Origin of the sequence: Paenibacillus sp. FSL L8-0435 (assembly GCF_037965655.1) — a bacterium.
GTDB lineage: Bacteria > Bacillota > Bacilli > Paenibacillales > Paenibacillaceae > Paenibacillus.
Window position 1 is genome coordinate 5189934 of sequence record NZ_CP150185.1, and the last position, 57671, is coordinate 5247604.

At 45.8% G+C, this 57671-nt stretch carries 48 protein-coding genes; 18 read left to right on the plus strand and 30 right to left on the minus strand.

Translation table 11 applies throughout. From position 1 onward, the window contains the following. Nucleotides 1-63 precede the first annotated feature (63 nt). Nucleotides 64-1404, plus strand: a complete 1341-nt coding sequence (locus tag NST33_RS23075; RefSeq protein ID WP_339305227.1) for an MFS transporter — start codon at nt 64-66, stop codon at nt 1402-1404. A gap of 153 nt (nt 1405-1557) precedes the next feature. Here the strand turns inward: NST33_RS23075 and NST33_RS23080 are convergent, their stop codons facing one another. Further along, entirely contained in the window at nt 1558-2214 is a 657-nt protein-coding gene (locus NST33_RS23080; protein WP_307416601.1) for a DUF2625 domain-containing protein, read from the minus strand. 102 nt (nt 2215-2316) lie between these two features. Between NST33_RS23080 and NST33_RS23085 the strand changes: the two genes are divergently transcribed. After that, nucleotides 2317-3804 carry a DUF5123 domain-containing protein gene (locus tag NST33_RS23085; protein ID WP_339305229.1) on the plus strand — a complete coding sequence of 496 codons (1488 nt, stop codon included), beginning with the start codon at nt 2317-2319 and terminating at the stop codon, nt 3802-3804. Nucleotides 3805-3934: 130 nt separating this feature from the next. Here the strand turns inward: NST33_RS23085 and NST33_RS23090 are convergent, their stop codons facing one another. Together NST33_RS23090 and NST33_RS23095 are read right to left on the minus strand one after the other, a co-directional pair. Further along, a complete protein-coding gene (locus NST33_RS23090; protein ID WP_339305231.1) occupies nt 3935-4918 on the minus strand; it encodes a sensor domain-containing diguanylate cyclase in 984 nt (327 codons plus the stop codon). 24 nt (nt 4919-4942) lie between these two features. After that, nucleotides 4943-5749, minus strand: a complete 807-nt coding sequence (locus NST33_RS23095; RefSeq protein ID WP_339178399.1) for an alpha/beta hydrolase — start codon at nt 5747-5749, stop codon at nt 4943-4945. Nucleotides 5750-5967: 218 nt separating this feature from the next. Between NST33_RS23095 and NST33_RS23100 the strand changes: the two genes are divergently transcribed. Both NST33_RS23100 and NST33_RS23105 read left to right on the plus strand, forming a co-directional pair. Further along, the gene (locus tag NST33_RS23100; protein WP_221824451.1) at nt 5968-7182 is read left to right on the plus strand and encodes an MFS transporter; all 1215 of its coding nucleotides are present in this window, start codon (nt 5968-5970) and stop codon (nt 7180-7182) included. Beyond that, entirely contained in the window at nt 7175-7738 is a 564-nt protein-coding gene (locus tag NST33_RS23105; protein ID WP_339305234.1) for a TetR/AcrR family transcriptional regulator, read from the plus strand. The genes NST33_RS23100 and NST33_RS23105 overlap by 8 nt, the downstream gene beginning before the upstream one ends. An 84-nt stretch (nt 7739-7822) precedes the next feature. On the opposite strand, the gene NST33_RS23110 is transcribed toward NST33_RS23105, so the two are convergent. After that, entirely contained in the window at nt 7823-9406 is a 1584-nt protein-coding gene (locus NST33_RS23110) for a nucleoside hydrolase-like domain-containing protein (protein WP_339308756.1), read from the minus strand. Nucleotides 9407-9748: 342 nt separating this feature from the next. On the opposite strand from NST33_RS23110, the gene NST33_RS23115 reads away from it, so the two are divergent. Both NST33_RS23115 and NST33_RS23120 read left to right on the plus strand, forming a co-directional pair. Beyond that, nucleotides 9749-10399 carry a hypothetical protein gene (locus NST33_RS23115; RefSeq protein ID WP_221824455.1) on the plus strand — a complete coding sequence of 217 codons (651 nt, stop codon included), beginning with the start codon at nt 9749-9751 and terminating at the stop codon, nt 10397-10399. A gap of 34 nt (nt 10400-10433) precedes the next feature. Then, complete coding sequence (locus NST33_RS23120; RefSeq protein WP_221824458.1) at nt 10434-10991, plus strand: DUF1697 domain-containing protein; 558 nt, start codon at nt 10434-10436, stop codon at nt 10989-10991. A gap of 134 nt (nt 10992-11125) precedes the next feature. On the opposite strand, the gene NST33_RS23125 is transcribed toward NST33_RS23120, so the two are convergent. The 3 genes from NST33_RS23125 to NST33_RS23135 all read right to left on the minus strand — a co-directional run bounded on the left by NST33_RS23125 (nt 11126) and on the right by NST33_RS23135 (nt 14238). Then, nucleotides 11126-11569 carry an Hsp20/alpha crystallin family protein gene (locus tag NST33_RS23125; protein WP_221824460.1) on the minus strand — a complete coding sequence of 148 codons (444 nt, stop codon included), beginning with the start codon at nt 11567-11569 and terminating at the stop codon, nt 11126-11128. 191 nt (nt 11570-11760) lie between these two features. After that, the gene (locus NST33_RS23130) at nt 11761-12963 is read right to left on the minus strand and encodes an MFS transporter (protein WP_221824462.1); all 1203 of its coding nucleotides are present in this window, start codon (nt 12961-12963) and stop codon (nt 11761-11763) included. Nucleotides 12964-13278: 315 nt separating this feature from the next. Then, on the minus strand, nt 13279-14238 hold the full coding sequence (locus NST33_RS23135; protein WP_339305237.1) for an AraC family transcriptional regulator: 960 nt from the start codon (nt 14236-14238) through the stop codon (nt 13279-13281). 320 nt (nt 14239-14558) lie between these two features. Here NST33_RS23135 and NST33_RS23140 point away from each other — a divergent pair, with 320 nt between their 5' ends. Continuing rightward, nucleotides 14559-16145, plus strand: coding sequence for a stalk domain-containing protein (locus NST33_RS23140; RefSeq protein ID WP_339305239.1), 1587 nt, complete (start codon nt 14559-14561; stop codon nt 16143-16145). A 496-nt stretch (nt 16146-16641) separates the two neighbouring features. Here the strand turns inward: NST33_RS23140 and NST33_RS23145 are convergent, their stop codons facing one another. Then, on the minus strand, nt 16642-18885 hold the full coding sequence (locus NST33_RS23145; RefSeq protein ID WP_339305240.1) for a carboxylesterase family protein: 2244 nt from the start codon (nt 18883-18885) through the stop codon (nt 16642-16644). Between the two features lie 652 nt (nt 18886-19537). On the opposite strand from NST33_RS23145, the gene NST33_RS23150 reads away from it, so the two are divergent. After that, on the plus strand, nt 19538-21190 hold the full coding sequence (locus tag NST33_RS23150; RefSeq protein ID WP_339305242.1) for an alkaline phosphatase: 1653 nt from the start codon (nt 19538-19540) through the stop codon (nt 21188-21190). A gap of 154 nt (nt 21191-21344) precedes the next feature. Beyond that, a complete protein-coding gene (locus tag NST33_RS23155; protein ID WP_076328197.1) occupies nt 21345-21710 on the plus strand; it encodes a VOC family protein in 366 nt (121 codons plus the stop codon). A 111-nt stretch (nt 21711-21821) separates the two neighbouring features. On the opposite strand, the gene NST33_RS23160 is transcribed toward NST33_RS23155, so the two are convergent. The 4 genes from NST33_RS23160 to NST33_RS23175 all read right to left on the minus strand — a co-directional run bounded on the left by NST33_RS23160 (nt 21822) and on the right by NST33_RS23175 (nt 27186). Then, nucleotides 21822-23045 carry a GNAT family N-acetyltransferase gene (locus NST33_RS23160; RefSeq protein ID WP_339305245.1) on the minus strand — a complete coding sequence of 408 codons (1224 nt, stop codon included), beginning with the start codon at nt 23043-23045 and terminating at the stop codon, nt 21822-21824. Nucleotides 23046-23229: 184 nt separating this feature from the next. Continuing rightward, the gene (locus NST33_RS23165) at nt 23230-24699 is read right to left on the minus strand and encodes a methyl-accepting chemotaxis protein (RefSeq protein WP_339305247.1); all 1470 of its coding nucleotides are present in this window, start codon (nt 24697-24699) and stop codon (nt 23230-23232) included. A 310-nt stretch (nt 24700-25009) separates the two neighbouring features. Continuing rightward, nucleotides 25010-26038, minus strand: coding sequence for a pectate lyase (locus NST33_RS23170; protein WP_235200863.1), 1029 nt, complete (start codon nt 26036-26038; stop codon nt 25010-25012). A gap of 305 nt (nt 26039-26343) precedes the next feature. Then, the gene (locus NST33_RS23175; protein ID WP_339178436.1) at nt 26344-27186 is read right to left on the minus strand and encodes an AraC family transcriptional regulator; all 843 of its coding nucleotides are present in this window, start codon (nt 27184-27186) and stop codon (nt 26344-26346) included. A gap of 114 nt (nt 27187-27300) precedes the next feature. On the opposite strand from NST33_RS23175, the gene NST33_RS23180 reads away from it, so the two are divergent. Beyond that, a complete protein-coding gene (locus tag NST33_RS23180; protein WP_339305249.1) occupies nt 27301-29286 on the plus strand; it encodes a beta-galactosidase in 1986 nt (661 codons plus the stop codon). A gap of 124 nt (nt 29287-29410) precedes the next feature. On the opposite strand, the gene NST33_RS23185 is transcribed toward NST33_RS23180, so the two are convergent. From NST33_RS23185 to NST33_RS23215, 7 genes are all read right to left on the minus strand, one after another. Then, entirely contained in the window at nt 29411-30553 is a 1143-nt protein-coding gene (locus NST33_RS23185; protein ID WP_339305251.1) for a DUF4179 domain-containing protein, read from the minus strand. Beyond that, on the minus strand, nt 30543-31016 hold the full coding sequence (locus NST33_RS23190) for a sigma-70 family RNA polymerase sigma factor (RefSeq protein ID WP_339178442.1): 474 nt from the start codon (nt 31014-31016) through the stop codon (nt 30543-30545). The genes NST33_RS23185 and NST33_RS23190 overlap by 11 nt, the downstream gene beginning before the upstream one ends. A gap of 214 nt (nt 31017-31230) precedes the next feature. Next, the gene (locus NST33_RS23195; protein ID WP_339178444.1) at nt 31231-31632 is read right to left on the minus strand and encodes a hypothetical protein; all 402 of its coding nucleotides are present in this window, start codon (nt 31630-31632) and stop codon (nt 31231-31233) included. A gap of 36 nt (nt 31633-31668) precedes the next feature. Beyond that, entirely contained in the window at nt 31669-31995 is a 327-nt protein-coding gene (locus NST33_RS23200) for a hypothetical protein (protein WP_339305253.1), read from the minus strand. A 14-nt stretch (nt 31996-32009) separates the two neighbouring features. Further along, nucleotides 32010-32657, minus strand: a complete 648-nt coding sequence (locus NST33_RS23205) for an SMI1/KNR4 family protein (protein ID WP_339305255.1) — start codon at nt 32655-32657, stop codon at nt 32010-32012. 27 nt (nt 32658-32684) lie between these two features. Beyond that, nucleotides 32685-33365 carry a hypothetical protein gene (locus NST33_RS23210; protein ID WP_339178452.1) on the minus strand — a complete coding sequence of 227 codons (681 nt, stop codon included), beginning with the start codon at nt 33363-33365 and terminating at the stop codon, nt 32685-32687. A 28-nt stretch (nt 33366-33393) separates the two neighbouring features. Continuing rightward, nucleotides 33394-33861, minus strand: coding sequence for a DUF6386 family protein (locus NST33_RS23215; protein WP_237177123.1), 468 nt, complete (start codon nt 33859-33861; stop codon nt 33394-33396). A gap of 188 nt (nt 33862-34049) precedes the next feature. Between NST33_RS23215 and NST33_RS23220 the strand changes: the two genes are divergently transcribed. Continuing rightward, nucleotides 34050-34427, plus strand: coding sequence for a PilZ domain-containing protein (locus NST33_RS23220; protein WP_036617371.1), 378 nt, complete (start codon nt 34050-34052; stop codon nt 34425-34427). A 77-nt stretch (nt 34428-34504) separates the two neighbouring features. Here NST33_RS23220 and NST33_RS23225 read toward each other — a convergent pair whose 3' ends face one another. Beyond that, nucleotides 34505-35848 (minus strand): uracil/xanthine transporter, encoded by a 1344-nt coding sequence (locus NST33_RS23225; RefSeq protein ID WP_339178456.1) that lies wholly within the window; start codon nt 35846-35848, stop codon nt 34505-34507. A gap of 49 nt (nt 35849-35897) precedes the next feature. Further along, entirely contained in the window at nt 35898-36485 is a 588-nt protein-coding gene (locus tag NST33_RS23230) for an ankyrin repeat domain-containing protein (RefSeq protein ID WP_339305258.1), read from the minus strand. A gap of 184 nt (nt 36486-36669) precedes the next feature. Here NST33_RS23230 and NST33_RS23235 point away from each other — a divergent pair, with 184 nt between their 5' ends. Then, on the plus strand, nt 36670-37572 hold the full coding sequence (locus NST33_RS23235; RefSeq protein ID WP_221824498.1) for a LysR family transcriptional regulator: 903 nt from the start codon (nt 36670-36672) through the stop codon (nt 37570-37572). Between the two features lie 71 nt (nt 37573-37643). On the opposite strand, the gene NST33_RS23240 is transcribed toward NST33_RS23235, so the two are convergent. From NST33_RS23240 to NST33_RS23265, 6 genes are all read right to left on the minus strand, one after another. Then, on the minus strand, nt 37644-39548 hold the full coding sequence (locus NST33_RS23240; protein WP_221824500.1) for a beta-glucoside-specific PTS transporter subunit IIABC: 1905 nt from the start codon (nt 39546-39548) through the stop codon (nt 37644-37646). 128 nt (nt 39549-39676) lie between these two features. Beyond that, nucleotides 39677-40528: a PRD domain-containing protein gene (locus NST33_RS23245; protein WP_145323608.1), complete on the minus strand. Its 852-nt coding sequence runs from the start codon at nt 40526-40528 to the stop codon at nt 39677-39679. Nucleotides 40529-40761: 233 nt separating this feature from the next. Next, entirely contained in the window at nt 40762-42192 is a 1431-nt protein-coding gene (locus tag NST33_RS23250) for a glycoside hydrolase family 1 protein (protein WP_336765139.1), read from the minus strand. A 44-nt stretch (nt 42193-42236) separates the two neighbouring features. Then, nucleotides 42237-43919, minus strand: a complete 1683-nt coding sequence (locus tag NST33_RS23255) for an S-layer homology domain-containing protein (protein ID WP_336765106.1) — start codon at nt 43917-43919, stop codon at nt 42237-42239. A 135-nt stretch (nt 43920-44054) separates the two neighbouring features. After that, entirely contained in the window at nt 44055-45512 is a 1458-nt protein-coding gene (locus tag NST33_RS23260) for a glycoside hydrolase family 1 protein (RefSeq protein WP_169481317.1), read from the minus strand. Nucleotides 45513-45801: 289 nt separating this feature from the next. After that, entirely contained in the window at nt 45802-46095 is a 294-nt protein-coding gene (locus NST33_RS23265; protein ID WP_336765105.1) for an MbcA/ParS/Xre antitoxin family protein, read from the minus strand. A gap of 147 nt (nt 46096-46242) precedes the next feature. Here NST33_RS23265 and NST33_RS23270 point away from each other — a divergent pair, with 147 nt between their 5' ends. From NST33_RS23270 to NST33_RS23280, 3 genes are all read left to right on the plus strand, one after another. After that, complete coding sequence (locus NST33_RS23270) at nt 46243-47307, plus strand: suppressor of fused domain protein (protein WP_221824506.1); 1065 nt, start codon at nt 46243-46245, stop codon at nt 47305-47307. Nucleotides 47308-47333: 26 nt separating this feature from the next. Next, nucleotides 47334-48095 carry a LuxR C-terminal-related transcriptional regulator gene (locus NST33_RS23275; protein ID WP_221824508.1) on the plus strand — a complete coding sequence of 254 codons (762 nt, stop codon included), beginning with the start codon at nt 47334-47336 and terminating at the stop codon, nt 48093-48095. Between the two features lie 110 nt (nt 48096-48205). Further along, nucleotides 48206-48985, plus strand: coding sequence for a hypothetical protein (locus NST33_RS23280; protein ID WP_221824510.1), 780 nt, complete (start codon nt 48206-48208; stop codon nt 48983-48985). A 107-nt stretch (nt 48986-49092) separates the two neighbouring features. On the opposite strand, the gene NST33_RS23285 is transcribed toward NST33_RS23280, so the two are convergent. After that, entirely contained in the window at nt 49093-50844 is a 1752-nt protein-coding gene (locus NST33_RS23285) for an ABC transporter ATP-binding protein (RefSeq protein WP_336765101.1), read from the minus strand. A 129-nt stretch (nt 50845-50973) separates the two neighbouring features. Between NST33_RS23285 and NST33_RS23290 the strand changes: the two genes are divergently transcribed. The 3 genes from NST33_RS23290 (at nt 50974) to NST33_RS23300 (ending at nt 55880) form a co-directional block, all read left to right on the plus strand. Continuing rightward, on the plus strand, nt 50974-52437 hold the full coding sequence (locus NST33_RS23290; protein WP_339305262.1) for an ABC transporter permease subunit: 1464 nt from the start codon (nt 50974-50976) through the stop codon (nt 52435-52437). Nucleotides 52438-52473: 36 nt separating this feature from the next. Next, nucleotides 52474-53985 (plus strand): ABC transporter permease, encoded by a 1512-nt coding sequence (locus NST33_RS23295; RefSeq protein WP_336765099.1) that lies wholly within the window; start codon nt 52474-52476, stop codon nt 53983-53985. A gap of 74 nt (nt 53986-54059) precedes the next feature. After that, nucleotides 54060-55880 carry an ABC transporter substrate-binding protein gene (locus NST33_RS23300; RefSeq protein ID WP_339305264.1) on the plus strand — a complete coding sequence of 607 codons (1821 nt, stop codon included), beginning with the start codon at nt 54060-54062 and terminating at the stop codon, nt 55878-55880. Between the two features lie 60 nt (nt 55881-55940). On the opposite strand, the gene NST33_RS23305 is transcribed toward NST33_RS23300, so the two are convergent. After that, a complete protein-coding gene (locus NST33_RS23305) occupies nt 55941-56585 on the minus strand; it encodes a sugar O-acetyltransferase (protein ID WP_260632981.1) in 645 nt (214 codons plus the stop codon). A 63-nt stretch (nt 56586-56648) separates the two neighbouring features. After that, a complete protein-coding gene (locus tag NST33_RS23310) occupies nt 56649-57656 on the minus strand; it encodes an ROK family protein (RefSeq protein WP_221824518.1) in 1008 nt (335 codons plus the stop codon). Between the last annotated feature and the right edge of the window lie 15 nt (nt 57657-57671).

Genomic DNA, 57671 nt, shown 5'->3' on the forward strand with positions numbered 1-57671 from the left:
CATCAAATATCTATTAAAGATTCTATCCGAATTCATATTCATACCCAAGACAGGAATGGTACCGTGAAAGATAAAATTGTCATGCCACTCTGGACGTGCTGCTTGTTCATCGTTGTGATGAATACCACCATGTTCAATGTTTCTTTGCCAGTCATTATTCATGATCTTCAAATCACCTCAGACCTGGGGTCTTGGGTCATCTCAAGTTATTCGATTGGTTACGCCCTGTCGACGGTGATCTACAGTCGATTGTCAGACCGTATCCCGGTACGCAAACTGTTAACGGTCGGGCTTCTGATCCTGGGGTTATCTTCATTGCTCGGATTGTTCGCGCATAACTTCGCGATCCTGTTACTGACACGCATTCTGCAATCTGCGGGTGCAGGAGTTATGGCCGGGCTGGGTCTCGTCATTGCAAGTCGTTACATCCCGGTGGAACGACGCGGAGCTGCCATCGCGCTGATTTCATCAGGTAGCGCTATGGCTTTTGGACTTGGCCCCATTGTCGGGGGACTCATTAGCGAGTACTGGGGCTGGAACGGACTTTTTGCCATAACCGTGCTTGTCCTGCTCGCCCTGCCTATATTGCTCTATTTTCTCCCCCGTGAGTCCGTCAAAACAGATCAGCCGTTCGATGTTATTGGTGCCATATTAACCGTCATTAACGCAACTACACTTCTCGTCGCAATCACCCAGCAGTCCTGGTTCTGGTTTGCCATCGGCGTTATCTCACTTGTTGCACACCTCTTGTATATTCGGAAAGCGAGTCTTCCGTTTGTGAATCCACAAGTGTTCCAAACGCCGGGATACACCCGGTTAATCCTTATCGGATTCTGCGTGCTGGTGGTGAATCTGGGCAATCTGTTTTTGATGCCGCTTGTGCTTGCTGATCTATATGGGCGCTCTTCGCTCGCCATTGGTTTGCTGATTGCTCCTGGAGCTATTGTTGCAGCATTCTGCACCCGTTTCGTTGGACGCTGGATCGACCGTTATGGCAATATGCGATTTATGATCATCGGACACACCCTGCTCGCAGCGGTACTTGCCTTATACATGCTCGGACTGGATCAATCCGCCTTGATCATTACCAGTGGTTATCTCTTTTTCTCACCGGCACTGTCAGCCTCCATGGCTTCCCTGAATAATGAAGCGTCACGAGTGCTGCCCAAAGCCCAGATAGGTTCCGGTATGGGCATGTTACAACTGATTCAATTCTTCGGTGGTTCGGTGTCTGTAGCCGTGTGTGGACTGCTGCTGCACAGCATTCCGGGAGTCTCAGTGGAGGAAGCTTATCATGTGGTGTATGCTTGTCTGTTGTTCATCTGCGTTGTTTCACTCGGGCTAACCGTCTGGCATAGCAGAGCTTCACGCTCAAGCATTAAACCTGTTACATTGGACAATTGATAATTGAGGTTTAAAGTTCAGAACAAAAAGGCTTGCGCCAAGCGCGAGCCTTTTTTAGTTTGGAACAGAAATGCCGTTTTTTTAAAAGTGGATCACTTAATGAACTTGAACTTACCGGTTAATTTCCTGATTTCACCCCACAGCAGCATTCCACTATTTACCGTCCAGTGCGAACTTCCAGGCCTCCATTATGCTTATTGGGGCTTTACTGCTGCTCTCGCCGCCACCTTCCTGCGTCCAAAGTGGTGGGTAATACGCGAATACTTGTCCTGTCTGGAGCTGAGACATATCCTCTTGCCAGCCTTTCCAGCGAAAGGTCTGATAGAACTGCTCCAGATCGCCATTCGCCAGCCAGTTGATGAAACCTGAATATGCCAGTTCTGTCGATTCCCATTCGAGTGTATCCGGTGCAAAATAATATATGTGTCCCGTGCGGCCATACTTGCCTGTATCCAGTCCGAAGAAACCGCCTGCCGCATCATATGCAACGACCATCATACCTTCCAGCACATCTACCCAAGGTTGCTCACTTACACCATTCCAACTGGTGAGACTCCCAGATGTACTGTCACCACCCGCACCAAGCAGCGTGATCCAGCCATGGTCCAGTACAATACCTTCTGTCTCATAAGCAACAGCCCCCAAATAGGATTTGGTGCTTATTTGCAGACGATAGAGGGTATCCTCTCCAGCCTCTTGTTTTGCTGGAACATACACATATGTATTTTGCCCACTAGCCAGGAGTTCCTTGAGTTCTTCCCATGCGTGATTCTCCCGATCTACTAATTCAGCTATCGTTAATGTATTCATGAGCAGTCTCCTCGCTGATTTTATAAGAGCATATCATGGGTTATTAACCCGTTCAAATCTGCTATAATCTATCTTCAAAGCTAAATTCAAGGGGGAAACGATTTGATTCGCGTAGTTATACTTATGATTCCGATTCTGATGGTGCTCGTATCCGGTTGTCAGAATCATACATCTGCCATGAAGGAACCCGTTTCTGTTCAAAAGTCTGATCCCCAGGTCATCCATTACATATCACCCCAAGGAAACGACTCGAATAAAGGAACCATTCAATCTCCGTGGAAAACGTTGCAGCACGCAGCCGACCATGCTTCGCCAGGAAGCATGATCTATTTGCGTGAAGGTGTCTATCATCAGAAAGTCAAAATCACCCGGAGCGGTAATTCTTCCGCTAATCCAACCCTATTTTCAAGTTATCCTCAGGAGCAGGTTATCATTGATGGTAAAGGTTTATCTGTTCGGGGCATTGAAGGGTTAATTGAAATTGAAAATGCCAGTTATATCACGATTCAGAATCTCGAAATTCGTAACTTCACGACCACACTCGGGGGCCAAGTTCCAACCGGGATCTATGTCCACGGAGCAGGTGAGCATATTCAGCTGTTAGGCAACACCATACACGCGATTGCTAGTTATGCACCTCCTGAAGGTTCCGATTTGCGGGGCAGGGATGCCCACGGGATTGCCATTTATGGCACAGAGCACCCTCAAGCTTTACGCGATATCATCATCAAGGATAATGAATTGTATGATCTTACACTTGGTTCAAGTGAGTCACTCGCAGTTAACGGTAATGTTGATACCTTTGCCATACAGGACAATATCATCCATGATTCCGACAATATTGGTATTGATCTGATCGGGTACGAGGGTACATCCGAGGATGATACATACGATCAGGCCCGGAACGGCATTGTACGAGGCAACGAAGTATACGATATTACGTCCAATAACAATCCCTCCTACGGTACAGATCTGCCCAATGATACCAACTCGGCCGGTGGCATCTATGTAGATGGCGGGAAAGATCATATCATCGACCAGAACCGGGTATATCGGAGCGATATCGGAATTGAGATTGCCTCAGAGCATGCCGGACGTTCAACCAGCAATATTACCGTGCGTGATAACCTGATTTATTCCAACAGATTGACGGGCATTGCCATGGGAGGTTATGACGAGGAACGAGGAGCTACCGAGGATAGCAAGATTATGTACAATACAATTGTGGGGAATGATACCCTGAATGCAGGCAATGGACAGTTATTCATGCAGTCACGGACAAAGAACAATACGTTCATGCGTAACATTCTCGTATCGGGCAGCTCGGAAGTACTGATATACAACGAATATACTAGCAATACCGGCAATGTGTTTGACCATAATGTCTATTACTCACCAGGTGAGCAGGAAGATGCCCTGTGGGTTTGGAAAAATAAAGCCTACTCCGGCATCGCTGCCTACATCAAGGGATCTGGCAATGATGCCCACTCCATATATGTGAACCCGGCATTTATGGATGAACCGAGCGAAGATTTTCGTCCTCAGGCGAACTCTCCGGCGAAGGCGTATGGTTATCTTGCACCACGGTAAATTAACCCTAAGTCTGCCATCTCAACTTAGTCAATCTGTTTCACACAAATAAAAGGAGCTTGTGCATGCGGGATCATCTCCCTCATCATGCACAGGCTCCTTTTTGCTTTCTTTTGACTTAAACCAATTCTTAACTTCTTACCATCTGAGCTGCATGTGTCACCCGGTTTCGTCCTCCGGTTTTGGAGGCATACAGGGCGTTGTCCGCTCTTTGGAACAAGGATTTTTCCGTATCTTCCTCTACTACAGTGGCCGCACCGATACTCACAGTAATGTTATATTCACCCCAGTCAGCAGAAGCAACCTGTGAACGATATTCCTCTGCGATGCCACTCGCTTGCTCCTCTTCACAATCCGAAAGAATGATGACAAATTCCTCTCCGCCGTATCGTGCCACCACATCCGTACCTCGTGATACCGATTGCAGCAGCCCCGCGAGATTGCCGAGCACCAAATCTCCGATCGGATGTCCGTACGTATCATTAACGCTTTTGAAATGATCAATGTCCACAACCAGAAGAGAGAAATAACGTTGTTTCTCCTGGAATAGCAATAGTTTCTCAGCCATTTTCTCCTGGAAAAACCTGCGGTTCTTCAATCCTGTCAACAAATCGGTGGAGGCCAGTGTCTCCAACTGATCATTCACTTTGATTAACGCCTGCTCTTTAATTTTATATTCCTCATGCAGTCGTTCAAGCTCCTTGTTCGCTTCTTGCGTCGCTTGATATAGCTCCTGTAGCTTCGTCTTGGTATGCAAAATATCCTTCTCATGTTCGATTCGCTTACGCATGACTACAACGACACAATCTACCACGTTTCCCCCGTTACGGGTCTGGCGAACACCGTTAAGCAGAACAGGAACAGCCTGCTGATCACGGGTACGGAAACTAAAGTACATCTCGTCCACATGTCCATATAACTGGATGTAGGGATAGAAATACGTATGGAAAAACACCTTGTTGCTCACCGACATGGTGGATTCAATATGTTGCCCTATGAGCTCATCGCGTTCATATCCAAGCATCGTAAGCAACGTTTGATTCATCGACTGTACGACGCCCGAATCAGAGATAGAGAAGTATCCACAGGGCGCTGAATCTAGTTGGGTATCCATCAATAACAGCCTTTCTTCCGAATTTTATGCGCTCGTCAAATAATCCTTAATCATTCGGATCGTTTCTTCCGGTTGACTTAGATGTGGATAATGTCCCTTGGCCGTCATCTGTTGCAACCTGCTATTCTTCAGATGAGCGTGTAAATAATCCCCTACTTCAACCGGGGCAATACTGTCCTCGGAACACTGAAGAATCAACGTTGGTACAGTTGCCTGATCCAGATCAATACGACAGTCAGATAAAAACGTCACTTCGGCAAATTGTCTCGCAATATGCGGATCTCTGGAACAGAAGCTTTTCTCCAACTCTTCCGCCAGATCTTTCCGTTCCGGATTGTTCATCACAATCGGTGCCAGATAACTTGCCCAGCCTATAAAATTAATCTGCATCATCTCAAGCAATTCATCGATATCATTCCGATCAAAACCTCCATAATAACTTGGAAGATCATTCACATAACGTGGGGAAGGCCCCAACATGACAATCTGTTGGAAATATTTGGGGTTCTGAATGGATGCCAGCATGCCGATCATACTGCTGACAGAATGACCGACAAATATGCTATCTCTTAATTCAAGTGCTTCCATAATTTCCAGCACATCCTGGGCGTACCCTTCAAGGTTGTTATATTTAACAGCATCATAATAGTTGATTTGAGATTCGCCAGATCCAACATAATCAAACAAAATTACACGATAGTTTTCGCTAAAAGCAGGGACGATGTAACGCCACATGTCCTGATCACATCCAAATCCATGCGCAAATACAATCGTTTGGCTACCCGAGCCAAGCACTTTAACATTATTTCTAACAAGCACATCAATCGTCATTTCATATCACCTCTCTGAGGTAGTACTCTCTCGAATCATTTGATCTGATTATTATATCGGAAAATGTTGGGATATGGTTTAAAAATTATTAATAACTTCTCTCACCTACCAAAAAATCATGAACCCTGCTCTGAATACGCACTTTACAATCTGACGATCGTCAGTTAAAATCGGTTCAACATGTCGCGCGACAGAGATCAACATTACGGAGGAAAACCATGATTACTTCAACACACAGCCCAACTCCTCAGCAACTCTGGGGTAGATCATTCCTATTTATCATGTTAGCCAACGCATTATTGTTTATGGCCTTTGAGATGTTGCTTCCCACCTTGCCTTTGTTTGTCTCAAGTCTTGGTGGCGAAGCCTCCCAAATCGGGCTTGTTACCGGCGTATTTATGTTTTCCGCCATCTTGATTCGACCCTTCACTTCGGTTTTGGCAGCTCGAATAGATAAAAAGGTTCTGTTAATTATCGGTATCACTATCTGTGCATTAATGACAGGCGCATACTACCTATCGTCAGGTATTTGGATGATTCTTGTATTTCGAGTAATCCACGGATTCGGATTTGGTTTGGCAACGACATATTTTGCAACGATTGCCACTGAAAACATACCAAGAGATCGCCGGGGAGAAGGTATGGGGTATTTCGGCGTAGGGGAGACGGTCGCTATATCCATCGGTCCATTGATTGGAACAAGCTTGTTGTTTAGGTACGACTACCAGAGCCTGTTTATGGGAGGTATGTGCATTTTGCTGTTAGCTCTCCTGATGACAGTGTTTGTATCCAGAAAGCCGAAAACAGGAGGTAGTAGCGAGTCCCTGCAAACTCATGTCCCTTCGGTGAAACTGATTGAAAAGAAGGTACTCTTCCCTTCCCTTCTCATTATGCTCGTTGGTATTGCAGCCGGTTCGATCATGTCCTTTGTGGCTTTATTCGCTGCGGAAAGAGGGTTTGAGAATATAGCCTGGTTTTTCTTCATCGTCGCCATTGCCAGCTTCGCCGTTCGACTGTTCTCGGGGAAAATGTTTGATCGATGGGGACCAGGTTCCGTGTTGTTACCTTCTGCCGTGTTTGCAATCGCGGGGCTACTGGTTCTGATTATCGCCCAGAGTGATGTGCAATTCCTGATCGCCGGTGCGTTATACGGCTTTGGTTTTGGTGCCATATTCCCGGCGATTCAGACCTGGTGTGTGAATCTTGTAGAAGAACATGAGCACGAAAGTGCGATGGCTTCCTTCTTTAACTTCTTTGACCTCGGAATTGGTGGTGGTTCGTTGATTCTGGGCGTGGTGGCTTCTGCATTTTCCTATACGGTGGTGTATGCTATCTCTATAGGCATTTTTGTGGTATATATCTTGTTATATTTGGTATACTCCCAAAAACAGCAGAGGTATACAGCTCGCCAACTGGAGGTAGACATTGAGTAAAAAACGAATCAAGGAAATTGCCATTCAACATTTTAATCGTCTGGGTTACGAGGGGACCAAGATGGCGCAGATTGCCGAAGAGGCAGGCATCCGCAAGCAATCTCTGGCTTATCATTATTCATCCAAAAAAGAGTTATTGCTGGAGTTATATGAGGAAGTTGTGCAGGAGGAACAACAGTTTGTACGCCAATTTTTCAGTAAGTCTGTTACCCAAACTCTGGATCAGCAGTTATATGCCTTTTTGCATGAACACAAAAATCGCTTTCTAACTCATCCAAACGTCGCTTTTATGTATATCCTGTCCTTTATCACACCACTGGAGGTGCATGATTTTGTACTGGCCCAGTATCGAACGTACCTCGGGACACTGAAGGAAGAGCTGGCAGCCGTATTTACCAGACATTCCGATATACGCCTGAGTCCAGAAGAAGCCACCGTAGCTTTTGTCACCGTGATGGATGGATTGGATGTACAGCTCGTGTATGAGACACGGCAATCCTATGAACAAGCTTTGGCGATCACCTGGAATGTCTTCTGGTCAGGCATCCAACGTTAACGGATCGATTACGATGAGACTATACCAATAAGAGGGGCATCCCGCCAGCCATGTTGATGACTTTTGGGACAGCCCCTCTATTCCTTATTTCACGGTTAAGATCACACGTTGATAATGCTTCAACTGATGCTCTCCATCATCCTGTACTTCGGCAACGATATGAATGGTATCACCCGATTTGGCATCGTCAGGAACGGAGAGTGTCACCGTTTCAGTATCACTGCCCTGCAATTTTATCGTATCCACCTGCTCATCCTTGGCAAGTTCACGATGTAAACCCAGCAACAGGTCACCCGCCATTTCTGGCTGAACTTTGCTCTGTTCTACTTTGGAATCCTCATATGTGTCCGCTTCGAAATATCTCCACCACGTATACGTCAGTTGATCTCCATCCGGGTCTGTGCCTTCCGCGTGAAGAGTAACTTCCTCCCCAGGACTAACACTCAGATCCAACCCTTCTTTAATCGTTAATGACGGATTATGGTTGGCACCTTCGTAAGTGTCTGCAACTGCCCAATCTGCACGTGCTGCAAAATCATCCTGGATATCGTCAAACCATCTCATCAAAGAGTACTCGGCTTCATACCGTTTCGTATAGGGATCGTAATCAAGCACATTGTTTCTAAACAGCTTGTCGTTCACGACGCCAAAGCGTCCACCCCAACCGCCGTAGGAAGGGTCTTCCATACTGCGCAGCCCATTATCGACTAGATAAAAGAAGGATGGGGAATCACCCTCGGATATAAAATCGTACTTGTCATATTGTGGATTGTTCTTGAGATATTCAGCACTTCCCCGCTGTTCTTCGGCCAGTTCGCCTTCGATCATTTTGCCATCACCCATCGATGCATACATATCCATCAGCTTGCCATGTCCATTCAAAATATTCTTGACCATCCAGTCGCCATGAAGTTTACTGTTCACTTCTTCGGCATGCATCTTCCATGCATAGGCAAAATGCCAGAAATTCGATTGGTCGTTGAGAATGCGGATATCCGGCCAATTCTTCGCAATGTATTCGTTGTAGCTGTCATCCTGATCGAGGATGATGTACAGGACCAGTTTGTCACTGACTTTTTTGCGAATCGTTTCCCACTCAGCCGTGTCCTTGTACTGTTCCTCAATCGATTTCAGCGCTCGGGCTGTGGTATTGGTGCCACCCCAGGTCTGAACAATCAGATCACGGGAGTCATCGTCGAGGAAAAGAGTTTCGAGGAACTCGGAACCTTCGGTTTCCTTCTCCATCTCCCCTTTATCGGAAATATTACCGATCTTGGTCATCGCTCGAAGCTGTTCTGGCTCCGGATAGCCCTCCGCATGTTTGGACAAGTTGGGATATATCTCGCCATAGGCATCGATCATGTCGTATACCCACTGTGTGCCTGTCCACCGGAACGGTTTGATCCCCGCTTCCTCGTCTCCAGCATAATGATACACCGAACTGGTTAGTACAATTCCGGCGAGGTCCATCTCATTCGAATACAAGAGAAAACGAATGACCGAGTTCATATCATCCACTTCACCGTCGGTTGTAATCACTGTTCTGCCTTTGGCAGTTTGGTTGTTTGCAGGTTCCTGGGTTTCATTCTCTGTCTGTTCTGTCGGCTGATTCGGTGTGTCACTTGCGGTTTCTGGCGCTTTGGATGCGCATCCACTAATCACCAGGATTACACTGAGACAACCTGCGGCAAAAATATTAAACCATTTTCTCTTGTTATAATGCTCCCCTTTCTTCTGTACAGCGTGACGTTAGTTGGGTTGGGATCAATGCAAAAAAACCCGAACAACAATATGAATGGAACAAAGTCCACGAATAGTGATGTTCAGGTTTTGCCTGCCCGAAGCAGTAACAATCCTTAATTGAGTGAAAGTATATCATGTCCACTCATGAATGTAAACGTATTCAAATGTTTTTTTGAATTTATCTTTGATATAGTATAATGCTTATAGCCAAGAATCAAACGAATCGGCCTGTTATTATATCAATGTTATTAGGAGGACTCAGACATCATGCAACAACTGGATGCGGCCTTGAGCCGTTTGGTGGAACAGCAGGATTTATATAATGAATCTTATGGACTTTTCCAAAATCATGATCTGCGTCCACGCGAACAACATCACCAGCCGGAAGTGGATACACGAATACCTCTTTCTCCAGAACTTCAGTATCTGTACAGTCATTATGAAATGATGGATGCGGATGCGGAAGGTACACTCAAAATGAAAAATGCCGCCGTCGAGATCGGTGATGCCGCAACTATTTCCTTTGTGGCACCTGAACATCTGCTTCGTCAGCAACTGGGGTTCCGCTGGATTGGCATGAATGAACCTTATGAGGAGTCCTCCACTTGGCCAAAAAATCACGTCGTCATCGCAAACTTTAACGATGATCCGTTAATTGTAGATACTGAATCGCCGAACTCTCCTGTATATGCGGCTTTTACAGGGGGAGAACCAAACCGTGTTGCTGATTCGCTGTCAGACTTTTTCAGTGCACTAGCCATCCTGATTGAAGCGGCGCGCACCTATGCCGGAGAAGTAAAAGATGAGGAAACCTATGAAACCAAGCCCGAGTATCTGGAGCAAGTTGAACCTTTATTGCAGGATCTATTGGGAGAAGAGTATACTGCACATCTGTTCGAGTATCTGTCCTTTTGTTAAAACAGTAAATTGAAGGAATTGGAGGGGCATCCCTATGAACTATGTAGCCTTGTTGCGGGGCATTAATGTAGGCGGGAACAATAAAATCAATATGAAGCAGCTGAAAGAAACGTTTGAACAAGCAGGCATGCTGGACGTCGTTACCTATATCAACTCTGGCAATATTATTTTTGCCGATCATCAGGAACGTGCCGATGCAAATAGGGAGATATCCCTTTTGTTAGAACAGGCCATCGCCGCTGATTTTGGCTTACAGATCAAGGTAATGGTGCGGAATATGGATGAAGTTCAATGCGTTATTCAGGCACTGCCAGAAGAATGGGTTAATGATGACACCGCCAAAAGTGATGTGATGTTCCTCTGGGACGAGATCAATGAGCCCACCGTGCTGGACCAGCTGCCCATCAAACCGGAAATCGGCACACTGATCTATGTTCCCGGAGCCATTTTGTATTCAGTCAGCAGAGAAGATGCATCCAAAAGTGGCATGAACAAGCTTGTGGGGTCCAAAGTCTATGCTTATATGACCGTAAGAAACGTGAATACCACACGTAAGATATATGCCCTGATGCAAGCAGCAGCAGAGAAATAACTCGGAACCAGCACAATGGATAGTCAGTTGTGTATCGTCCAATTCATATGAAAAAAAGCATGCAGAAAACATCCTTATGGATGTCTCCTGCATGCTTTTCACCATGTTAGGAAACTATTTTTTTCCACTGTGTATTAGTCAATCTGAATGCGTCTGCGAGATTGATCATCACCAGGACGTTTCGGAATCTCGAGCTTCAGCACACCTTCTTCCAATTTGGCCTTAATGTGCTCCTCATCAATATGATCAACATAGAAACGTCGGATAAATTCACCGGATCGGCGTTCCTGCCGAATGATGCGATTGGAGTCATCCTTCTGCTCCACCACATCATTGCGTTTGGCACGAATAATCAATTCATTACCTTGAACCTGAATGTCTATATCCTCTTTGGCGATGCCCGGCAGCTCGGCTTCAACCGAATATTTGTCTACTTCTTCACGAATGTCGGTCCGAAATGGCTGGGAGCCAGTTCCAAAAGGGGAGAGGAATGAGGTCTCAACCATGTCATTGAAGGATTTCAACATGTGTCCGAATGGGTCTTCATTTCGTTTACGAAACGGAATCAGATCAAACATGAAAATCAGCTCCTTTTGTGTGGTTGGTGTATTGTTGTTGCTTACATGGATTATTATAATACCAGCGCAAATCAGGCTCAAAGTCCGTAAAAGTCGAAATAAAACGATTATCTTACACCTTAGTTCACTATTTTAAAATAGATCCTTTTTTCTTTCGTTTTGACCTTTTTTGACCTTCTGACTTTTTCTGACTATACCGAATGAATGGCGTCCGCTACAGTATTGGATTCATTTTTCCGCATTCCCAGCATCATGATTGCCAGCAAGACGACCAGAACAGCTACGAACATAAATGGAATATGTCTATCCACCTGGTAGAGTGTCGTTGTAAGTAACGGAGTAATGACGGCAGATATCCCTTGAATCGCTGCTACCAACCCTGCCGCACCTCCCTGCTGTTCTTTGCTGACCGCGAGCGAAGCACCTGCCATGAACCCCGGCATCATCAGACCCGAACCCATGCCGAACAGGAAGAATGAGAAATAATACATGGGTAACACATTGAAGACCAGAAACAGGATCATACTTGCGATCAAGAAAAGGGACCCGAGCATAATCATTGGACGTGGCTGCCATTTCAACCATTTCATCTGAATGACCTGCATGATCAACATGGCTGCTCCAGAGAACATGAGTCCAAACGAAACCATTTGGGCCGTCGCGGCTGGTGATAGAGCCAGTTGATCCTGAAAATAAAATCCCCCGACAACTTGCAATGTCATGATGCCAATCATCGTAACCAAACCCGCAGCAAGATACATTCGTAATCCACGTTGAAACGGGTTGACTTTAGGCGGCTTTGCCTGAATGACCGGTTTGGCTGCTGGAATTAATAACAAAGCGATAATAAATGCAGCGATCGCTATAAAAATGCCAAAATAAAGAGGCCACAGCAGACCGATGATAGTAAATGCTCCTGCAATGGCGGGTCCAAATACAAGGCCAAGTCCATTCGCAGCGCTGATCATGGCCATCCCGCTTGCCCGCTCCTTCCCTTCTGTCACATCACCCATATAGGCCTGGGCAGAAGAGAGAACGGCCGGAATAAACATGCCGATCAGACTGCGCGTCACAATCAGAAGGGTAAGCAATACGCCTCCTCCGATCCATGCATTCAATCCTCCATACAATGCCATAGCAAATAACGCACAGCTAACAGCCATACCTATGAATCCAATCAATATGACGGGTTTTCTGCCCTTCAGATCACTGAATCTGCCCCATACCGGAGCCATAACAGCCATCATAATGGACCCCAGCGAAATAATAAGACCGGAATGGCTTTCTTTCATGCCTAACTCCCGAATAAGCGGTGGCATAATGGGTGCAATCAGCATCAGACCCAACATGGCTGCGAATACGCTAAAAAAAATACTTCCTCTGATTCTGTTCATGCTTATACACTCCTCTATATTTCAGTACAGTATCCACTGTACCTGGAGTATACAAGGCTGAGAGAATCCCCACTGCCTCTATACGGAACAATTCACGGCAGGACGGATTTATTAATCTTTTAAAAAAAAGATGAACCCTTAAAACTTTACGCCAGACCACTACGATTACAGTACCATCTTCCGATCGCTGTTATCATCGTATTTCCGTGATCCCCTTCTATTAAAGGGAGAAATCCGTTGATAAAGGCGAACGCTCCGCTTCTCCAGACTGGTTCTGCACTCTTCGTTCTCGTGTAATGTTTCTGTTCATCTTGTTTAATAAATCTTTTTCATCTCTGAGGGCTTCACGCCGAATTTGCGATAAAATTGCTGCGAAAAGGCACTGACATTGCTGTAACCGACCGCAATCGCGGCCTCGGTGACGTTGTTATCCTGATTGCGCAGCAACTTCATGGCGTTGTCGAGACGAACCTGACGCAAATATTCGAACACCGTGCTTCCAAAAAGGGCCTTGAATCCTTTTTTTAATTTAAAATCGTTAAGACCTACTTGTCTGGACAATGCTAGCAAAGATGGAGGATCTACCATACTAGCCTCCATAATCTCCCGTGCCGTATGTAACTTCCGGATGTCCTCTCTGGAGAATCCCGCGGGAATTGGCGCCAGATCAAACAATTGGATCATAAATCGATTCAAGATCTCCAAGGCTGTCGCTTCCATCATTAAGGAGGATCGATAACTGTTGTTTAATTCCACAATCAAACTGTCGATCATCGTTCGTATCCGATTATCCAATTGAAATACAATTGGCTTAAACACTTTTCGCCCTAACACCTGATTAAACGCAATCGACTTGAAACTGCCCAGTTGCGCCGCAGCATAATTGAACAGAGAAACCGGAATCCCCAGCGAAAAGGACGTATACAGCTCCCTTGCCGGAGGATGAAACCACGCTTTGAAATCATGCATAAAAATAAGGGCCCCTTGCCCTATCGATAATGAATAGTCCTGACCGGATATATCCACATTTCGCTCTCCTGACAAGGCAAATTGCAATTCCACAATGGGCGTTTCGGATGCAAAATACGTTGGATACGGCTGATGATATTCAACCTGGGAATATAAAATCTCAATGCCACTGTATGTCGTTACTCTTTTAATATTGCCACTTCCCGCCTTGGGAGAGAGCAGATACGTATGTTCATCTTGCTGACTGTAAGGCTCCTGGGTCAGGTAATGCTGATATACTACGCCTAATGCATCATCCGTGCGCATGGGTATTCACCTCGCCTATATCTTGATCAGACTTGTCAGTAAAAAAGCCTAAATTAATTGATAATGATTCTCAATTATAATTCTAGCGTATTTTCGCCCGTTCGACCAGTCCTATATATATGAAGGCTCACGTCTGCTTTTTTCTTCATGTGGCAACATCATTTTATACGCTAACTTACATATCCAATTTGGAAAAATATCTCTTATCTAACCTTTTACACAAATCGCAGACTTCTCTTACCTCACCTTAACATTAGCTCCCTATACTAAAACAATTGTACAACTCATTACACACGAAACGATAAAGGGGATCTGGAACATTGAAAAAGAGAAATCAATGGCTCGCCGTTCTGTCGATGACAGCCATTCTTAGCGCAGGAACAACCAGTTACACATCCATGATTCATGCCGCTGACGCAACTAAACCCGCCAACGATCATGTCGTACTGCGCACAGCCATCCAAAATATGCAGGGTACGGTCACATGGAACGGAAGCAGTCGCAGTGTTGATATCCAGATCGCAGATACTAAAGTACAACTTCCTGTAGGGACGTCTTCAGCCACCATCAACGGTGTGAAAACCCCTTTGGACAGTAAAAGCTACATCACCAAAGGTACAACGTATGTATCTTCACAAACGCTAAAATTAATTACGGATCAACTGATCCTGAAACAAAATAAAACCGGTTTTGAACAGACCGCATCGTTTCAGATGCCTGGTGGCAAAGCGGAAATATCAGCCTCTACGCCAGATGGACAGCGCCTGCTCGTAACCGAAGCAGACAATGGCAGCATTGCCGTACTGGACATTGCTGACTTGAAAAACATCAACGTATTAAAGACGGTCAGCTTCCATGACCTCTCCGCCAAAGCTGAAGTTACAAGCGTAACCGTGTCCAAAGATGGTAAATACGGTCTTGCTGTTATTCGTACAGGGGATACAGACAGCGAAGCAAACAAAGGGTTGCTTGCCATTGTGGATCTGACAACCTACAAAACCGTCAAAACGTATGAACTGGGCATTGGTCCTGACTCGATTGCACTGTCACCTGACGGTCTGCATGCGGTGATCGCGATAGAGGATGAAGAGTTGAATAAAGCTGCCGATGAAATTGACTATGCCAACACCAAACGTCCGGGTAGTATTATGGTTGTGTCTTTTGCTGAAGGGAATGTATTGGAGGGTGAAATCACCAACTTGCCAGTATCTCTCGAAAATGTAGAAGGCGCCATCTATCCGCATGATCCACAACCAGAGTATGTTGCCATTAGTCCAGATAGTAAAACAGCCGCCATCACGCTACAGGAAAACAATGTCGTTGCCATTGTAGATCTGGAGACAAAAAAAATCAGCTCAATCTTCGCTCTGGGTACCACTTCACATCAAGCAGATCTGAAAGATGATGGTATCGTTCAGTTTAAAGAGACGTTGACCGCTCGTTATGAACCGGATGGGATTGCTTTCTCGGCAGATGGCAAATACCTGCTGACAGCTAACGAAGGGGATTTGGGCAAGAATGAATTTGAGGATGGTGTAAAAGCAGGCGGACGTAATATCGCTGTCTGGGATCTGCAAGGCAAGCGGATGTACGATAGCCAGAACCTCATTGACGAGGCAACAGCTATGGTCGGCTTGTATCCCGATGATCGCAGTCCCAACAAGGGAAGTGAAGTGGAGAATCTGACCGTTGCTACTGTAGACGGCACAACATATGCCGCGGTAGCTTCCGAACGGGCAGATGCCATTTTGTTCTTTGATCTTGCTGATCCGGTCAATCCGGACTACCTGGGTCTGATTCCTACAGCCGGAGAATCACCAGAGGGAATTCATCGTGTTAACGGACGCAGCCTGTTTGTGAGTGCAGATGAAAGCACGGGAACAATTAGTTTTTTTGCCAAGAAATAGTTCGAGCACCCTTGGTATGTAAAGGCTGAAATGAGCATTGTCACGTTGTATTGAGCAGGAAGGGGCGAAGAGCCCCTATCCTCCCATCCTGTTGTACCCACACCATTCCGCATACACACAACTAGTGGTTCGAAAAGTTAGCGAGACTTTATATTTTCCAATTCCCGCCTGTTCCGCTCTACTTCCTCTTGTAACACTCGTACTTCCATCCTTAATGCGGATACTTCCTCTTTGACGCCAGACCTCTTCATCACAAGATAGAAAACCAGATATAATACAAGACCAATCATAATAAAGAAAATTAATAGCGTTATAATCCCAGCAATACCAAAATTACTAACTCCATCCATAATGTAAGTTTTCCCCTTTCCCATATCATATTAATTTATATTTACAAGAATACCATAATTAAGCATAACGAACAGTACAAAAAGCCAAGAGAGCATGCTCCCTTGGCTTTCAATTTATCTATATATACCTTCCTATCCGGTAATCCTTATTCCCAGAAGAAACGACCTGCGAACACTTTTTCCGTCAACAGTTTGTACGTTTCTTCAGGCAATTCTTTTTTCATCTTTGCCATAACGGCGTCTTTGCCTTGATTATATTGTGTGGACATGCCAATCTCTGCCGTTGTATTGCTAGCATCCAGACGCATGATTGGGGCTTGAGCATCTTTCGTCCAAGGTGTCCATGCCGCCAGATCAGGTGATCCACCCGTACCTGGATTGCCTGTGTACAGGAACTGCTTCAAATATGCTGCCATCGCGGCGGATAACTGATCACGTCCTGGTTTGTTTGTATCGCTAAAGTACCCATCAGGGAAGTAGGCAGCAATTCCGTCTGCGTGTCCTGTGTAGAAGTCCATATCCGCACCATGTGGTGCGCCCAGTAGTGTGAGCAAACGCTCAGAGATGACCCCAGGTTGTGTGCCCCATGCAAAACGATACGCATATACCGGTGGCTGACCTGCTTCACTGGTCAATTGTTCCGCTACACGCTCTGCATTAAAGCCTGCATAAGCTTCGCTACCATATTTCAACGCAGCAGCATATTGTTCCGCCTTGGTTTTATCAGTAAACAGCGTCTCATCCGTGATGGATGGAGAGAAGTTTGGATCACCGAAGGCAAAACCGGAGAACTCCGTTTCCAGGCTGCCGAGCAATACAGGAACTTTTTTATAACTGCCATTATTGATGGCGTCAAATCCTTCTTTTGGAATCACTGTGCCATCACGGAACAGATGCGGGAATGGGTCCATACGGATTGCCGTTGCACCAAACGCTGTGACCAACTTGTCCGCAGGCAGTGCACGCAGGTAACTCTCCAGCTGTGCCTGAGATTGTTTGCCAATCCATGCTTTTGCTTCTTCTGCGTTAGCCGCTTTTCCCTCTTGCACGAGTAGCTTCACAAGTACATCCTCGGATTTTTGCTCGCCTTCTTCCGGTGATGCTGTCGTCAATCCTCCGCTGAAAGCAACTGCTTTTTGATACAGTCCTTTGCTAAGTGGCGAGATCAGAGTTGCCAGCACATCACGTGCACCAGCAGATTGTCCGGCTAATGTAACATTGCCTGTATCTCCGCCAAACCCTTCGATATTATCCTGCACCCACTCCAATGCACGGAATGCGTCAAGCAGACCATAGTTACCTGAGTCATCCAGGGCATTCCCTGTTTTCAGCGCTGCATTTTCGAAGAATCCAAGGGCTCCCAAACGGTAATTCACTGAGATGATAATGCTGTTGGTACTCCGTGCAAGCTGTTCACCTTGAAAATCTTTGCCTGATCCGGTCATATTCCCGCCGCCGTGCAGGAACACCATAACCGGAAGTTTCGAACTGGTTGTGTCGGGACGCCAAATATTGAGATACAGCGAATCCTCGCTTCCCGCTGTCGTCTTGCCGGAGATCTGCAAGCTGTTCGCTGCAAATTCCTTAGCCGATCTCGTTCCTGTCCATGATTCCGGTTCTTGCGGGGCTTTCCAGCGCAGTTCACCTACTGGCGGTTTCGCGTAAGGAACACCGAGCCAACCGAGCGTGTCATATTGCTCATAGGTTTTGCCATCAATCGCGCCATACTTGGTCTGTTGCACCGTTTGAGGTTGGAACGCTCCAGCTTCTTTATGTTTCAACCAGTTCTGCTCCAAAGTTCCACTGCCATTCTTGAGCTGTATCTGCAAAGCCTGTGCGGTTGCCTCTGCCATCAGGCGATTGGTAAGTTGACTCTCGCCCTTCCCTTGTAGCGCCTTGATTCCTTTCCCAGCCGCATAAGTGGAAGCCGCTCCCTGCTCATAATCCGAACCCGCTTCATATCCAAGCACCTTCAGCAGCATTTCGGCATACCCTTCCGCTGTAAGCGGTGCATTAGGTTCAAACTTCTCCGTTCCTGTTACGATCTCAGACACATACGGATGCTGCTTCAAGTAACCAACGACCGGTTGTAATACTTTGCCTGCCTTAGCCGCATCGTCATACGTTTCCGATCCCTGATAAGCGAGTGCTTCTTTCTCCAATCCGGACAAACGCAAGTAAAGTATTGCGGCCTGAATGCGTGTAGCCTTTTTGTTCAGATAAGCTGCATTAACACCTTGACCGCTGCCGCGAATAAGCTCGGACTGGATCAGCTTGTCCATCGCTGCTGAAGAAGAAGGTCCTGTATTGCCTGCTGCATAAGCTGGTAGAGCGGTTACACATAACCCCAGAATTGTTGCCACTGCAATCGAACGTTTAATGGTTTTCATGTCATAAATCTCCTCGCTGTCGAATAGTGTGTGATGGGATAAGTTCATCGGAATGTCCATTTGGATGCGTATCTAAGAATCAGTATTCCAATGTCTGGATGAGTCTATATCTCTATTTATGAAAAATTAAATCTGCTGCGCTCCTTTCTGTTCGAAATATCTGCTACGGCGCTTGCGGTCATGCCATCAGGCATTTTTTTATATAAAAAAACCTGAACCGAAGGCAAACAGACATCGCTTTAGCGTGGTCTACTGCCCTCAATTCAGGTTTTGCCTGCAATCAGTAACAACCCTGAGGAATGAGGTTCATTCCATATGAAAATGTAAACGCAATCAATCGTTTGATGAACAAAGAACCAACGAATGAACTGACACAGGCATTGCCCTAAACACGGTTACAATCCTGTTGTTATGGTGATGTTAGCACACAATGTAAGCGTTCGCAATATCTTTTTTATCGTCACTATATGATCTTTGAACTGTCTCTAAAATCGTCGACTCCTCACGTTGTCCAGTTCACCTGAATTCCAGCATCCTTCACTAATCGTAAATTTTACATATAGTTAACCCATTTCATACGTTAGTTTAGCAATTGTTGTATACACTTGGTTAGGGATACCAAACTATACATATATTCTAGGAGGATGCATTCATGTTAAACCGGTTTAATGTCCGTGCAGCCAAAATGATGCTCGCGGTGACAACAATTGTTACAGCTACACTCGGAGGTAGCAGTGCAGCGTGGGCTGTGGAAGACACCACCTCAACGACATCTGCATCACCGATTAAAAATGTCATTATTCTGATTCCTGACGGTATGGCTAACGATGCTACCGCTCTGGCTCGTTGGTATAAGGGCTCATCCTTGACACTGGACTCCATGGCAAGCGGCATGGTTCGGACACACTCCGCCGATGCGCCGATTGCCGACTCGGCTCCTGCCGGAACTGCTTTTGCAACAGGTTATAAATCTCATACCGGATTTGTCGGTGTACTGCCGGACAAGGCTACCATGCCTGGACAGAAGGCTATTGCGCCTGGAGACGAAAGAAAACCGGTTGCTTCCGTACTGGAAGCTTCCAAACTGGCGGGTAAAGCAACCGGCATTATCGCTACATCCGAGATTATGCACGCTACGCCAGCAGACTTCTCCTCTCACTATCCGGACCGTAAAAACTACGATGCACTCAGCAAACAACAAGTCTACAATGGCATGGATGTTGTGTTGGGTGGAGGTAGCAAATATCTTGAGCCAGCCGGACGTAAAGACGGCGAGAATCTGATTTCGTCCATTAAGGCACTGGGTTACGATTACGTCACTACACCAGCTGCAATGAAAGCATCCGATTCGAACAAACTGTGGGGTATGTTTGCACCCGCAGGCATGGCTTATAATATGGACCGTGATCCTGCGAAGCAGCCAAGCCTTGCCGAGATGACATCCAAAGCCATTGAAGTACTGTCCAAAGACAAAGACGGCTTTTTCCTGATGGTCGAAGGCAGTAAAGTGGACTGGGCAGCTCATGCCAATGATCCGATTGGTATTATCAGTGACGTGCTGGCTTTTGACGATGCCGTAAAAGTAGCCATGGATTTTGCCAAAGGCGATGGAGAGACGGCCGTTGTGGCTGTTACGGACCACGGTAATGGTGGACTCACCATTGGTAACAACGCAACTTCCGGCACTTATGACAAAGAGCCATTGTCCACATTTATCGGACCTTTGAAAAAGGCCAAGCTGACAGGCGAGGGCGTTGAAGCGAAGCTGAATGCCAAGCGCACAAACATCAAAGCAGTGATGAAACAGTACTATGGCATTACGGACCTGACTTCCGAGGAGATTGCCACCATTAAAGCGGCCGAGCCGGGCAGTCTTAACTATGCAATCGGTCCAATGATCAGCAAACGTGCAGGGATTGGCTGGACAACCGGTGGTCATACAGGTGGAGATGTTGTGCTGTACACGTATGCTCCGAACAATGACCGTCCATTCGGTGTGATTGATAACACGGATGTCGCCAAATATATGGCTCGTGTACTGGATCTGGATCTCGACAGCGTGAGCAAACAATTGTTTGTACCTGCCCAACAGGCATTTACAGCCAAAGGCGCGACGTACAAACTGGACCTGACGGACGCCAAAAATCCGAAGATCCTCGTAACAAAAGGTAACACCAAACTGGAACTGCAAATCTATAAAAATATTGCACTGGTGAACGGCAAAAAGACAACTTTGGAAGGTGTCATTGTTTATAACGGTGTAGAGGCATTTGTGCCACAAACAGCCGTTGATCTGATTCAATAATTCGTTAGAATGACCGAGATTACACCATCTGGCTGCCGAATATTTCGGCAGCTATTTTATTGTTTTCTGATAAGCAGTAGGTTCCTGCTAGCGCCTATCGTATAATGAACGTAACAAAAATACATATCATGCAAGAAAAAGGAGAGATTCACCCATGTTGATCAAATTAAACTGGATCACGCTGAGGGTCAGTAATTTGGAAGCTTCACTCGGGTTCTACCACGACATGCTCGGACTTCCAATTCAACGCAGATTCGAGAGCCGTGGACGGCAGATTGCCATGCTTGGCATGGAGAATGAAGCCAAACTGGAACTGATTGAGGGCAGTGAATCGATTCTTAAACCAGAGGCTGGCGTGTCGATCGGTTATGAGGTGAACTCGCTGGATGAAGCCATGGAACGACTGGCAGAACTGAATATTCCGATTGTGCGCGGCCCCATTCAGCCCAATCCGCATCTGCGGTTTATTTACATTACAGATCCAGATGGCTTCGAGGTGCAACTCGCAGAGCATGTCTAAATTAAACGACTGCGCACAAGTGTGCGTATCCGACGACCAGTTGGTTGTGCAAGTGTGCAGTCAAACTTGCACGCCCCCCATAGGGCAGCGTAAGCACGTTTTTGTGTCTGTCTACAGCTTCATGCGGCGCATCAGCGGCACACCTACGCGATTCAACAACCGATCAAGCAGCAGCCAGCACCAGCGTCTGTCCCATGGAAGGTGGCGCTCATACACAGCCGAATACTCAAAATCCGCCACAGCACCACGATTGCGTTTGAACTGCGCAGCCCCGGCGCTCTCATGTAACAGATGGCCGTTCTCGCGAGCCTGTCCGATCAGGCATGCCGATAACATGCGGTATAGTCCGACGGACTGGGGCACCGCTGTATCGTAACCGAAGAGCGGCGTTGTCATGATTCCATTTCGGCAGAAATAACCCATGACCGCATCCAGTCGTCCTTCCTTCCGCAGTCCATACAGTCTGAGTGTTCCAGATGCCATCGCAGCAGCAATGAACCGTTCCGTAAACTGGGGATTGTGATAGGAGTATTTTTCAAGGTATAACAGCTTGTATAGCTCCACGATTCGCGGAATATCTGCATCTGTCATATCTGCTTCGTAGACGAATTCGTATCCATGCTTGCCCAATAATTCGTAATCCCGCTTCAACAGCCAGCGCGACTTGGAGTTGCCAAAGTTCGGATCATGCGCTTGATACAGGTAGATTTGTCGGCTCGGAATCAGTCTACACCCCGCTTCCGTTAGCCTCGCCGTCAGATCGGGATGAAGTCCCGGACACAAGGAGCGAAATACAATGACATGCTCAGGGTATCGCTCTTGTACCGATGCAAGCAGACATTCCGCCTGTTCACCGGACATGGCTGGATACAGATTGGTGGACAACAACCAGTTGTTAACATGCACAACTTTGTTGATCTGCGATTGCTTCATTCCCCAACCTATTAGACCGAGCAGCACAGAAAGAACTTTTTCCAACACAGGCTTCTGCAACATGGTCAATTCCTGCTTGGCGTAACTCACATAATGCGTATATGGCGAACAAACGTAAGCATTATCATACTCTGTATCATTCACCGTCAGCGGAATAACGAGATCATCAATCCGGGCGAGCAACAATGTCGTTTCCACGTTGGACATAAAACTTTGGGTCCCGTCCAGCATCATAGGTTCCAGATAAGCTCTGGCATATCTGCCATCCTCTGTATCGGGCCAGTCCATGTCTTTGAGCGAATGCTGATCATAAAAGTGTACGCGTGCAGCGCAATTATCATTCCTAACCTCATATGTACGGACATCGTAGGCCGAGCTGTCTTTCATTCCTTTATTTTTCAAGCTTTTACTCCCCCATGAGGTAACATCTTCTTTTAACTACCATTTACATTGTTAGTTCTACTCTCTTCATGCTCTACACAACACACTGTATAGGAAAAAAATGTCGGCATCAAGCTGTTTTGCAGATAAAAAAGGGCCCGTCCAGTACGCTAAATACGCACCGACAGGCCCTCAACTATTAATATTAAAGTTTGTTCCCAACGGAAGAAGCCTGATGATCCGCTACCAATTCATTCAGGTCTACAATCAGTTGCTCCAATTCTCCAAAACTCTCTACCATCTTCTGTGTCAGGTTACGTTGTTCTTCCATGCTTGCCAGAATCTCTTCTGTCGCTGCACTGGATTGCTCCGTTACACTCGAAATCTCGGAAACTTCATTCACAACTCTGGTGGAAGATTCCTTCATCGTCGCCGAACTAGTCTCGATATCTGTCGCTTGATTCAACACATGCTGAGAGTTGCTGTTGATCGTACGGAATACTTCCTCTGCCGTATGGACGCTATCTCTTCCTTGTTGTAACGATTGACGAATGCGTTCGAATCGATCCGTCAGTGCCTGCGTCTGCCCTTTTAATCGAGACAGGATGGTTCCGATATCACTTGCGGACTGACCCGAGTTCTCTGCCAACTTGCGAACTTCCTCTGATACAACAGCAAACCCGCGTCCATGCTCACCCGCACGAGCGGCTTCAATGGCTGCATTGAGTGCAAGCAGGTTGGTCTGACTCGCAATATCCACTATGCTGTTCAACATAAGCGTCATGGATTCACTTTCCTCGTTGAACTTTCGCATGTCATTTGCAGTTGTATTGATCGTTTCATATAGATCTTGCATTTGGATGTTTAGCTGGTCCATCTGTGTGCTTCCAGTTTGCGTGCTTGTTGCCATACTTGCAGACAACTCTTTCATCTGCTGGGAATACGAAGCAACGTCCTTGATATGCTGATCCGACACAGACAAGGATTCCGAAATCTCGGCCACACTGGTCGCCTGGAACTCAACACCTTTTGCAACCTCACTGAACCCAAGCGTCACCTCATTGGTGATGGAGCCAGTCGCATTCACTTTTTGCTTCAATTGATCCGTATAACGTGATAAACCTTCGACCGATTCCTTCACACGTTCCAGCATAGTTTCCACTCTTTGTTTAGAGTGCTCCACCTCATTCTGGCGTACTTCACTTTCATGGAAGAGCCTTTGATTCAATTGTGAGACCAGCATCAAAACAGCTCCCGTAAGAGCAAATAGTCCCACATTGACGATATTACCCATTAGCTCACCAGAGTCAACGGTATTCATAACAAATAACTGAAGAACACTGTTGACTAGTAATACCGAAAATCCAACAACAAAAAATTTCTTGTTAGGAAATAACAACAGAACTGCGGTTATGACCAAACTTAACGCAAAATTAACCGTTCCCCAACCGACATAGACTCCACATATTGTCAGTAATACGGTAATCAGCCATGGGATGAGATGAATATGTTTCTTTTTCACATTAGCGTATGTAATCCAAACTACAAAGATCAGAGCTACTCCATTGGACACAAGTAACTTCGGCATCATAAAGGCCAGACCCATACCAATGGCAATAATAATCCACAAAATGATACCGATTAATTTGTTCCTTTTCCAAATAATTTCGTCCATACGATCCATGCATACCCCGTCCTTTTATGTAGGTTAAATGTGAACTGTAGGGCCTTTCTGTACTACATCTACTAGTCTTTGGTCCTGCTTATGCACAAATCGCAAATACGCAGCGCCTTAACATAGTACATATTAACTTCACAAGTATGAAATCAGCGCTACTTTATGTATATCGGTATTGTTAATTAAAAATTTATATGAACTGTAAAATGATATGCAAGCATATCATTTTACAAACAAAAAAGGTCTGTCTTATGCGTTATGGCGCACAAGACAGGCCTTTTGGTCGTGAATGGATGTGCAGCAGCTCTTACTTTCCGAATACAAGTGTCGTATTGGAAGAGCCTGCATACTTGGTGACGAACTCACGCGCGTAGCTGGCACTCTCTACCTGATAACTGTAATTGGAACTTGGTCTCCAGTTGGTTTTAGGAGAAGTCGGGCTATTCAGAGCCGGCGTACTGCCTGTATCGGTAAACTCCCCTTTTCCTTTGTCATCCAGGATGCCGCCCTTTTCAGCGCCAGCACCAAAGTAGTTGTTTTCGGAATAAATCCGTGCTTTTTCACCAATTGTGATGGCCTGATTAAAGTTGTTGGCATAGTTGTTTTTGAGATGGAAGTAACCATATCTTAAAAGTCCAGGACCACGCACATACAAATTTTCGAAGTAATTGTTGGACATCGTCACATGAGGCACACCATTGTAACTGCTGTTCCCATCATTCGGATGACCGAGGATGACGCCATACTTATGGTTCGCAAATTTGGAATTGCTAATCGTAATATAGTCGGCGCGATCGCCAATATACAGAAGTTTGTCCAGATCACTACCGCCAGAGCTGTAGCTGTGACCAGCAAACGTCACATGATCAATCCAGTAATTGGAGCCCGAAGTGATATACATCTGGATATCATCATTGGCATTAATATTGGAAGCGTGTTCAAAAGTCAGATTCTGAAAAATCACATTGCTTGAACTGCTTGTGGATCTGAAATGAATATTCGTTAATGTATGTTTGCCAAAGGAACCTACAAGTGTCTTGTTCGCTCCAAATTCAACCTTTTGCAGCGTGGAGGAAGAAATATTCTGTTCAACGACGACAATCTTGGCTGTAGAGCCCGCCATATGTGTTCTCAAGTCATTGAGATTACTAACGTAAACCACCTGACCGTTCTTGCCACCTGTCGTAGCTGACTTGGATACACCATTTTCATTCTTGGCACTGCCTGCAAAACCAGTCAACCCGTTCGTACCTGTGTTCGGATAACTGGCAGCACCATATGTAGACGGGGCTGTGGAGACAGTTAACAACAATAGAGTTACAGCAAGTAAAAGCATCGAAAATTTCTTCAAAATTTCACCATCCTTTATAATATTATCCTCAAAGACAACTCGATTATATCGTGTAACTTTGGCTGTGACAATACAAAAATTGCAAAAAGACAACAATTATCATTTTTATGCAACAGCAGATCAGATATAGTGAAAAAACATAAAACCAGGCCATTCGTTCACACAAAATTGAGCCGCTAATTAGCGGCTCTATTAACGAGTACTATGTGATACAACTTGGAACTGATCCGCCCTCGGATCAGTTCCTAAGGCCTCTGAAGAAAAACCATTCGCTTGCGGATAATAATATGTTACGACTTCTGATAGCTGCGGCGGAAGGTACCGGGTGTGATTCGTTCCAGCTTCTTGAAGATGGCTCCATAATAGCTGGTCGATTCGAAGCCGACTTGACGAGCAATATCCTCCATCCCGCGTTGCACATTATCGAGCAGCAGTTCCTTGCTCTTGTTGACTCTTACCTGATTAACATAGCTGATGGGACGAATACCTGTCGTCTTCTTAAACAAATGACAGAAATATTCTGGTGTGACACAGATCAATCCAGCCAGCATTGGCAAAGTAATCTCTTCAGCATAATGCTGTTCAATATAGTCCAGAACCGGCTTTATTCGCTCATACTGCTGCCCGACGGTATCGCTGCCCTCGACAGATACGCGTTGAATAATCTCTGTCAATAAGGTATAGAGGACAGCGGAGCAGGCGTAATTGCTTAATGTCTGCTCTTGTGGTGTTAAGGCAGCTTGCAGCAGCTCCCGCATTCGGGATAGAAGATATTCAGGTTGTGCAAGCGTGTATACACATCTGTCGACAATGCCCACGTTTTCAAATAAGTTTGCTGACCCGTTGCCATCAAAAATGATCCAGTCGACTTCCCAACTGTCGGATAGCGCATAGTATTCGTGCTTCTGCCCAGGGAACAACAGCATGCCCATACCTGGCTTGACGATATGATCCGTTTCACTTAGCTTGAGCTTGCCCACACCGCTGCGGCATTGTATCCACTGATAATCCTCAATGCCTTGGTCTCGGCGGATATGCTCCTGTTCATGATGCAGGCCGATGCCAAGCAAATAAAAAGGGAGCAGTTTGTCTCGGGCAGATAAAACTGGAAAATTACGATTGGGATGAGGCATACGACTAACTCTCCTGATCTTAATATTGTTATATGATATTAATTTTTTAAGATATTCACTCGAATTAATATAACATATAATCGCAATATATTGATAAATAAAGGAGATCGCAGGATGACAATTAAGATCGGAATTGATTATTATCCGGAGCAATGGACCCCGGAGTTATGGGAGAAAGATGCCATACTTATGCAACAGACGGGGGTTGCAGTTGTGCGAATGGCGGAGTTCGCCTGGAGCCGAATGGAACCGACTGAGGGTAATTATCAGTTTGAATGGCTAGATGCGGCTATAGAAGTATTCGCTTCGCGTGGTATGAAAATTGTGTTATGCACCCCCACCAATACCCCGCCAAACTGGATGACAACCCGTTATCCGGATGTGCTGCCCATGGATGAACAACGCCACATCATCCGTCCAGGTGTGCGTGGACATCGTTGCAACAACAGCCCTTCCTTGAGAATGCTGGGCTCCAAATTTGTGGAAGCGATATCACAGCGCTATGGTAAGCACCCCGCCGTCATAGGCTGGCAAATCGATAACGAGATGCACTACCAGGAGTGCCATTGTGATACATGTAATCGTGCATTTGTCGCTTGGCTGCAAAAGCGTTATTCCAATCTGGAGGATTTGAACCGGGAGTGGGGTACGGTCGTCTGGAGTGGTGAGTACAGCAGCTGGGCTGAGGTAACAACACCACTCGGTGCCAGCAAACCGATGAATCCTTCCTATCTTCTGGAGTACAAGCGATTTTGTTCTGACAGCGTAGGCTATCTGCTGGGATGGCAGCTTGAGATTTTACGTCGTAACTGTCCAGGCCAATTTGTGACGCATAACATGTGGCAGTATCCGAATAGCCTGGACTATTATGATATGCACAACGAATTGGACTTCGTCTCTGTTGATTATTATCCAAATGAGCTGTATCGCGATTATGGCGATCGGTTTCCGAGGAACGGCGCGCTTACGCTGGACTTGGTTCGCGGCATCAAACGCCGGAATTTCTGGGTAATGGAACAGCTCAGCGGAGCGCAGGGCGCCTGGATGCCGATTCAGCGAACCCCCTATCCTGGACTGATCCGAGCTCGCTCATGGCAGACAATCGCCCGCGGTGCGGATATGGTCGTCCATTTCCGCTGGCGGAGTGCTACCGTGGGAGCAGAGCAGTTCTGGCATGGGCTGATCGACCACAGCAATGTTCCTGGACGCAGGTTCAGGGAGTTTGCAGAGCTTACTCGCGAGGTGAACCAGTTAGGAGAACTGCTGGCCGACTCAACCATTGTTACTCAGGTTGCGATTCTGCATTCGCATGATCAGCATACGGCACTTTCCCTTCAGCCGCAGGCGGAAGGGGGAATGCACTATATAGACAACTTGTCCTCCATGCATAATGCATTTCTGAAAATGGGTGTTGGTACAGACGTTATCAACTGGACCGAGGAGCTCGACGGGTACAAGCTAGTCATTGTCCCTTCCCTCTTCCTGTTAAGTGAAGAAGTAGCACAGCGACTGGAGCGATTCGCAGCCAAGGGTGGTACGGTTGTCCTCACCAATCGGACTGGTGTGAAGAACATGAGGAATGTATGTGAGATGCTGCCTCTACCGGGGCTACTGGCAGAAGCGACGGGTGTTGTGGTAAGTGAATATGATGCCATCGGCAACAGTGAGCATCGGATACGGAACGCGGAGGGCAAGACATTTGCTGCGAAGCAATGGTGTGATCTATTGGAACTGCGAGGGGCAGAGCCGATCGCCTGGTATGACAATGACTTTTACGAGGGTGTACCGGCGGTTACTGTCAATAAGCTTGGTGAAGGTGAAGTGTATTATGTCGGCACTTGGCCGGAGCCATCGTATTTCTATCAGTTGTTTGAAGGCATTTTGAAGAAAAAGGAATTGGCGCCCAAATTCCAGCTGCCGGAAGGTGTCGAGCTGTCGATTCGAACAAAGGGGGAGCAAAAATTTCTCTTCCTGATCAATTTGACGAATGAGCAACGAGAGATTACGCTGGACGTTCCGTATCAGAGCTTGTTGACCAGCGAGAGGTTGGATCAAAATTTGACTCTTCCAGCTCTGGGAGTAGATATTTTAACTGTATAAGATCAGCAGCTTTTCTTATTTAAGAAGGGATGTCTCACAAGGCTTACAACCTTGAGGGACATCCCTTCTCTGCTTTCACTAACATCCACCTAATCTGAATAAGAGTATTGCCAGTTAGTTCATCTTATTTGATTTTGATTTCCAGTTCATCCTTCTTGGCTTCCTGCAAATCATCATAGACCTTATCTGGTTTACCACGAAGTTTTAATACCATGGACTCCGGATGGTCCAACAGATTGCTACTGAAAGAATACATCATTCCGTCTTCCGTTCCGCTCCCGCCTACCATGGATAACTTGGTCTGTTTCCCGTTTTTAGTGGTAGTTACAATCTCAAGAGGCTGAACGACTTCACTGATCGACAACTTCGTTTTGTAATCGATCTCTTGCTCCGGCTCAAAAACAATTCTAACCCGAGTCACAAGCGGTGATAATTCCACTTCGGACAACGTAACTTCATGACCCCCAACGGTAAAGGTCCGATTAACGTTGATGATTTCCGTTTTGGGGATAGAAAACTTGGGATCCAGAGGGAAAGAAACATTCATTTTTTTGGAAAATTGATATTTTCGTTCTTTCTCCCCCTTGTCTGTATAATCCCCCACATCTGGCACAACTGAAGACAACTGGAACTGAAGATTCACTTGCTCAGGCAGCAGTTTATTTCGACTTCGCTCAATTGTATTCCGTCCATAAATGGTATACTTATCCTTCGAAAAATGCACACCTCCTGCACTTCCATTGTCAAGCAAGTACCCTGTGGAAGCATCCGTCATCTTCATATCAACAGTCGAATACATCTCTTGCGAAGCATCCGTCTTGGCGGTATACAATACGGTTATCCTGTTCTCATCTGCCATAACCGCATTCACGGTAAACTGATATATGCCCGATGTAACCGTCCGATCCACAAGTTGCACATAACCATGATTGAGCGTTGAAGTAATCGTAGCACGGTCCATATCCGAAGTTAGCAGGCCACGAAAGGGCTCTAGCACTCCCCAATGGGTTACAGGCTCAGTATATGTTGCCTGCTCTTGACCATAACTCCCAAGCGGACCTAAGAGAAACCAACCCGCGGCCAGGGCCGTGACCAGCACTGCCGTAATCCATTTGATATGAACGATCCTACCTGATCGTTTTGTTCTGCCCTTCGCGAGACCACGTTGAATCGCAACAGTCGTATCCGCCGGATTCCATTGCTGTTTCTCTCTTTTTACCTGATATGCATCTGCAAGAAGTGCTTTCTCCTCCGGGTTAGTGGTCATGCCAATCCCTCCTGTTCTTCATCAACTTGCGCAACTGTTGGAGTCCCTTGTGCTGCCAGGTCTTGATCGTTCCTTCCGGTTTGCCGAGGATGGAGGCAATATCCGTCAGTGTCATGTCGTTATAATATTTTAGCAATAATACATGGCGATATTTCGGTTTCACCTTTTGCAAAAGAGATTCCATAGCGATTCGATTATCATCAACGCTAATCATCCAAGATGCCGGAATGCTGTCCTCCATATCCTCCTTCGCCAGAGGTGTCGCCCGCTTGCGGCGCCTCTGTTCATCGATGCAGACATAGATCAGAATTCGAATGATCCAAGATTTGAACGCCTTCTCATTGTTCAGCGTACGACGTTTGATCCAAGCACGGCACGTCATCTCCTGCACAGCTTCCAGCGCATCTTGCCGGTTACGCAGATAACTGTAAGCAATAGAAATGAGCGTATCTTGATGTTCCATAATGGATTGCACAAAATCCGTCTCGTCTTCGGTCTGTACATCCCTCCTTCTCTCTCTTTCTGTGGTATAAGACGGGTGAGTGAAGCAAACGGTTTTTAATATTTGTTCATTATAAAAAGCCCCGCCATCATCATGAGGGAGCTTGATTACCTAGCAAATCGGCCGCCGATATACTGAATTACACACAAGCATGAACAATCCAAGATCAACTAACTTATAGGTTCCCGGTGACTTCGATCCCGTCAGCCAATTGCAGATGATTTCTCACCCAAGTGGTGAACTGATTCAAAAACATCCGTAATTCTGGCTCTGCAACCACCTGTTGATCCAGCTCTGATAAAATCCCCACCCACACTTCCTTCGTAATCGGATTCTCCCAGCAGGGATCAAGAGCCTTCATCTCTTCTCCAGTTCGCGGGTCAGTTAAGGGAAATGCGCGATCCAATGCAGGACGAATATAGTCAAAGTCTTCATTATATATGAACAGCATGTCTTCCATCTCTACTTCAACCGATTCTTCTATGTATAAAGGGGATAAAACAAAACCCACATTCCGCTGTGGACCTTGATACTGATATATGAGCGCAGGAATTGTTCTCTTTGATTTGTTAGTCATATATGTTCCTCCTGTTTCAGGCAAATCTTCTACCGATCAGAGTTCAAACCAGATTAAACCACCATCAACCTGGCTGGTTTCTCGCTCCATCTGATGCATCCAGCTCCGCGCCTCTTCACCCCAGATATGAAATAAACAGTAGATATACGACTCCCCATCCACAATCTCTTCTAATCCGGATGCCTCTTCTATCCACACTTCAAGGGCTCTAGGCCAGGAAGGATCTTCACGTTTCAATACAAAGCTGTTGGCTTGGTGTTCTAAGCTGTACATGTTGGTAAACGTTAATACACTTGCCAAACGCTTCACAACTTCAGGTAAAATCGCAGGTTCTGTTGTGCTAATTCCATATTCCCAGCCCATATGTACAACCTCCCTCAGACTTCTTTTGCTCCAGATGATTGCTTTTGTTCATGCATTTGATGGATTGAACGATCCAACCACAACTCATACCAGTCCAGAAAATGTAATCGATTCGTATTGCCCCAATACTGATCAGGATAGATTCCATTGCGGTTAGCCCGGTCATCAACCCAGATCTCTCCGTAAGAGGCTCCCTTAACGATCAGATTCATGGAGATGCCACAGCCAAAATCACTGATGCGCAGCATGCCTGCCGACCATTTTGGATCAAAATATTCATGTTCCAGCGCTTCCCATTCCTCTTCTTCCTTGCTGTCATCGAACCAGTCATAGTTCCAGTTCCATGCTTCCGTGAATTGAAAAGGGTCCGAGATCGCATTCAGCTCATCATCATAACCCAGCACAGCGTATACGCCGTCATCCGGGTTTTCCAGACCATAATAAGGTCCTGTACCACCGGTTCCCATATGAAGAAGCCATACCTTATAGTCCTCCGGCAACTCAATTCGCCATTTCTGTTCAAATTGCGTAATATCCTTCTGGGTCCACACAGACGCCATTTCATATTCATGGTTTTCTGCGCCAAACAGCTCCAGATCCGGGTCCAGACTTCGGAGAGTGATCAACTTTTCACGCATACGTTCCAGTTGTACATTGTACATGGCTTACTTCCCTCCTTTGCTACTCCATTACGTTTGTTCCACGGCGTACCCGCGTTGCTGCAACTCACCCAGTGTGGCTGCCACATCTCGCTCAGGACACAACTGCTTAATCAGTCTGGCGGTCACCGGTTTTCCTTCATATACTTCAGCTACGGCTTCCAACGGCAGATCCGGCAAGTCATAGTACCCTTTGGACCAATCAGCGTAATCTTCCGGGTTCTTCTCCACATATCCCAGCAAAAATTCTGCGCCACCTCTAGCGTCCACTTTGTCTTCCTCGGCCATCGCCAGCTGAATCCAGTTACCAACCTTCCATGGCAAGTCGTTCCCTTCCTGCCATAGGCAAAAGGTCACATCCTCCAGATCCAACGTTTCCTCCTGATCTCGGAGAACAGTCATCAAAGTCTCCGGCACTTCATCATACATGCCCGGGTAGATCTCACCATCCTCACGAGCATGTGGGCTCAAGGGTGACTCATGATCAAATCCTTTGATCAACGTGCCTGAGTTCGTAAACAATACATGCAGATGATCACCTGCGCCGTTATTGATGCTTCCCCATGCCACACCTGGCTGAAGTTCAGCTTCATAATGATGTACGCGTAGCCATTCTTCCTCCGAAAAGATGATATCCAAAGCAGCGAGTATTCTCATTTGTTTACGCAGGGCATCTGCATTCATCATCGTTATCTCGTTCCATTCCTGCATATGAATCCCTCCTGTTTGTATATGTACACTATATCCGGATTAATTCATCCAGCGTGTTATTTCCCTGAATACTTGGTGTCATGACAATGGTGATCCGACTGGCTTCTCTGGAGATGATACACGCATAATTTCCGGGCTTTAACTGAAACAGAACCCCTTCACACGTCTCATCCGGCTCCAATTCATCACCAGTGACATCATCCGCCGCTCCCAGATAGACGTGCCCAGACGGAACTTGCAGATGATACACCTTTTCCCGTTCCGCTGTGTGATCTGGATCTGAATCCTCCTCTACATCCTCCAGGCTCCATTCCACCTCATACACTCCATCCGCTCCCAGATTCAAGAACAGACAATGCCCTGCATTCACCTCAGCCAGCTCATCCACTGGAATGGACCACCAGTCGGAAGTATCCTCAAGCCGATGTTTTAACGCTGCCAGATCATACAGGCACAATGTTGCCGTATCTGTAACCATTTGAAATGTTCCTCTCATATTCACCCGTCCCTTCTGTCTGATCCAGGTCTGACCTCAGAAATATATTCCATCATTATATCAAGCCTGATACACGTGTAAAAGGAACCCATGGACCATCTCTGCTTGCGCAACTCTTCATTTCTCGCTCCAAATGGTCGATATAAGCATAACTGACTTTTTTTGAACCTGATGGAGGAAGCCAAGCCATGTCAATTAACAATAGAAAAGAACCCTTTCGCTACACGTTGAAGGAACCAATCCACTTTGAGATCTATATTCTCAGCATCAACGGGGTTAACGCACCCGCCAAACCCATTCAGGCCGAACTCTGCGATATCAGTCGATCCGGCTGTCAGCTGTCATTTCCGCTGTCCCTGCCTGTAGAGAATAACGATATTCGGATTGGAATGAATATGCTGCTCTTTGAAGACCCTCTATATATGGAAGGCACTCTCCGCTGGGGTCAAGAAAAAAATACCTCATGGCATTATGGTGTTCAACTCGAAATGCAGGATGGGAACCAGGACCGTCTCTCTAGAGAGATGCGAATGCTTGCAGGACAAGGCAAAATTATTGTGAAATAGTTAGATGCCATATAGCCTGATAACAAAAAAACAAAAAAACAGCCCAATCAAATTGGACTGTCGCAAGATGAAACTCTTTATGCCGCTTTACTAACTGTCGCTGGTTGTTCCATTTTGGACCAGTTCACGGTTTTTTCAAGAACCAGTGAGACCAATACCCCTATGACGAGACCATTACTTATGATCGGAATGAGGTACATGGGCAAAGTTTGAAAGGCCTCAGCAGGAATATTCATGACCGCAACTCCCGTGAGGACCGGCAGCGCTACACGATAGATCGTTTTAGAATTAAACGTTGTACCTTCAAGCGTTCTTAGTGCCGTGCCGAACATCTGAAGATAAGCCACGAACAAAACCGCACTGCCGACGCTTGGTGGTATTTGTGCAAAAAATGCTGTCACTGAAGGTGTAAGCCCCATCATACATAACATCCCCGCTCCAATAATCAAGGCAGCACGACGCAGAATGCGAGTACTCTCCAGGAACCCGATCGATGATGCAAATAAACCAAAGGGCAGCACACCTACACAGGCTGACAACATCGTGAACAGACCCGTTAGCGCATAGGAATGCCTATACTGACGACTTGTTGTTTCTGTCCGGTATAGTTTCTCAACTGTGCTTAATGTGGTGATCGAATTCGTCATGTTCACCAGTCCCACGAAAAATGCAGTAATGACAATACCCGGTTCCCATCTGGGTGCTCCCCACGGAAACAGTTCGAGACCAGCCGGGGCCTGATTAGGCTGTCCGCCATGTTGTCCAGGAAACAACAGACTATAAGCGATCCAGCCTGCTACAATCCCAATCAGGATCGCGTAGTTCCCCAGTTTCCCCCTTCCCTTTAATTGAATCCATGCCACCAAAAATGCAATGACAACGGACAATGCGGCAACAGGCAGATCGAAGCGGCCAAACTCCGTATATCCAATCATGCCTTTGAAAAAATTCATGGTTAATTGAATCGTCATTAGAAACAACATGGCACTCTTCACCATAGGTGTGAACAGCTTTTGTAGCACTTGCGCTGCTCCCAGCCAACCCAGAATCACCATCGTTAGTCCCGCTAACAGAAAACCTGCAGCCAACCCACCGCCAATACGCTCCAGACTCATACCGGCCGATGAAGCAGACACCGTCAAACTTAGCGTCAATCCCCACCATAACCCTGACGGACCATCCATAATCGCATATCGATGACCAAATACGGCTTGAAGAATACACACTGCTCCGGTAAGAATAAATGCGTGCTGCATCGACGCAGCTATAGCATCAGGAGACAGATGAAAATTATGTCCAATGGATAGCGGAACAACAACGGTATTGGTAAACAGGTAGAAAAACCACTGTATACCTGCCAAAATCAGTGAAGATACGTCCTTCATATTCTTTTGTGAAAAATGCTCTTGATGTCTGTTCATTCGTTTGGAATATCCTTTCACTGTCTGTATCATAAATGTACAAGCCTTTTCAGACTTGGGTTAATAGTCGTTCCATCTCGGCATACCGATGCCGGCTCGCATGTGCAAGCGGTGTAATCCCGTCCCGATCCGCAATCTTTGGATCTGCACCATATTGCAAAAGCAAGACAACAATCTGTTGGTGACGCGGCCCACCATCCCCCAAAATGACCGCTTCCAGCAAGGCTGTCCATCCCAGGTTGTTGATATGGTTCACATCCACATCACTGCGTGTCAGTAGAAGCTCCACGATGTCCACATGGCCCCGATCCGCTGCCGGGATAAGAGCTGTGCCGCCAAAACGATTCGTTAACTTCGTATCTGCACCTGCTGTAATCGCCAATTCGACCATGTTATACATACCCTCAGCACTCGCGTATAACAGCAGGTTGTCCAATCGTGCATCCTGAAGGTTAATGTCGGCTCCGGCGTCCACTAGCATCCTTGCCGTGTCTATCTTGTTACCGTGCACCGCAGCCATCAGAGGTGTCCGCCCCAATGCATCCCGTTCGTTCAACCGGTTACCCTGTTGTGTGATAAATCGAATGACCTCATCGGTATGGCCCGCTTGAGCAGCATCATGTATTGTTTTAACCACGTTGTTTTATCCTCCAATTCAAGGTCTTTCTCATGCAGTAATATTGATATAGAAACCAAACCCTGTTAGTCAGGTATGCAAATCTAATGTATGGTAACATAAGATCGTAGTATATTAAAAATACATGTTTTGTTGGCTTTCCATACGAATTACATATACATTGCAAGCGAAGGAGAACAACCACTTGGATATCAAACAATGTCGCTATTTCATTGCCATTGCTGAGGAGAAACAGATTACAGCAGCAGCCCGAAGACTTCACATGGCTCAGCCACCCTTAAGCCAGCAGCTTAAGTTAATGGAGGAAGAGCTTGGTGTAATGTTGTTTGAACGCAAAGGACGTATGATGGAGCTAACGCAGGCGGGTCGCAGCTTCTATGATTATGCGGTTACCTTGACCAAATATATGGAGGAAGCTGTAATGGAGATGCAAAGTTTCCGTCATGGCATCCGGGGCAAACTTGCGATCGGCATCAATACCATATCGGATCGCCTGATCCCGCAAGCACTGCAACAGTTTCGCACCACCCACCCACAGGTTACCTATAAAATTCAACAAAATGAATCTGCGCAATTATGCCGATTGCTGGAAGATGGCAAAGTTGAACTTGCCTGTGTACGCATGCCTGTCCAGACTGAACGTTATGAGGTGCTGCATCTGCCACAGGAGCCCCTTTTCTATATTTCTTCGACACCACTTGATAGTCCGACAGAGATGGGACCAGGAGTGGAGATGGGGACTTATTTTGAACAGCTTACAGGTATCCCTCTACTGCTTCCAAGTACAGAGGGACTCGGCATGTTCGAGTTGATTCTGGACAAGTTCCGGGAGCATCAGGTTACCCCCTCCATCATGGGTGAGTGCTCAGACATTAATATGTTGCTCGAGCTGGTCCGACTCGGCTTCGCCAGTTCCATCGTGCCTCATACGGTACTGCAGCTATACCAAGAGCACCCTTTCCACGTATATTGCATTCAGGATCAGCATTCCACGGTTGGCTCGGCGCTGGTCTGGCTACAAAACCGCTATCTGTCCAAGCCTGCACAACATTTTGTGCAATTGGTGCAGGATATGCTTCCCGTGTAAAAGCTATAAGCAAAAAAACAGCAGCTTTACCGGATTACACTCCGGTGAAGCTGCTGTTTCATTTTTTATGGTTAAGCTTTAGCTGTAAACAACAAGTCTTTTTCTTTGATCGTAGTGCGACCAGCAGATTCAATGGACTCATACTGATGCATATTTGTAATAATAACAGGTGTAATCGTCGTGTAACCGGCTTTTTCGATCTCTTCCCGGTCAAACTCCATCAATACATCACCTACGGTAACCTTCGCACCTGCTTGAACTTTAGGAGAGAAGAATTGACCTTTCAGCTTCACGGTATCAATCCCGATATGAATCAACATCTCTGCGCCTGTATCACTTACCAGACCAATGGCATGTCCACTCTTCGATAACGAGAATACTGTACCGTTGATCGGAGATACAACACGTCCCTCAGATGGTTGAATCGCGAATCCTTTACCCATAATCTCTTCAGAGAATGCAGGGTCTGGAACTTCGCTCAGCGGTTTAACTTCACCTGTGATCGGGCTGAATACTTGCTCATCTTGTGCTTTTGCTTCTTCAGTTACAACAGAAGTCGTTACTGCTGATTTTGCAGGCTCAGCTGCTGGTGCTGCTGGCTCAGTTGCATTTTCTTCTTGGAAGCCCAGGATATACGTAATGATTGCTGCAGCTACGATGGCAATCAAACCACCAACCAGAGCATAAATCAAAGTGCTAATTGCTGGACTGACAAATGCCGCAATACTCGGCAGACCTGCAAGTCCTGTAATAACATAAGATTTAACATTGAAGATTCCCATAAATGCACCAGCAATAGCACCCCCGCTGAGAGCTGCGATAAATGGTTTTTTGAACTTCATGTTGATACCATACATCGCTGGTTCCGTGATCCCCATAATAGCCGTAAGACCTGTGGAATAGGCAAGGGATTTGGTTTTGCTATTTCTCGATCTGAGTCCCACCCCAAATGCTGCGCCACCTTGTGCAAGGTTAGCTGCAAACATCAGTGGAATAATAAAGTCGTAACCCAGTGTTGTCATTGAACCTACAACGATTGGCAACAACGCATAGTGCATACCCGTAATGATCAGCAGTGACATCGTACCACCAATCAGGATACTTGCGAAGATGGACATGTTATCGAACAACCATGAAATACCACCAGACAAACCATTACCAAGAACAGTACCGAGTGGTCCTACAGTCATCAACGTCAGAGGAACCATAATTAAAAGGGTAACTGTTGGAACAATGAGTAACTTAAGTGAAGCATGTATAACACGATCAACGGCTTTCTCTACATATGAAGCAATCCAAACTGCCAGAACAATCGGAATAACTGTAGAAGAATACGTTGCCGCTATGACTGTAATCCCCATAAAGGATGAGTTGTGACCATCTGCCAGTAATGCTGTAATGGTCGGGTGCATAATGCCCGCAGCAAGCGCCGCAGCAATATACATATTACTACCCAGCTTACGTGCAGCACTTATCGCCAGAATGATTGGCAGGAAGTAGAATGCACCGTCGCCGATTGCTGACAAAATGATGTAGGTTGAGCTGGTATCGGACAACCATCCAAGTGCGACCAGGATCGCCACGATCCCTTTGATCATACCTGCACCCGTAATCGCAGGCAGGATTGGTGTAAACATACCTGAGATGAAATCGAACAGCGCACTTATTGGATTTCTCTTTTTCTTTTCCCCAGTTGAAGCACTTGATGTTGCATTATCTGCGTTTGGAGATTTGGACATGTTGCCAACAAGTGCGTTATACACGATAGGTACATCGTTACCAATGATGACCTGGAACTGTCCACCGTTCTCCATAACACCCATAACGCCTGGTGTATTTTTTAGCGTCGCTTTGTCCGCTTTTTTGTTGTCATTGAGGTTGAATCTGAGTCTTGTCATACAGTGTGTGACTTGATCGATATTCTCTTCGCCACCAACAAGCTTCAGTATATCCTTGGACAATTGTTGTGTATCCATTGTGTTTTGCTCCTTTTATGTGTAATGAAGGTTAAAAAAAAACCTAAACACTGAATAATGACAAAGCAGAAAAGCTTATCATTATTCAACGTTTAGGTTTTGCCTTTTTAGCAGTAACAATCCTAACTTTATTCAATTGTTTGTTCATTTCTGACAACTCGTTCAATATGAATGGTCAGATACAGTATTTCTTCCTTGGACAACACCCGATTATAGATCTTACGCGTATAGTCACTGATCCTTACTGCACATGCATGTGCTTCCGGATACTGCTTGCTCACCAAGTCATGAAGTGGATTATCTTCTTCTTTATCTTCAATCGCCATTCCTTGCAACACACGTTGGGCAAAGAACTTCAGATGAGTTAAAAATCGATAATAACTCAATGAATCTTCATCAAGTTCGATCACAAAGCTACGTCTTACAATGTTAAGTATGTCCTTAACGATGTTCGTAATACTGATCGTTTCCCTCATCTCACCGTTCATCTGGGCATTAACCAGATGCATTGCAATGAATGCGCATTCGTCTTCGGGTAACAGGACACCTAACGTTTCCTCAATAATCTGTAGCGCCTTGAGTCCAATGGCATATTCCTTCCGGTACATGCGCTTGATCTCCCAGAACAATGCGTTACGGATCTGCAATCCTTGACGATGTCGATCAATGGCAAAATGAATATGATCCGTCAGTGAAATGTAGATGCTTTCATGCAGCTTCTCACCTAACACCGTCTCGGCATAACGGATAATCTCATCCGAGCACTCGACATATTCAACCGGGATATCAGACAGAAGTGTTTTGAGTTTCTGTGATACTTCCTTACTTTCAAGCGAGAATATTTTTTCGACGAGACTCTCGTCAATCGATTCACCAGTATGCTTTTTGAAGGCAATTCCACGTCCCATAACGACCAGTTCGTTTCCTCCCGGATCAATTACGGTAACTACGTTGTTGTTCAGCACCTTCTCAATTTTCATTTCTTCACATCACCTTGCACCGTCAAAGTAGTAAAAGGCAAAACCAAAGCAGGTCACGAGATATGCCCTGCTTCTGGTTTTGCCTGATTGAACAGTAACAATCCAGTATTCATTAGCCTTAGGCCCATCTTACCATATAATTATCCATATGACAATGTTTTTGTGAAAGCGGTTAATGTGCATTAATGTGACATAAGAAGGTGCGTGTACAACCATGCTTTAAGAACTAATATTTACTCGTTGTTGTTCTTAAGACTTGCGCCATTCGTACCAATAACTTCTTTGTACCAGTGGAAAGATTTTTTCTTGTAACGATCCAGTGTTCCTGAACCGTCATTGTTGCGGTCTACATAGATGAAACCATAACGTTTCTTCATCTCTGCTGTTGAAGCACTTACCAGGTCAATACAGCCCCATGACGTGTAACCCATCACTTCTACGCCATCCTCAAGAGCTTCGCCCACCTGTACCAGATGGTCATTCAAGTATTGAATACGGTAATCATCGTTCACCGTTTTATTGCCATTTTCGTCCGTGATCAGCTCATCAACTGCTCCCAGACCATTTTCGACAATAAACAATGGTTTTTGATAACGGTCCCAGTATTTGTTCAGCGTTACGCGTAGTCCTTGCGGATCAATCTGCCAGCCCCACTCGCTCGCTTTGAGATAAGGGTTTTGCACACCTGCGAACAGGTTTCCTTTTCCTTCAACCCGTTTCTCCTGATCACCTGTCTCACAGATACTTACATAATAACTGAACGAGATAAAGTCTACAGTATGCTTCAGAATTTCAGCATCGCCATCTTCAAACTTGATATTGATATTATTCGCTTTGAAATAACGATTAATGTATTTCGGATAGTAACCACGTGCATGGATATCAGCAAAGATATCATTGCGCTGTTCCGCATGCATCGCTGCAACCACATCATCCGGGTTCGGAGTTAACGGATACGTAGGCATGCTCAGTACCATACAGCCGATTTTCGCTTCAGGCATAATTTCATGACCCAGTTTCACAGCCAAGGCACTGGCTACCAGTTCATGATGGATCGCTTGGTACAGATCCTGTTTGGACAGTTCTGCTTTTGGCGTGTAGATCCCACCACTCATGAATGGTTCCTCCAGGATGGAGTTGATTTCATTAAACGTCAGCCAGTATTTAACTTTGCCTTTGAAACGGTTGAACAGCACTGTTACATAACGCTCGTAGAAATCGATCATTTTACGGTTTACCCAGCCATCATACGTTTTGGACAAATGCAGCGGTGTCTCATAGTGAGAGATCGTTACGAGTGGTTCAATCCCGTATTTGTGGCACTCATCGAACAGGTCATCGTAGAATTGCAGACCTTTCTCATTTGGCTCCATTTCATCACCTTTAGGGAAGATACGGGACCAAGCGATGGATGTACGGAACACTTTGAAGCCCATTTCAGCAAACAGTTTAACATCCTCTTTGTAGCGATTGTAGAAATCGATCCCGATCAGTTTCAGGTTATCCTCTGTAGGACCTTCCGTTCTAGGCGTTGTAATCCCGTGAGGCATGACATCTTGAACAGAAAGACCTTTGCCATCTGTATTATAAGCTCCTTCAAGTTGGTTGGCTGCTACAGCGCCGCCCCATAGAAAGTCTTTCGGAAATGGTGTAGTCATATCAATCATTCCTCTCATTATTTATCACTATAATAGTTTGGTTATAAAACTTAGTTGGTTGGCAATTGTTCCAATCGTTGTAGAATCAGCTCCAGCTGAGCACCTGTAACCGACTTCGATGACTCAAATTGATCTTTGGACATACCGGACATAATACCGGCTTTGGCACTATTCTGAACGGCTTCATAAGCCCAATGCTTATCATTCAAATCCTTGAACAATACTACAGTTGACTCGCCTGCAGCATTCCAACCGCGACTCGTCAAAATATGGTCTACGATCACTGCCATCTGTGCACGTGTTACTTCCTCTCCCGAGGCAAACATCTGATTGCTGACACCTTTCATCAATCCTGCCTTGGTCACTGTCGCAATGGCCTGACGAGCCCATTCAGGAGCAGAATCTGTGTACGGGTAAGCAGATTCGGATACTTCAGGAAGATTTAACTTGTTGGCAAGCACGAGGGCGATCTGCGCTCTTGTCACAGGCTCCGTTGGTTTTGTTCCATGCTCTATGTTACCTCCATCCTGTTCCCCTGAAGTCCCTTTGCTTAGTTGGAACAGGTCGGCAAGTACTTCTTTGTTGTCAAAAGCCGGTACCCATGACCAATGCTTCATGCCACCGTACAGTCTTTGGCTATCCATGTATGCATCGTCATACAGCATCATATTGACATGCTTGGCTCCAAGCTCAGTCAAAGCCTGATAAGCCAAAGAGCTTGTCCGGCTGTCAGTGGTTGGATCATTTTGGGCATGCATAATCCATACTGGGACATCCACAATATCTTTCAGTTCTTTTTTGAATGCTTCTACAGATCCGGTGTAATCCGCTACCGTATCCTTGGCCGCTACAATAATCGCTCCAGCAAACAGATCGGGATATTGTGTCAAGAAACGGAAGGCACCACCACCGCCACTGGAAACACCAGACAGATAGATTCGATTCGGATCAACTTCACCTTCAGCAACCAGCTTCTGAATCAACTCATACTGCGCCACGAAGTACGCCTGCATCTGGGCCAGTTGCTGCGGGTTATCATAGATTTTGAAGCTGTAATTCTCAGGATACTGTACGGCCAGTACGGAAGTATCATACCCTGATTCCGTCCAGACTACAGCTCCACGATTTGCAGTAAGATGGCTGCGCCCGTCCGTACCAACTTCGCCACCACCATGGAGCCATACCATGAGCGGCTTTGGTTCTTCGGACGTGCTTCGTTTCAGTTGATAGGACAAGTTCGCACCATTACTGCCTGTAAATTGTCCGTTTTCAAACTCATCGACCGTACGAGTTTTGACTACATTTACATTTTTATCGTCAAAAGAAAGTTCAGGATACGCCTTGCTTGTGACTGCAAATGCCGACTTAAATCCACCTGGATATTTAAAAGGCTTTACCGCCATATGGATGGTATGATCCGTAATTGTCAATTTTATTCCGTCATCTTCATACTCATTCTGTATGATCTCTTCCGCTTCATTTAAGGGATAGCCATCATAATTTCCAGTAATTTCGAAGTCTGAAGCTTTCAGATTCTGATATTTCTCCGGATTCGCTACAGTAATGTCAAAGGACTCTACCATCTCTCCAGGATCACCAACATAGGTATTGGCCTGGATTCGAGTAACCTGGGTGCTTTCCGCACCAACGGTGGCTGGCCAGATCACACTCAGACTTAGTGTCAGGGCAAGCATCCATCCCATACTTTTTGTGTTCATACTCCATCTTTTCAAAAGATATCCCTCCATATGTAATGTTTGCAGCACATAAAAAAACGGACAAACGCTAATCAGCAGGCCCTCAGGAACATTAAATTCCATTAAACACTAACTGTTATATCAGGTTTGCCCGCTCAGAAAACGTGAGAACTACAGTTGCTCACCATTACTGGAGATTACGTTTTTGTACCAGTCGAATGAATCCTTTTTGGAACGTTTGAGTGTTCCGTTACCTTCGTCATCCAGATCCACGTAGATAAAACCATAACGTTTGGACATTTCGGAAGTGGACATACTCACAAGGTCAATTGGGCCCCATGCTGTGAATCCAATCAGATCCACACCGTCTTTGATGGCTTCTTTCATTTGTTCAATGTGTTTTTTCAGGTAATCCACTCGATAGGAGTCATGGATCGAACCGTCTTCTTCAACACGGTCATATGCACCCAGACCATTTTCTACGATGAACAATGGTTTCTGATAACGATCCCAGAAGTTGTTCAGGGTTACGCGCAGACCGATCGGATCGATCTCCCAGCCCCAGTCGGATGCTTCCAGATAAGGGTTTTTCACGCCGCCAGTCAGGTTACCCGATGTTTCTTCCTTGTCTGCAGATGCAGATTTGGTTACGGACATGTAGTAGCTGAAGGAGATGAAATCAACGGTATTGTTCAGCAAGATCTCATCATCGCCTGCTTCTTTTTGAATCACGATGTCGTTTTCTTCAAAATAACGAGCCATGTAGTTCGGATATTTACCACGAGCATGCATGTCTGTGAAGAAGAGGTTAATCTGATTCTCGTGTTGAGCCAGACGAACATCTACTGGATTACATGTTGCTGCATAAGTTTCCATACGAGCAAGCATACAACCTACTTGGGAACCAGGCATAATCTCGTGAGCAAGCTTTGTTACCAATGCACTTGCTACAAATTGGTGATGCAGCGCTTGATAAGTGGTTTGCAGTTTGTTGTCCACTTTATCGATCAGAATGCCGCCGCCAGTGTACGGGCTGAACAGCATGACGTTAATTTCATTAAACGTCAGCCAGTATTTCACTTTATTTTTATAACGGTTGAACACCGTTTCTGCATATCGAACATAGTGCTGGATCACTTCACGGCCTGCCCAACCGTTATATTTTTGCGTCAAGCCAAGCGGTGTCTCATAATGAGACAATGTAACGAGCGGCTCGATGCCATATTTCAACAATTCGTCGAATACTTCATCATAAAATTTCAAGCCTGCTTCATTCGGCTCTTGATCATAACCGTTCGGGAAAATACGTGCCCAGTGAATGGACAAACGGAATACTTTAAAGCCCATTTCAGCAAACAATGCAATATCTTCTCTAAAGTGATGGTAGAAATCGATACCAAAACGTTTCGGGAAACGTTCTTCGATTTTGCCGGAGAGGATCTCTTCGATTCGGGAAGAGGAGATTTCCATGGCATGTCCGCCTGTACGCTTCTCTTTGGGAACATGAGCGATCATGTCCGCTGTGGAGAGGCCTTTGCCGTCCTTATCGAATGCACCCTCCAATTGATTGGCAGCTGTAGCGCCGCCCCATAGGAAGTTTTCGGGGAATCCTTTTTTTGCCGTGGTCATGAACAACAACCTCTTTTCGAAATTTATTTTGGTTTTTCCAGGTAAAAAACTGCAATTTAGAGCAGAAAACAAGAAAAACCTAAACTCAAGGTAAAATAGCACCAAAAAAAGGAGCTTTCATTTCACCATCAGTTTAGGTTTTGCCTGTCTTCACAGTTACAATCCATCAAAAGATGTTATTGCATATTCTGTTGTGTTTGCTCTTGTAATGTAAGCGTAACATATCTATTTTGCAAAATCAACTTCACTGGATCATATGATCGTTCACACACTCTCACCATCGAAAAAATTAACGCGGCATACGCATAATCGCCGCCCTTAATGCCTGCGCTCCTTCCTCCGTTTCCAGGTAAACAGCGGGACTTTGGTCCCCTAAAGCCGGGATATCTTTCGCCATCCATTCAAAAGCGTACTCCCCCGTTTCACACAAAAGCACCCGACCTATATCTGCCGGAATCCCTTGTAATCGCGCACGTTCTACCCATGCAGGGTCCAACTTTTGTCCAAGTTCTTCGAACAATTCGGAAAATGAGTCCCAGCTTGCCTGATTAAACTCCTTTAAATAGATACCTTTCATACTCATGTAATTTCACTCCCTGGATTGCAATTAATAACTCCGAAGTCCTATCTGACACAATTCATCCTTAAGCCGCTTGAATCCGTTTCTGTAACAGGTAGACTTAATTTTAAATGTTTTTCGGGGGAAAGAACAGTCAAGGAGGATTCAATAATGACTCAGGAAGAAAACACATCCGGTTGGGATGCGATTGATCAATCCATGCGTGAATTGTATGGGGAACAGGAACCAAAACACTACGGCACTGCCCTTCCGTATATGCTCGGTGGGCCTGATCCACTTGATGGTATCAGCGTCTATGCGGTGAACACACCTATGCCTCACTGGCATTTTGTCACATATGGTTTCTCTGAATTATATGAAAAAGAGATGCAGGATGCATCCAAGAGCGGATATGGATTCGAGCTCACCTTTCGTCTTACACGCAGTGAAGCAGAGACTGATCCGCCAGCCTGGGCGCTGAATCTGCTACAGAATGTAGGACGTTACGTGTTCAACAGCGGAAATATCTTTCAGCCAGGAGATTACATGGACGCCAATGGCCCCATCTGTCTGGAATCCGATACTTTGCTGACTGCTCTCTCGTTTATTGAAGACCCGGATCTACCCGCAATCTCTACGCCTAATGGTTCAGTGCAATTTATTCAGATGGTTGGCATTACAGGTCGGGAATTGGAAATGGTTCAAAGCTGGAATGCTCGTGGATTCCTGTCTGTCTCCTCCATGTTCATGCCCAAATATGTGACGGATCTGATGAGAAATTCGTACGCAGATATTCCTTCGGTTATACAAGCGGTTGAGGATGGAATGGAGAAGGACGGGTCCAGTACAGCGTTTTTATTCATACAACAACTGGCTTGGGAGTCTCCTCGCAAAAGATTGCTGCAAAAATCGGTCCCGGCCAAACTCCAGCTTGGAGCCAAACAAGCCGTATTAGTTGGCACCATCCTTCGCAGCCGAATTTTGAAAGGTGCCTCCCTATCCTTGATTGGACCGGATACGAATATTCTGTTCGAAGCAGGAGAACAACCAGCCGTATTGGAATCGGACAGACAAGTTACCCTGACGGTAAACAAACAAATTGTTGAGGAGCTGGCAGAGAACCTTCATCCGGTTGAAGGGACATTCGAGGTGGTTTCGTTAGATCATCTTCTCGTTCAGATTGTTAGAACAGAGATTAAGGACCAGGAAGGACATGTCATTCAAACGATTGGATGAGAACTGTACAGCAAGGAGGAAACAACATGCCTGCCATTACATTTGCCACACGACACGAAGAGTCCCCGACTTGCTCGGATGCAGCAGGAACGGCTCCGTTCGACTATTTACCAAAATCCAGTCTGGACAGGCTTCGCAAAATCAATCACTTTCTGATTCATGCATTCCAGAACAGTATCTCGGATATCAAAGAGAATTTAACGGGCACCTATCTTTTTCTACTCACAGATACGGACGGTGTGTTACTCTCCATGGATTACAGTTCAGATCTTGAAGCTGTGGTGAAACATTCCCCTATATGTCCGGGTATGATCTTCACCGCAAAGAGCTGTGGAGTTAACGCCATATCAGAATCGATGGATAACAATAAACCTGCACTGTTGCTGCCGGAACAGCATGAAAGTCCTTATTTTCAAAGCTGGCATTGTTATGCCGCACCTCTGTTCATGGGATCACAACATGTTGGTTATCTGGATGTGTCCACCATTAATGCAGATATGCAAGGTGAACTAATCGCCATTGCCAAGCTAATTCCAGCTTACATGCAGAACTGTTACCAGAGTCAACAGACTGCTGAACTGTGCGACAAACCGACGGTGGAGTTCACCGAGCGTCAGTTAACCATTCTTGAGATGATAGCCGGTGGCCTCACTGTAAAAGCCATTGCTTTGAAATTAAAGATCAAGGAATGCACCGTGAATCATCACAAAAAAGTGATTTTTAACAAATTAGGTGTGCAATCCAGCACAGAAGCTGTTTCAATTGCCAGCCGAATGTCTTATGTATAGAAGACCCCTATAGATTCCTATAGGTAGTATATGAGAACGTTTGTGCTACAATTTAGAAAGCAGGCAACATGTAGAGAGAGAAACACACACACACATTTCAGGAGGGTAATATGACAATTCCAAAAAAAGCTTCTTTATTCGCCATGCTTATTATGATTATGCTGGTTGCAGCCGCTTGCGGTGACAAAGCAGATAACACAGCCGCAACAGAAGAGCCTACCCCGACAGAAACAACGACTGGTACTGATTCAGATACAGCGAATACAGAAGAAACAGAGAAAACAGAACCAGCAAGCGAAGAGTCCAAGGAAACTGATAATTCCCAAGACGTTGAGCTGGGGACGACGGAAAAAGGTTCTTACAACAATGATTATTTCGGCGTATCTCTGAAATTCCCGGAAGCATGGGAGTTCCAGGATGCTGCAGGCATGAATGAGCTGACAAGTGCTTCATCCGAAGCGATTGCTGGTGATGATGAAACAAAGAAAAAACAAATCGAACTGTCTCAGACCAAAACATTGAATCTGCTTATGGCTTCAAAGTACCCATTGGACGGAGGTCAAGTTGGCCCTTCCGCTATGGCCATTGCTGAGAAAGTAAGCTTGTTGCAAGGCATTCGTACAGGTAAAGACTACCTGGAAGCAACCAAAAAATTCATGGTGGATAGCCAGTTCCCTTACGATTATAAGGAAATGACAACGGAAACCATCGGTGGTAAAGAGATGGATCTGATGCAAATCACGATGGATGCAGGTGACGGTTCAACCATTACTCAAGATTACTATAGTACAATCATTGAAGGTTATGCTTTCAACTTCATCTTCACTTACATGGATGATAAGACCAAAGCCGAAATTGATACCATCAAAAAATCGGTTCAATTCAAATAATCGCTTTCGATTACTGCCATTATACGAAACACATATAACACAACCCCGATAACGATCTATGGAGATCATTGTCGGGGTTCTTTTTTTACTAAAAAAGATTTCTTGCACTAACTAGATATGGCTACCCAGTGCCCTTCCGTGACTTCTACCCACTTGGAATGTTCCAGATTATAACGGTCCTCTACTTCAACATTTTCTCTAGTTGTTTCTTTGACAACATGTCTCTTTTTCTTCGCTTCTACCGCTGGGTCAGGCACAGGAATAGCAGACAGTAACGCCTTGGTATAGGCATGTTGCGGGTTGGAATAGAGTTCTTCACTCTCAGCCAGCTCCACAATTTTCCCGTTATACATCACCGCCACTCGATCACTGATATGTTTAACCATGGACAAGTCATGCGCGATGAAGAGATACGTCAATCCGAGTCGCTGCTGCAACTCTTCAAGCAGCTGTACGATCTGAGCCTGTATCGATACATCCAGTGCAGACAACGGCTCATCACATACGATGAATTCAGGTTCCACAGCCAGAGCTCGTGCAATACCGATCCGCTGTCTCTGTCCACCCGAGAATTCATGTGGATAACGCTGCGCATGGGTGGGATCGAGACCTACCATCTCCAGTAACTCCTCCACCCGCTTCTCCCGCTGAGCTGCAGTACCTGCAAGTTGATGAATATCAAGCGCTTCTCCAATGATATCCATAATCCTCATTTTGGGATTCAGAGATGCATAGGGGTCTTGGAAGATGATCTGCATATGTCTACGCATCGTTTTCATCTCCGAAGCCGACAAGCGATTGAGCGGGACTCCTTTAAACAGTACATCTCCACCCGTTGGCTCATGCAACCGCAGAATCGCACGCCCCGTGGTTGATTTTCCGCTGCCAGATTCCCCTACAACGCCAAGTGTCTCTCCTTGACGAATATGGAAACTGATATCATTCACAGCCTTTAAGGTGTTGCCTTTCCCCAGATTAAAATGTTGTCTGAGCGATTTCACCTCAAGCAACGGCTGATCATCCTCGAGATCTCTCGGGACCAACGATACCGGTTTTGGCTTTTTCTTCTGATCCAGACGTGGTAATGCATTCAGAAGTCTGATCGTATACGGGTGTTTGGGATTAGCAAAGATCTCTGTCGTTGTCCCGGTTTCCACAATCTGTCCTTCCTTCATAACAACAACCCGATCACATATGCCTGCCACTACGCCCAGATCATGTGTGATCAGAATAATCGATGTACCCAGTTGGTCCTGCATATCTTTCATCAAATTCAGAATCTGGGCCTGAATGGTAACGTCCAGTGCGGTTGTCGGCTCATCGGCAATGAGCAATTCAGGACGACAAGCAAGTGCAATACCAATCATGACCCGCTGACGCATGCCTCCGGAGAATTCGTGTGGATATTGGTTGTAGCGTATTTCACTACGAGTTATCCCCACCCGCTCCATCATGGCAATTGCCTGTTTCTTGGCTTCCCTTTTGGACACCTTCTGATGTTTGATCAGACTCTCGGAGATCTGTTTACCCACTTTAATGGTCGGATTAAGAGAACTCATCGGGTCCTGAAAGATCATGCCAATATCACGCCCGCGGATGCTCTCCATCTCTTTCTGCGTTTTATTGGCCAGGTCGACCCCTTTAAATAGAATCTCTCCCTTTTTCATCTGCGAAGGCGGGGAAGCAAGCAGCCTCATAATGGAACGTGCGGTCACACTCTTTCCACTGCCCGATTCGCCTACAATGCCCAGCGTCTCGCCTTTTCGTACTTCAAAACTCACTTCTCGCACTGCCTGAAACTCACTCTCTCCAGAATGAAAAGAGACCGATAGATCGTTAACTTTCAATAAAGGTTCCATATCATCACCAGCTCTCATCCGTTTTTCACATTCACTCATCTCATATGTATACCATTTAAATCCTTGACAATTGTTTAGACCCTAAATAATATATACTATATCAATCGGAATAATGCAATTTAAACCTGAATGAGAGGAGGCACGCTTGGTTTGAATCTTGCAGAAGGCAGCAGACTCTCGCGGTTGGTGCACAATTTAAGTTTTATTTATGGCAAAATGCTACTTCATCCTTCCTACCGATATGTTCTGTTCATTCTTGGATTACCGATCAATCTGGTCGTGTTTCTAATATGGCGTTCGAATCGAAAAAATGACGGCTGGGTAGCTGCCAGACAGACAGCTGAGCAAGAACTGCTCGCTTCTTCTTACCGGAACAAGCTGAAGTTGGAAGTGGAAGATCAGCTGCGGCGCAAACATCGTTTCTTCCAGCAGCAGGTCAGTGAGGAAGAATTCAGACGTCAGACCGAGGAATGGTTGGAAGAAACGGTTCAGAATGAGTTGAAGGAGCGGATTTCTCGCATACTTCAGGAACAGGGAAGTCAACGTCTTACGATGGCCGATACATTCCACACCCTTATCGACAAACCGTGGTTTTTCGCGATATCCATTATTCCCGGCTGTCTGATGTATGGCATCCTCTTTTTGTATGGAAATCCTTATCTAAAGTACATATTTGAAAGAATACTGATGACGGTATTTGTCATTCTGGGCGTAGCCACACTCGTATTTACGATTTTGTATCTGTCTCCGTTCAACCCGGCAGCTAACATTCTCGGAGAGACAGCAACGCAGGAACAGATTGCAGCATTCAATCAGGTGTATGGCTTGGATCAGCCTTATCTTACACAGCTTTGGAACAATATTAAGGGAGTTGCTCTCTTCGATCTTGGCAAATCTTTTGCGGGAAATGAAGATGTCACAGCAACGATTGCAAGGAAGTTTCCAATTACCTTGACCCTCGCGGTCATCTCCCTGCTGTTAGCCCTTGTCATTGCATTACCTATCGGTATCATCTCAGCGATTAAGCCTAATTCATGGTTCGATTATACGTTTATGTTTATCGCTCTGATTGGATTATCGATCCCGAATTTCTGGCAAGGACTCATCTTCATTCTGAACTTTTCGATCAAATTGCAGTGGCTTCCCGCTACCTTCAACCCGCAAAATTGGCTGTCGATCATTATGCCAACCATTGTGTTAGGCACGGGACTCACGGCTGCGGTGGCACGGATGACTCGATCTTCCACACTGGAAGTCATTCATGAGGACTATGTGATGACCGCCCGCGCCAAGGGGTTAAGCGAACGTCAGGTCATGCTGAAACACGCTGTACGTAATGCATTGATTCCAATCGTTACTGTGGTTGGACTTCAATTCGGAGCCATGCTCGGGGGGGCAGCAGTGACGGAGAAAGTGTTTAATATCAGCGGTCTCGGCAGCTATATTGTGGATAAACAATTCATCCCCGATATTCCGAGTATCATGGGCGGAGTAATCTACACAGCAATTACGATCTCCATTATCAATGTAGCGGTTGATCTGCTCTACGCTTTTATTGATCCAAGAGTGCGCTCCAAGATGAAACAATATTAACGTGTGTGTTGAACTACCTCTTAAAGCAGGTGTATTATGACAAATTCATCCTTAACACAAGAAATGCGTTTCCGGCTTAAGTCTTCTCGAGAATACAGTCAGGCAAGCTTTGCCTGGATCACGTCCCTTCTCTTGACTGCATTATTGCTGTTCAATAGTTATGACTGGAGCGGGCAGACGTTCAAACCATATCTGCTAACGATACTTGGGATCTATGTATTCTTCACACTGGTCCAAAGTGTCATCACCCTTCGAATTCGAAAAGACTTGATCCGTACAGGTACGATCTCTACTCTGACACGCAGGATTGCCTGGGTTCAACTGCTTGCCATCATTTCAGGCAATATATTTATCGTAACGGCAGCCTTTCATCTGATTCGAAAAGCCAGGAATGTGGAGTATACCTTTGCGGTGTATATGCTGTTGACCCAGTTGTTCGTCATCGGTGTGTCCGCGTTAAATGTTTTCAAACCCTATGTGGCTGACAACTTTCTGCCAGCCATGGCGGTGCTCCTATTTATTTTCGTCATTGACCTGGTCGTACTGATTATCGTATCCCAATATAACGCGACCTCTATCCTCTCTCGCTGGATGATTGGTGTCAGTGTAGTACTGATTCTGACCTCAATCACAGGTAATGTATTTGCCCTATTGCTCGGCATTTCCATTATTGGACGTATTCGCAGACAGGGGAAACAAAAATCAAACTTCTGGAATGATCTGTGGGAGCGGCTTGCTCCGAATATGACTGCCATGTCCGGTTTGTTTTTTATCATTTTTCTGTTCTCGATATCGATCTGCAGCTTCTTTACCTTTGACTACAGCATGGCTGTGGAAAATAACTACTCGGCGCTGCTCCAACCGCCTTCCCTTGCGTATCCCTTGGGAACGGACGACTTCGGACGATGTTTATTTTCCCGGATTGTATTCGGTGCCCGGATCTCCTTGATCGTAGGTTGCATGTCGACCATCATTCCTGTGTTGATCGGTGGAGTCCTCGGAGCATTCTCCGGCTTCTACGGAAGGCATACGGATAACATCATCATGCGGCTGCTCGATATTCTCTATGCCATTCCGGGAATTCTGCTCGCCATTGCCATTATTGCGGCGTTTGGAGCCAATACGGTCAATCTCATTCTGGCGCTGAGTCTGGGTTCCATTCCAACTTACGCTCGTACCATGAGAGCCAGTGTGCTCTATGTATCTACTTTTGAATTCGTGGAAGCTGCACGTGCACTGGGGTACAACAATCGTACGATTATTTTCAAACACATTATTCCCAACTCCCTTGCGCCCATGATTATCAAGTCCACACTCACGATTGGTGGAGCCGTTATTGCTACCAGCAGCTTGAGTTATCTGGGACTCGGCGTGGAGCCGCATATTCCGGAATGGGGTAACATTCTGAAGCTTGGCAGTACATACCTGGAGACCCACTCTTATCTGGCGATTTATCCAGGCTTGGCTATTATTCTGCTGGTTCTTTCGTTTAACTTTCTCGGTGACGGTCTGCGTGATGCGCTTGATCCCAAGCTGGAGAAGGCCTAAATGATTCGTTGAAATAAAAGATATAGAAATAAAGAAATCACACATCACACAATCAAGATATGGAGGGTCATCCCATGAAAAAACGTACACTGATCTCATTGCTATTAATTCTTGTCATTGTGATTTCCGGCTGCAGTGTAAAAACGAAAACCGAATCCCAGGCGGAGACCACACCAGCGGATACAACAGAAACTGCACAAAAACCGGCTGACATTGAACTGCTCGCCATGAGTTCTTCCGAAAATGATGTAAACATTGTCCGCGACCAGCTGACCAAAAACGGCTTCAATGTGAAACTGAACCTGCAGCCGGATTACGGCAGCTTCAAATCCCAACAGGATGCAGGGAATTATGACATTGCCTTGTCCAGCTGGACAACGGTAACGGGAAATCCCGATTATGCGGTGCGTTCCCTTTTCAAAACAGGTGGAGATTACAGTATCCTTGCCGATGGGGAACTTGATAAGCTCATCGATCAGGCAGCTACTCAAACTCCAGATGAGTACAAAGACACGTACAAACAATTGGAAGATCGCTTGGTAACGGATCAGGCATATATCGCTCCTTTGTACATTTCCCTGAAAAGTCAGGCTGTGAACAAAGACATTCTGAATGTAGACACCGTTCGTCTCTCCAAATCCCGCGCCATGGCTTGGGAACCGATTGAATTCAAGGACAGCTCCAAAAATGCCAAAGATCCGTTGATTCTGACGCAAAGTGCATCCGTACTGACTTCCCTTGATCCAATCAAAGGAAACGACGGCTCCATCAACCAGTTGAACACCAATATGTACGTACGTCTCGTTAACTTGACGGATGACGATCAGCTGACAGCAGATGGATCACTGTCCCATAACTTTAGTATTGCTGAAGGTAATTCGGACTACTACTTCATTCTCAGAGACGATATCAACTTTGCGAAGATTGATAACAAAAAAGCTGTAGATACAGGAGAACGTGTCGGTGCAGATGATGTGATCTTCTCCCTGGATCGTGCTAAAAATAAAGATTCCGTTCCGGATCACCGGACGTACAGTCTGCATGAACACATCAAAGAAGCTGAGGTTGTAACGGATCTGAGTGCATTACAATCCATCAAACAATCCAGCGGTAACGGCACAATCCTCGAAGCATTGGAACAAGGATTGGGCAGCAAAATTACAGAACTCGTGACTGACAAAACCAAAGCAGATAATAGCGCAGGTAAATATCAGGTCGTTAAACTGACCACAACTGAACCTTTCCCGCAAGTTCTGAACTACCTGGCTCACCAATCTGCGGGTATCGTGTCCAAAAAACAGGTGGAGAGCATCAACACATATGATGTAGCTTCCTTTGACGTCAACAAAGATATTCCTTACGGTGATCAGAACACGGTGACTGAAGGCGCAGCATACAATAACACCCTTTATACTAGCGGACCTTATATTTTGTCTTATAAAAATGACTATGAAGGTGTGTTCTTAAAAAATCCGGCCTACCGTAAAGGCACGGAAGATGAGCCAAAAATTGCTCAGGTTAACGTCCGATTCATCGCGGATGCAGACAGCGCACTCTCTGCTCTTCGCAGCAGTGAAATTCACTTATACTACGGTGTACCTGAAACCAAGTATGACATCATCGAAAATGACAGCAAACTGAAACTGCAGAGTCTTCCAAGTAACGCTGTCTCCTATCTGTTGTTTAATACGGCCAATCGTGAAGTTGCCAAGAGCAGTGACCTGAGAAAAGCCGTGCTGTACTCCATTAATCAGGATGAGATTTTGAGTTTCTACAAGAACAACAAACTTAAAGCATACTCCACAGTAAGCCCGCTCGTTCAGACCGGGAATGAATTGAAAGCTGATCCTACAAAAGTAAAAGAATTCTTAAGCAATTATAACGCTTCCAAGTAAACGTATAACAAAAAAGGTTGTCACCAAGATCATCTATAAGATCTTGATGGCAGCCTTTTGTCATTCTTCCAGCACACGGCAATCTGCCAGAACATCGGGATAGTTTCGCATGCTGTCTTCATCAGTAATTTTGCGAATAACTTTGCACGGTACGCCTGCTGCAAAAGAATGCGGTGGAATATCACGAGTCACCACGCTACCTGCTCCGATCACACAGCCGTCTCCAATCGTTACGCCCCCGCATACTGTAACGTTTGCCGAGATCCATACATCGTTACCAATCGTGACCGGTTTGGCATAACATAGTGACTTCACATCACCGTTCTGGTCCACCATCCGTCTCCGCTCGCTGGCAATCATGGGGTGAATGGGAGTAACAATCGTGACATTGGGTCCAAAACTGGTATAGTCCCCGATCGTCACTTGTGCGTCGTCTTGTATCGTCAGATTGTAATTACCGAAGAAGTGATCGCCTATTCGGGTATGCACACCATAATGAAAAAAGATGGGGCCTTGCATGAATCCACCTTCCCCGATCTGCCCCAGTAACTGTTGCAATATCTGATTTCTTTCCTCAGTCTGTTCTTCAAAGGTCTGACTGTAACGCTGACTGAGATTATGGGCTCGCCTTTTGATGATCTTTAATTCGGGATCACTTGGACTAAACAACACGCCCTTCATGATTCTCTCTTCTTCACGCATCATGAATCCTCCTCTACGCTTGTTCCTGCAATTTGTAGAATTAAATCCACCAACATGACCTATGGGTCATAAGGCGTTTGATAGAATTCCTGACTTCAAGGCTTGAAGAACCATTTCTCGTAACCCAGCATCGAAATCATGTTGAAACGAGTCCTGATGTACAATCTCGGGCAACGACGGCATGGGATGATCCTTCCCGTACTGTTTCCATGCCAAGTCCAGCTCTTCTCTCTCCACCCGTTCCTGATAAATGACAATCTGGTGCGGGGCAACGACGGCATTAATCGTTTGCAGGATGTGACATACGTTCAGTACAAAATCATCTTTGCTCATGTCACGGTGCCAATCAGGTGAATAAGGAAGATATTTGATCTCACCAAACATCCCGTTTTTCCCACGGATCATCTGTCCATTCAACATCATGCCCATACCCGGCGGATATCGGTTCGGAAAATAAATTCCGGCTACATTCTGTTCCTTCATATCAGCATGCTGAGTACAGTATCCGCTAATCGCTGCATTAACATCATTTTCCACGAGAACTTTCAGTTGGAACTCGCTCTCGATCTCCCTGATCAGATGTGAATGGATAAGTTCTTCATGACTGCTCACTGTGATGTCTCCATCCACGGCTTGCCCCGGAATACCGATGCCGATCATATCAATGGACGGATACTCCGCAATGAAACGCGCGATAAGTTGCAGCACATGCTGTTTATCGAAAGCAGGCAAGAGACTCTCTTCCTTCAACACAACCTTATTCTCCAGATTCATGACCGTTGCCGAAATTAACTCCTGACCTTTCATCTCTTTGATGTAAAGAACAAGAGCAAGCTTGAAGTTATAATTATATCGATATGCCTGAGCAGGACGACCACCGTTAGACGGAACCACTTTATCCTGGAACAACTCTCCGCCATCACATAATTCCTGAATCAGCGCATTAATGGTAACTACACTAAGATTGGTTAGTAAAGCTAATTGTGGTTTGGTCGCCGTCTCAATCTGCTGCATGACTTCACGCACATTATTCAAATTGATGTATTTCATCATTGTAGCGTTGGCTTTTTTCATAACCCTCTCGTTTCT

Coding starts and splice junctions, on each gene's coding strand:
- NST33_RS23100 (WP_221824451.1), top strand. CDS start 5,968: ATGATTACTTCAACACACAGCCCAACTCCTCAGCAACTCTGGGGTAGA.
- NST33_RS23145 (WP_339305240.1), bottom strand. CDS start 18,885: ATGAAAACCATTAAACGTTCGATTGCAGTGGCAACAATTCTGGGGTTA.
- NST33_RS23290 (WP_339305262.1), top strand. CDS start 50,974: ATGAGAGGAGGCACGCTTGGTTTGAATCTTGCAGAAGGCAGCAGACTC.
- NST33_RS23150 (WP_339305242.1), top strand. CDS start 19,538: ATGTTAAACCGGTTTAATGTCCGTGCAGCCAAAATGATGCTCGCGGTG.
- NST33_RS23285 (WP_336765101.1), bottom strand. CDS start 50,844: ATGGAACCTTTATTGAAAGTTAACGATCTATCGGTCTCTTTTCATTCT.
- NST33_RS23200 (WP_339305253.1), bottom strand. CDS start 31,995: ATGGGCTGGGAATATGGAATTAGCACAACAGAACCTGCGATTTTACCT.
- NST33_RS23220 (WP_036617371.1), top strand. CDS start 34,050: ATGTCAATTAACAATAGAAAAGAACCCTTTCGCTACACGTTGAAGGAA.
- NST33_RS23080 (WP_307416601.1), bottom strand. CDS start 2,214: ATGAATACATTAACGATAGCTGAATTAGTAGATCGGGAGAATCACGCA.
- NST33_RS23240 (WP_221824500.1), bottom strand. CDS start 39,548: ATGGATACACAACAATTGTCCAAGGATATACTGAAGCTTGTTGGTGGC.
- NST33_RS23190 (WP_339178442.1), bottom strand. CDS start 31,016: ATGGAACATCAAGATACGCTCATTTCTATTGCTTACAGTTATCTGCGT.
- NST33_RS23205 (WP_339305255.1), bottom strand. CDS start 32,657: ATGTACAATGTACAACTGGAACGTATGCGTGAAAAGTTGATCACTCTC.
- NST33_RS23195 (WP_339178444.1), bottom strand. CDS start 31,632: ATGACTAACAAATCAAAGAGAACAATTCCTGCGCTCATATATCAGTAT.
- NST33_RS23155 (WP_076328197.1), top strand. CDS start 21,345: ATGTTGATCAAATTAAACTGGATCACGCTGAGGGTCAGTAATTTGGAA.
- NST33_RS23115 (WP_221824455.1), top strand. CDS start 9,749: ATGCAACAACTGGATGCGGCCTTGAGCCGTTTGGTGGAACAGCAGGAT.
- NST33_RS23130 (WP_221824462.1), bottom strand. CDS start 12,963: ATGAACAGAATCAGAGGAAGTATTTTTTTTAGCGTATTCGCAGCCATG.
- NST33_RS23185 (WP_339305251.1), bottom strand. CDS start 30,553: ATGACCACTAACCCGGAGGAGAAAGCACTTCTTGCAGATGCATATCAG.
- NST33_RS23305 (WP_260632981.1), bottom strand. CDS start 56,585: ATGATGCGTGAAGAAGAGAGAATCATGAAGGGCGTGTTGTTTAGTCCA.
- NST33_RS23215 (WP_237177123.1), bottom strand. CDS start 33,861: ATGAGAGGAACATTTCAAATGGTTACAGATACGGCAACATTGTGCCTG.
- NST33_RS23135 (WP_339305237.1), bottom strand. CDS start 14,238: ATGCGCACGGATGATGCATTAGGCGTAGTATATCAGCATTACCTGACC.
- NST33_RS23245 (WP_145323608.1), bottom strand. CDS start 40,528: ATGAAAATTGAGAAGGTGCTGAACAACAACGTAGTTACCGTAATTGAT.
- NST33_RS23265 (WP_336765105.1), bottom strand. CDS start 46,095: ATGAGTATGAAAGGTATCTATTTAAAGGAGTTTAATCAGGCAAGCTGG.
- NST33_RS23175 (WP_339178436.1), bottom strand. CDS start 27,186: ATGCCTCATCCCAATCGTAATTTTCCAGTTTTATCTGCCCGAGACAAA.
- NST33_RS23090 (WP_339305231.1), bottom strand. CDS start 4,918: ATGGATACCCAACTAGATTCAGCGCCCTGTGGATACTTCTCTATCTCT.
- NST33_RS23270 (WP_221824506.1), top strand. CDS start 46,243: ATGACTCAGGAAGAAAACACATCCGGTTGGGATGCGATTGATCAATCC.
- NST33_RS23120 (WP_221824458.1), top strand. CDS start 10,434: ATGAACTATGTAGCCTTGTTGCGGGGCATTAATGTAGGCGGGAACAAT.
- NST33_RS23260 (WP_169481317.1), bottom strand. CDS start 45,512: ATGACCACGGCAAAAAAAGGATTCCCCGAAAACTTCCTATGGGGCGGC.
- NST33_RS23210 (WP_339178452.1), bottom strand. CDS start 33,365: ATGCAGGAATGGAACGAGATAACGATGATGAATGCAGATGCCCTGCGT.
- NST33_RS23225 (WP_339178456.1), bottom strand. CDS start 35,848: ATGAACAGACATCAAGAGCATTTTTCACAAAAGAATATGAAGGACGTA.
- NST33_RS23170 (WP_235200863.1), bottom strand. CDS start 26,038: ATGCTTTTACTTGCTGTAACTCTATTGTTGTTAACTGTCTCCACAGCC.
- NST33_RS23275 (WP_221824508.1), top strand. CDS start 47,334: ATGCCTGCCATTACATTTGCCACACGACACGAAGAGTCCCCGACTTGC.
- NST33_RS23300 (WP_339305264.1), top strand. CDS start 54,060: ATGAAAAAACGTACACTGATCTCATTGCTATTAATTCTTGTCATTGTG.
- NST33_RS23310 (WP_221824518.1), bottom strand. CDS start 57,656: ATGAAAAAAGCCAACGCTACAATGATGAAATACATCAATTTGAATAAT.
- NST33_RS23095 (WP_339178399.1), bottom strand. CDS start 5,749: ATGACGATTGATGTGCTTGTTAGAAATAATGTTAAAGTGCTTGGCTCG.
- NST33_RS23125 (WP_221824460.1), bottom strand. CDS start 11,569: ATGTTTGATCTGATTCCGTTTCGTAAACGAAATGAAGACCCATTCGGA.
- NST33_RS23295 (WP_336765099.1), top strand. CDS start 52,474: ATGACAAATTCATCCTTAACACAAGAAATGCGTTTCCGGCTTAAGTCT.
- NST33_RS23280 (WP_221824510.1), top strand. CDS start 48,206: ATGACAATTCCAAAAAAAGCTTCTTTATTCGCCATGCTTATTATGATT.
- NST33_RS23165 (WP_339305247.1), bottom strand. CDS start 24,699: ATGGACGAAATTATTTGGAAAAGGAACAAATTAATCGGTATCATTTTG.
- NST33_RS23180 (WP_339305249.1), top strand. CDS start 27,301: ATGACAATTAAGATCGGAATTGATTATTATCCGGAGCAATGGACCCCG.